Origin of the sequence: Kitasatospora sp. NPDC057904 (genome assembly GCF_042887925.1) — a bacterium.
GTDB lineage: Bacteria > Actinomycetota > Actinomycetes > Streptomycetales > Streptomycetaceae > Kitasatospora.
In genome coordinates, this window is record NZ_JBHVOL010000001.1 from 388,558 (window position 1) to 442,552 (window position 53,995).

The window sequence follows — 53,995 nt, forward strand, 5'->3', positions numbered from 1 at the left end:
GCAGGATCGGCGAGGCGCCGAGGGCCCAGCGCGGCGGGAGGCCGTCCTGGCCGGCCAGGCGGTAGTCGACCCGGACCCGGTCGCCCTCCCGCAGGCCGCGCAGGTGGCGGGCGCCGGCCTCGCGGCCGAGCAGGACCACCGCGTCGTCGGGCACCCGGCCGCTGCCCGGCTACGGCTGCTCGGAGACCACCCGGCCGTGCCGCACGGTCACCTCGAACGTCTCGCTGCTGCACGGCGCGGCGCGGTGGAGGTCCGTGCCGCAGACGGCGCGGGCGCGGGAGGTGTCACCCCACTCGGGGGTGAAGGCGCCGATGCCGTCCTCCGCGATGGCGTACTGGTTCAGGCCGCGCAGCGGGACCGTCCCCCGCGGGCTGTCCACCGTGCCGCGCAGGTGGAGACGCCCGAGCCGGAGGCGGCCGTCGAAGCCGCCCGCCAGGACGTCCTCGACCGTCCCGCCCGGCGGCAGCATCCAGCCGAAGCGCTGCGCGGTGGGTACGGCCCCCTTCAGCGGCCGGCCCTGCGCCACCTCCGGGCCGACCGGCGCGCCGGTGGCCGGGACGCCTGGGTGCTGTTCCTCGCTGATGTTGAAGAAGTCGCCGTTCACGGCCGCCACCGCGCCGCGCTCCCCGGCCAGCCGGGTGAGCGGCTCCCGCGCGGCCACCGCGCTTGGGTGCAGCAGGCCGACCGACACCCCCGGCCGGTCGAGGTCGACGGTCACCACGTGCAGCCAGGCGGGCCCACGGCCCGTCGGCACCTCCAGCAGGCGGTACGTCACGCCGCGCGCCACCCGGGACCCGTCGGGCGTCGCGGTGGCCGGACCGGCCGGCCCGATCACCAGCAGTGCGGCCAAGGCGAACGCCGGGGACCGCCCTCTCGTGCTTCGCTGCATGCCGGGCATGTCTACCTACCCGACGTTCGGATGCAGACCGGCACCGGCGGACTTTCGCCCGAAACGCGGAAGATCACCAACCGAGCGCGGCCGCCAGGGCCTTGGCCTGCTCCGCCGTGATGCCGAGGGCCAGCGGGACCCGGCGCGGGCTGTGGTCGGACGAGCAGACCGGGATCGGGCTGCCCTCGCGGACGCTCCACGTCGGCTGGTGGGCGCTTCCCGGGTCGCCCAGCAGGTGGCCGGCCAGTCCGTCCACCGCGTCGGCCGGGAACCCCACGTCGGCGAGTGCGTTCGCCACGACGCCCCGCGCCCCGGCCGGAGTGTCCGCGGCGCCGAGGGCCGGGAGCAGGAGCAGGAGGCGGCGGGCCGGGTCGGCCAGGCCGTCGGCGCCGTCCTGCGCGCTGCCGGCCAGCTTCACCAGCTCCGGCCAGGACAGGCCGGGGCCGGAGCCGTGCGGGCCGTCCTGGGCGAGGAAGCCGAGCCGGCCCCACGCGGGGTGGTGGACGAGGTAGTCGACGGTGCTCTCGTCCTCCCAGTTCTGCCAGACGACGTACGCCGAGTGCCCGCCGTCGAAGGGCACGCGCAGCGCGGTGCCGGGTGCCTCGGCGTCGCCGAGGCGCGCGATCATCGCCTCGTGGGCGTCCGCGTCGACGCCGTACTCCTCGGCCGTCTCGTCCTCCACGCCGAAGGAGATCACGAAGTGGGTGAACCAGAAGGCGAGGTCGCCGGCGAGGTGCTCCCCCGCGACGACCTCGTCCCCGTCGAGGAACTCGGCGATGGGCATGTGAGCGGCTGTCATGCGACGCAACATAGCGCGACCGGCCGACAGCCCCGCACCTGGGCGAGCCCTACTGCAGCGCGACGATCTGCAGGCTCGCCGTCGAGGCGACCGTCCCGCCGGCGTACAGCGTGTGCCCGTCCGGGCCGACCGCGAAGCCGTTGACGCGTTCCTCGTTGAGCGCCTGGGCCTCGCCCTGGGCGACCGTGTCGGTCGTCGTGTCGAGGACGTACACCGACGGGCCGGCGCCCTCGATGGTGTCGTCGACGACGTAGAGCCGCGTGCCGTCCGGACTCACCTGCGGGTAGCGGAAGTCGACGCTGGTGGTGGTGAGCGTGAAGCGGGCGGTGACGGTGTCCGTGGCCGGGTCGATCTCGTCGCCCGCGCCGCCGTTGGCGCCGTTGACGGCGAACAGGCGGGTGCCGTCCGGGCTGAAGGCCAGCTGCGAGTCGTGCCCCGCGGCGGTGCCCGGGACGACGCGCGTCACGGCGGGCGAGGCGCCGGTGAGGTCGAGGTGGACGACGCCCGCCTCGCTGCCGACGTACAGGTCGTGTCCGCCGGGGCGGACGACCACGTTGCCGGGGATCGAGGCGGGGTACTCGACGGCCGACGTGAACGCCCGCTGCGCGGTGGCGAAGGAGAGCACGCGGCCGTTCCCGAGGTGGCCGACCGTCTGCGCGCCGGACTGCGACACGTACAGGGCGGCCCCGTCCGGGCTCAGCGCGATCCCGGCGGGCCAGCCGACACTCCCGCCGGACGGGCGCGGCTGGTCGGGGAGCACGGTCGTGCCGAGCAGGGACATCGACCGGACGTCGATCACGCTCAGGGTGAGGTAGTCGAGCACGTACAGCCTGGACCCGTCCGCGCTGAGCGCGGTGAACACCATCCAGCGGTTTGGCCCGAGCGCGAGCCCGCCGGCGGTGGCGCCGGTGCGGGTGTCGACGGTCTTCAGGACGAGGCCGCCCTGCGCGGTCGCGGTCACGACGTACGCGGTGGCGCCGTCCGGGCTCACCACCGGGGCGGCCACCTCGTTGCCGACCGCGATCACCGCCTCCGCTCCGGACACCGGCCCGGCCGCCTCCGCGGCGCCGCTCGTCAGCGCCAGGACCGCTCCGGCGGCGGCCAGTGCGACGCAGGTGCGCGCCACGGCCAAGGCCTTGATGGACATGGGTCCCCCCTCCTCGGCACCGCACGGTGCGGTGCGGTGCGGTGGGCAGACTAACGGGGGCGGCTGACCAGGGCATGACCGCACGCGCCTGCGGCCCGGAGTGCCGACGACTTTCGGACAGACGGAAGGGCTCGACGATCAGCCCCTGCACCGGTGGCACTGGTCCGAACGGTCGTGCGCCGCGGCCCACATGACGACCAGGCAGAACGCGCCGCCGGTGCCGAGGAGCCCGGGTACGAGCAGTTCCGCCCAGCCGAGGGTGTCGGTGCCCATCACCTGGCCGGGGTCGGCCGGGTCGTAGACCACGGCGACCGTGCCGCCGACCCCACCGCTGACGTTCCTCGTCCAGATGTCGGCCGGGGCACGCGGGGCCGGGGCGAAGTGGATCAGGTAGCCGGTGGAGCGCTTCTCCGTGCGCATCTCGGCGATGGTGGCGGTGGTGTGCACGCCGTGCCGTTCGAGGGAGACGTACTGCCGTTCCATCCGCACGACGGAGGCCAGCATGCCGACGCCCAGCACGGCCGTGAGGCCGATCGTCCACCACGTGCCGTGGCTCCGCCGCTGCCACCACCGCAGGCGTCGCCGGTGCACCCGCTGCCTCGGTGTCCTCCCCCGCATGCCGGTGATCATCCCACGTGGGCGCGGGGCGGCGGGAGGGCTCGGAGTGGGAAGTCGGCGTGATCGACTTCCCACTCCGAGGCCGTTCCGGCACCCGTATCAGCGGCCCCAGGAGCACCCTTCCCGCGAGGGTCGCGGCACCTTCACTCCGTACGGCTTCACTCCGTACGGCGGCAGCTCGAAGCCGACCTCCGCCCCGCCCTCGGCGGACGTCCCCGCGAAGACCGTGCCCCCGTCGGCGGCGACGAGGTCGTGCACGATCGCGAGGCCCAGCCCCGATCCCGGCGCGGACTGCTGGCCCGCTCCCCGGTAGAAGCGGTCGAACACGGCGTCCCGCTCCCCCGGGTCGATCCCCGGCCCCCGGTCGCGCACGGCGAGCCGCCGCCCGTCGATCCGTACCTCGATCGGGCTGCCGTCCGGACTGAACTTGACGGCGTTGCCGATCAGGTTGTCGACGCAGCGCTGGACGGCCCGCGGCCGGGCCAGCACCGGCACGGGCTCCGGACCGGCGGCGGTCACGGTGATCGCGCGCCCCGTCCGCTGCCGGTGGCGCTGGGCGCTCTCCTCCGCCGTCTCGGCCAGGTCGACGGCCGCCGGCTCCTCCTCGGTGTGCGCGTCGGTGGCGAGCTCGACGAGCTCGCGGACGAGGTCGTCGAGGGCGACGGTCTCGGTCACCAGCGTGCCGAGGATCTGCTCCTCGTCCTTCGGGTCGAGCCGGCCCCGCGCCCGCTGCAGCAGCTCGGCGCAGCCCCGGACGGAGGTGAGCGGGGTGCGCAGCTCGTGGCTGGCGTCCTGGACGAGGCGCTGCTGCTGCTCGCGCGAGCGGCGCAGGGCGCCGACCATCGCCTCGAACGCGCGGGTCAGCCGGCCGACCTCGTCGCGCCCGGCGGGCGGGAGCGCGGTGGTGAGGTCGCGGGTGGTGGTGATGTGTTCGGCGGCGCGCGCCAGGCGGCGGACAGGGCCGAGGATGCGGCTGAGGATGAGCCAGCTGAGCAGCGCCGACAGGGCGGTGGCTGCGGCGGTGGTCCAGGTGATCCGGGCCAGGAACTCGTGGTCGACGCGCTCGACGTCCGCGTAGGCCTGCCCGACCATCAGCGCTCCGCCGCCCGGCCGGGCCTTGGTGAGGAGGCCGTACGACGTCCCGTCGACGGTGACGTCCTCCTCGTGGGTGCCCTGCCCGCTCCTGGCCACGTCCAGCGCTCCCGGCGGGACGGGCAGCGGCGCACGGCCGGCCGTCAGCAACTCGACCGTCCCGTCGGCGAGGACGAGCTGTTCGGTGGTGTCGGGCCGCGGGTCCGGGCGGCGCGAGGCGTCGAGGATGACGGCGACGGCGTCGGCCCGGTCGTTGAGGCTACGGTCGAACTGGTCGGCGACGAGGTCCCGGACGCCTCGGTAGGAGGCGGTGACGGACACCCCGATCGCGAACAGGGCGGCGGCGATGACGACGGCGGTGATCCGCGCGCGCAGCATCAGGCGGACCGCAGGGTGTAGCCGACGTTGCGGACGGTGTGGATCACCCGGGGCTCGCCGCCCTCCTCCGTCTTGCGGCGCAGGTAGCCGATGTAGACGTCCAGGGAGCGCGAGTCGGTGTCGAAGTCGTAGCCCCAGATGCGCTCGTAGATCTGCGGGCGGGTGAGCACCGACCCCTGGTTGCGCAGCAGGAGTTCGAGCAGGTCGAACTCGGTCTTGGTGAGGTCGAGCGGACGGTCCCCGCGCTGTGCCCGGCGGGCGGCGGCGTCGAGGGCGATCCCGTCGAAGAGCAGCGGGCCGGTCTCGTCGAGGGGTGCGGCGCGGCGCAGCAGCGCGCGTATGCGGGCGAGGAGTTCCTCGACGGCGAAGGGCTTGGCGAGGTAGTCGTCGGCGCCCGCGTCCAGCCCGGCGACGCGGTCGCCGAGCTGGTGGCGGGCGGTGAGGACGAGGACGGGCAGCCGGTCGCCGCGGCGGCGCAGCATGCGGCACAGGGCGAGGCCGTCGAGGCGGGGCATGACGACGTCCACCACCGCGAGGTCCGGGCGCCGCCGGTCGAGGAGTTCGAAGGCCTCCTGGCCGTCCGCGGTCGTCAGGACCTCGTAGCCCTCGAAGCGGAGCAGCTGGTCGAGGGTGTTGCGCACGCCCGGGTCGTCCTCGACGACGAGGACGGTGCGGCGGGCTGCGGTGGCGTCTGTCATGGTGTCATCTTCGCTGGTGGCGGGGGTGGTCCCGGGATCCGGGTGGCCTGCCGCCAGCGTGCCCGTGGCACGTCGGCCGTTCGTAAGGGAAACGGCAGAGGCGTGTAAGAAGTCCGCTCGGCGTGCCCTCAGGCGTGGGCCGCCGCGCACTCCGGGTGGCCCCAGCTGCTGCCGACCTTGGTGATCTTGTCGCCCTTGGCGTACGGGCGGGTGCAGGGGCAGGTGCCGGGGTAGCGGGCGGCGAGGGTCCGGGCGGTGCCCGAGGAGGAGGTCTTCTTGGCGGCGGTCTTCGTGGCCTTGGAGGCGGTCTTCGCCGGGCGCGCGGACGCCGTGACCGGGTCCGGCACCGGGAGGTCGGCGGCCGTGCCGGCGGCGCCCTGCTGGGTGCGGGCGGCGTCGCTGGCGGCCTTGTCGGCGATGGCGTTCAGCGGGTCGCCGTCCACCTGGTGGGCGGGGACGTACACGAAGGCGACGTCCCGGCCCGCGAGCAGCGCGTCGATCTCCTGGATCAGCTCGCGGTTGGCGACCGGCTTCCCGGCGGCCGTCTTCCAGCCGTTGCGCTTCCAGCCGACGAGCCACTTGGTGACCGCGTCCCGGGTGTAGGTGCTGTCGAGGCGCACCTCCAGCGGGGCGGCGGCGTCGGTCGAGGCGAGGAGCTCGCGCAGGGCCGTCAGCTCGCCGATGTTGTTGGTGCTGTGCCCGAGCGCGCCGGACTGCCAGCGCTGCGGCGCCCCGGCGGCGTCCGCGACGACGTACGCCCAGCCCGCCGGGCCGGGGTTCCCCTTGGCAGCTCCGTCACAGGCTGCGATGACTCGTTCGTGCATGCCTCCGATCATGCCAGGGTCGGGCGGGCCTCCCGACCACGCGTTCAGGTCGCGCATTTTGTGTGATCCCGGGCCCCGCCGGGGGTCTCCTGTTCGAGAAGACCGAAAACGCCTGCGCCCCGAAGGACCCGCCGATGACCGCTGCCGCCGCCCGTCCGTTCTCCCGAGGCTGGCTGCTCGCGTCCTGCGTGCCGACGCTGCTCGTGCTCGGCATGGCCTTCTCCGTCCCGCGGAGCCCGCAGCCCGCCGCGGCAGCGGCCGCGCCCGCGATGGCCGACGGAATGGCCGGGATGCCGGGGATGACCGGCACGGCACCGGCTCCGGCCGCCGCGCAGGCCGCCGCGCCCGCCCGCGGCCTCGCCTCGGAGCAGGACGGGTACCGGCTCGCGCTGGAGACCACCGCCGCGCCCGTCCGCTTCACGATCACCGGGCCCGACGGCGCGCCGGTCACCGACCTCACCGTCCACCAGACGAAGCGGCTGCACTTCTACGCGATCCGCACCGACCTCACCGGCTTCCAGCACCTCCACCCGGAGCAGGCCCCGGACGGCAGTTGGACCGCCGACCTCGCACCCCTCGCCCCGGGCAGCTGGCGCCTGTACGCCGACTTCATCCCGAACACCGGCCCCCACAGCCCGGAGTACGTCCTCAGCCGCACCGTGACCGTCCCCGGCGAGGCCGCCCCCGTCCCGCTGCCCGCCCCCGCCGAGCGCACGACCGTGGACGGCTACACCGTCACGCTCCACGCCCAGCCCATGGCCGGGGCCTACCAGTTGACCGCGTCCTTCGAGAAGGACGGCCGCCCGGTCACCGACCTCCAGCCCTACCTGGACAGCTACGCCCACCTCAGCGCCTTCCACGAGGGCGACCAGGCCCTCGCCCACCTCCACCCCGCGAACGCCGTGACCGGCGACAACGGCGGCCCGACGCTGACCTTCCAGGCCATGCTCCCCGAGCCGGGCGACTGGCGCGTCTTCCTCCAGTTCCAGACCGCGGGCCAGGTCCACACCGCCGAGCTCACCCTGCGGGTCGCTTAATCGATGTGGCCGGGCAACCGGTGGTCACATGTTCGCCACCGAGTACCCGATCCTGCGGGCGCGGGCAGCACTCGCCTCCAAGTCCAGCGCAGGCTCAAGCGCCGCGACCACCCGGCGCGTCAGCGGGCTGCCCGCCAGGATCGCGGCAACGGCATCGCGATCGACGGGTCGTCCGTGGTAGTCCTCGGCGTCCCTGCCGACGGCCTCCGCACTGCCGTCCGCGAGCACCCCGAACAGCCAACCCGCTCCGTCGGACTCGCCCTCGGCGAACACCACCGGCCCGCACTGCCACGCGGAGGCTCCGGCCTCGCGCCATGCGCACACCGTCGCCTCGAAGAACCCGTCGGACTGCAGCTCCGGATCTGCCGGGTAGTGCGCCAACCCTGCCGGAAGGTCGTCCAGCAACCCGGGCCAATGGGCCCGGGGCCGCTCCCGCGAGGCATCGCTCTCGTAGCCGAAGCCGTAGAGGAGGACCCCGGCCGGATCGAAGACGATCCCGTACAGATCGCCGGAGCCGTCCTCCATCGTGGCCAGGTCCACCCCTGGGCGCCAGTTCGACCGATAGTCATATCTCGGAGAGATTTCGGCGAGCATGAAGTCAAGCAGCGCCAGCGCCCGACAGCGGGCCCGCAGGACGTCCGGCTCGGCCAACCTGGGCACCAATTCGTGAACGTTCATGACGAGCATTGAACAGGACCCCACCCGACAGACCGTCAGCCGGATCCCCTCGGCACCGTCACCGCAGCGGCCCTCGTCATCCGGCTTCGCACATGATCGACCGGACAGCTCCCGGCCGCGCCCGAATTCGGTCGAGCCGGGCCCCGTCGTCCGAGTAGCCTCGCCCTGTGGTGGATGACGAGCAGTACGTCCGGTACCGGGAAGACGCGAAGCTGCTGGCAGCGATCGGGGAGCGCGTCGGCGCCCAGGTCGGCCGGGTCACGGTGCGGCTGCCCGGGGCCGTGGCCCGGGCCGCGGTGGACGCCTGGGAGCGCGACGAGACGGGTGACCTCGGCGAGGAGACCCGCGAGCAGTACGAGTTGCGGGCCCAGGCCGGTGACCTGGCACTGATCGGCCTTGAGATCTCCGAGCGCGGCCGCCGGGAGGGCGAGGAGGTCGTCGTCGACCTGCTGGTCTCCTTGGCGGGAGCGTCCGTCCTGAGTCACATCGAGGCCGCGGGGCCGGCCTACCGGCCGCCGGAGTAACCGGGGGCGGCCTGCTACGAGAAGTCGCCGGCCTGGCGCCGGGTCGACCTCTCGACGGCCGCGAAACCGTGGTCGAGCATCTCCGCCTCGTACGCCCGCACGGCGTCGAGCAGCGGCGCACCGGAGACGAGCCGCGACGCGAGCAGTCCGGCCTCGTGGATCGCGACTCCCGCACTGACCCCCGCCGGGGCCATCGGGTGGGCCGCGTCGCCGACCAGCGTCACCGGCACCGTCGGCCACGGCGCCGGACGCTCGGCGACCAGGATGCTCGCGGGCACGACGTACCGGACGTCGCCGAGTCCGACCAGCGCGCCCAGGGACGGGTGCCAGTCGGCGATGGTCCGCTCGGCGAGTGCCAGCAGCTCGGCCGCACCGAGCCCGTCGACGTCCGGCCCGTAGCGGGCGGCGGGCGCGACCATGCCCCACATGACGTACTCCTCACCCGCCGGGAGCCCGAAGTCGGCCGGGTCGCGCCGGAACTGCTGGGCGGCCAGGGCGAGGCGGCGGCCGTCCGCGCCGACCACCCCGAGGAAGCCGTCGAGGGCCTGCCGCGGCGTCAGCGCCCGTACCTCGTCCGTCATCGGCGTGCGCCCGTAGATGAGTCGGCTGTCCTGCACGGCCACCGAGAAGTCCGGCAACAGCTGCCGCCGGACAGCGGAGTTGGCGCCGTCCGTGGCCACCAGCAGGTCGCCCTCGGCGGTCGAGCCGTCGGTCAGGTGGACGCGGACACTGCCGTCGTCGAGCAGTTCGTAGCGGGAGAATCCGGCGCCGAAGCGGGTCGAGTCCGCGAGGTCCCGCAGCATGATCCGCCGCAGGGTGAGCCGGTCGACGGTGAGGCCCGCGGAGTCCGGCGGGATCGGGACCTCGGCGAAGTCCCGCAGGTCGGGTCCGACCATGCTGACGCCACCCGTCGCCGCGCAGGCCGTGGCGACGGCCTGCGCATAGGCCTCGGCGGGCAGCCACGTGCGCAGCGCAGCGCCCCCGTCGCCACTGATGTGGATCCGGTAGCCCTGCGAGCGGGCGTCGATGGCGGCGTCCCGCTCGAAGAGCCGCACCTCGTGACCGTGCCGGCGGAGACCGTGGGCGAGGCACGGGCCCGCCAGGCCCGCGCCGATGATCAGAACACGCATGCTGCGCCTCCGAGTTGAGATCGTCTCAGATGAGACCGTCTCGGACGCTAGCATCACCCCCATGGAACCTCAACCCTCCGCCCCGGCCGCCCTCGGACTGCTGATGTACCGCGCCCACCAGCTCGCCCGCGCCAGGGCCAATCAGGCAGCCGGGCCCAGCGGCATAGAGCTGCAGCACGCCGGCGTCCTCACCGCCGTCCGCGAGGGCCGGGCCCGCAGCCAGCGCGAGCTGGGCACGGCGCTCGGCATCGACAAGTCGACCCTGGTGCGGATCGTCGACGACCTGGAGAACCGCGGCCTGCTGCTCCGCCGGCGCACCCCGAACGACCGCCGCACCTACGAGATCCTGATCACCGAGGAGGGCGAGCGCCGCCTGGCGGAAGCGTCGGCGCTGTTCAGCGACGCGATGGCCGGCCTCCTGGAGGTCTTCACCCCCGAGCAGCAGCGGCAACTGCACGAGCTGCTGGCCCGGTTCGTCACCCAGAGCGACCGGCCGACGCCCAGCGCTCCTTGAGCGCCCGGACGCGACCCCGGGTTTCGCCGTCGTCCGGCACGGAAGTAGTTAGCTGTGCAGGTGACAGGCGGCAGTCGAGCCGGGCAGCGATCGCCGCACGGAGGACGTCATGACCGGACGCCCGCCGCACGGAGGACGTCATGACCACACGCAACGAGCCGCGGTGACGACCCCCGGGGCGCCGCCGCGGCCGAGCGGCCGGCGCGTGCTGCTCGGTGTCGTCCGGGACATCGCGGTCCCGATCGCGCTGTACTACGGCCTGCGCGCCGCCGGCGTGAGCGTCTTCGTCGCGCTGCTGGCCGGCGCCTTCCTGCCGGCGCTCACCACGGCGGTGCAGTGGCTGCGCACCCGCAGCCTGGAGGGCATGGCGGGCTTCGTCGCCGGGACCATGCTGCTCGGCGTCGCGGCCGCGCTGGTCAGTGGCAGCCCCCGGTTCCTGCTGGCCAAGGACGGCTGGCTGACCGGCGTGGCCGGGTTCTGGTTCCTGATCTCGATCAGGGCCAGGCGCCCGCTGCTCTTCCACGGCGGCCGCCCCCTGCTGGAGGGGAGGTTCCGCTCCGACGGCACCTCCTGGGACGTGCTGTGGGAGCGCGAGCCGGCCTTCCGCCGGATCTGGCGGGTCTCGACGGCGATCTGGGGCGTGGCGATGCTGCTCGACGCCGCCGTGCGGGTCGTGATGGCCTACACCCTGCCGGTGGACCTGGTACCCGGCCTCGGCGCGCTGCTCTGGCCGGTCATGCTGCTGCTGTTGCAGGTGGTGAACGGCGTCTACTACGAGGTGGCCGGGCTCTGGCGGCTGACCTCCGGTACGGCCGCGCGCGCGGCGGACGGCTGAGCACCGTCCCCGCAGGAGGAGCCCCGGCCACTGACTCGCGTGTGAAGGTTCGGGAGCGGGAAGTCGACTCGGCCGACTTCCCGCTCCCGAACTCCGCGGCGCTCCCGAACTCCGCCGCGCTCCCGAACTCCGGGGCGCTCCCGAACTCCGGGGCGCTCCCGAACTCCGGGGCGCTCCGGGCTCAGCGTGCCGCGTACACGTCCTGGACGTAGCGGCCGGCGTCGATCAGGGACTGCAGCCAGGCCTCCGCCTGCTCCTCGTCGGCGCCGCCCGGCGTGTGGCTCCGGTAGAGGGCGCGGAAGGCTTCCCGGACGCCGGGGGCCATGCGGGCGCCGTCGCCGCACACGTAGACCTCGGCCCCGGCCGCGAGGAGCTGCCACACCTCGTCGGCCTCCGCCGCGATGCGGTCCTGGACGAAGCGCCGGCCGTCCTCGGGGGCCTCGCTGAAGGCCGGGCGCAGGCTGACGGCGCCGGCCCGTTCGGCGGTTTCCAGCTCGGTGCGGTGGAGGTAGTCGGCGTCGGGCAGGTCGCAGCCGAAGTAGAGCAGCGCCGGGGCGAGTCCGGCCCCGGCGGCCACGTCGCGGTGGCGGTCGGCGACCGCGCCGCGGAACGGGGCGAGGCCCGTCCCGGCGGCGATCATGATGACCGGGGTGGCGCCGTGGCCGATCCGGAACGCCTCCCGGCAGGGCTGGACGCGGGCCAGGACGGTGTCCCCGACGGCGACGCGGGCGAGGTGGCCGGAGCCGGTGCCCCGGAAGGTGCCGCGGCCGGAGCGGGCCGGGGCGCTCAGCACGGAGACCATGAGGTCGACGTGGGCCGGGTCCTGGCCCGGGGACGAGGAGATCGAGTAGTGGCGCGGCCGGATCGGCGGGAGCAGCTCCAGCAGCACCGGCCAGGTGAGGGCCTCGCGCAGGGCCGGATTGTCCTCGACGAGGTCGACGAGCGTGCGCGGGTCGTCGTCGGGCAGGGCGCGCAGCACGGCGGCCTCGGGCGGGCACGGGTTGAGGCCGGCCAGCACCAGGCGCTGCTCGGCGGTCGGCCGGTCCTGCAACTCGACGTGGTGGGTGAGCAGTTCGCGCACAGTCAGCGGGCGGTCGACGGCGAGGCCGGTGCGCCGGTGGGCGACGATGGACAGCACGATGTCGAGGTCCGCGCCGAGCACCTTGGCCGCGCGCTCGACCAGCGCCGGGTCGTTCTGCGGCAGCACGGTGAGGTGGTCGGCCGTGCGGTACTCGACGCCGTCCGGCAGGGCGAGCCGCACGAGGCGCTTGACCCGGGGGTAGGCGGGGTCGGTCAGCCCGGCGACCCCGGTGACGGTGAGCTCCGTCATCCCGTGCCGCGCGGCGAGGGCGTCCAGCGGGCCGCCGACGACCTCGGTCACGGTGAACGCGGCCTCCGGCAGCCCGGCGGCGGGGGCGTCCGCGTCGCCGTACTTCTCCAGCAGCAGGCCTCGCAGCGCCGTCGCGAAGGCCCGCACGCCGCCGGCGAGGTCGCCCGAGGCGTCGGCCTCGCCGGCGGGCAGCAGCCGGGTGCCGCCGAGGGCGGCGAGGCGCTCGTCGATGAGGGTGGGGATGCGCTGGTAGGTGGCGGCGTACGTCCGGTCGCCGATGCCGAGCACCGCGTACTCGACGCCGTCGGCGACCGCGCCCTCGGCCTCCTGGAGCCCGCGGACGAAGCGCGCCGCGTCGTCCGTCGGCTGCCCGTTGTACGAGGCGGCGGTGATCACCACGGGACGGCCGGCGGGCAGCCCGTCCGCGTAGGCGTCCAGCGGGGCGACCTCGGTCTCGCAGCCGAGCTCCCCCGCGGCCTCGGCCAGCTGCCGGGTGAAGTCGCGCGAGGCGCCGTAGTTGGAACCGTGCAGGAACAGCACCGCCGTGCCCTGGCGGACGCGGCCGGGCAGTTCGGCGGCGCGCACCGGGGCCTGCGCCACCGCCGGGGGCCTGGGCGTGCGCGGGGCGAGGGCGAGCGTGAACCCGTCCGGCTTGATGGTGAGCATCTGCTTGATCGTCAGCCGGTAGTCGGCGTGGTCGATCAGCCGGTAGCGGTGCACCAGCATGCCGAGCAGCATCGTGGCCTCGTGCAGCGCGAACTGCCGCCCGATGCAGGCGCGTTCGCCGGTGCCGAAGGGCTTGAAGGCGTGCGGGGAGCGGGCCTCCTCCAGCTCGGGGTCGAAGCGGGAGGGGTCGAACAGCTCGGGGTTATCACCCCAGGCCGGGTCGCGGTGCAGCATCGGCGTCGCCACCGTGACCGTCTCCCCGGCGCGCAGCGGGATCCGGCCGCCGATGACGGTGTCCTCGCGGGCCTCGCGGCTGAACGCGGGGGCCGTCGGCCACAGCCGCAGGGCCTCGTTGAGCACCTGGCGGGTGTAGCGCAGGCGCCCGACGTCCTCGTAGGACGGCTCGGGGTCGGCCTGGTCGCCCCACAGGGCGTCCACCTCGCGCTGGACCTCCCGCAGCACCGCCGGGTGCTTGGCGAGGTAGTACATCGCGAAGGACAGCGCGCCCGAGGTGGTCTCGTGGCCGGCGATCAGGAAGGTGATCACCTGGTTGCGGATGTTCTCGGCGTCCAGTCTGCTGCCGTCACCGGGGTGGACGGCGCCGAGCATCAGACCGAGCAGGTCCTCGGCGTCGGCCGCCTGAGTGCCCCCGGCGGCCCCGGCGGCCTCCACGCGAGCGGCTATCACCTCGTCCACCACCCGGGCGAGGTACGCGGCGTCCTCCCGAAACGCCGCGTCGCGCTCGGTGTGGTCGAGCTCGGGGTCGCGCGACAGCGCGGCCATCGCCCACTCCAGGCACTGCACCATCGCCTCGACGAACGGGTGCGGCTCGTCGCGCTCGAAGGAGCCGAAGTCGAAGCCGAAGCCGGCCAGGCCGATGGTGTCCAGGGTCATCCTGGTCATGTCGCCGGGCACGTCCACCGGCTGCCCGGCGGCCGTCGCACCGTCCCACGCCTCGATCAGGCGGCGCGCGACCCGGAGCATCACGGGGTGGTAGGTGCGCATCGAGCCGAGCGCGAAGGCGGGCATCAGGATGTCGTGCGCGCGGGCCCAGTTGGGCTCGTCGTTGTAGGCGGTGAACAGGCCGTCGCCGGTGAACTCGCGGACGTTCACCAGGCCCGGGCCCACGGACTTCGTGAAGCGCTCCTCGTCGGCCAGCTCCTCGACCAGGTCCAGGCCGCTGACCATCAGCAGGTCCCGCCCGTGCACGCGCTGGACGTAGGCCGGGCCGTGCTCCCGGATCAGCTCCATCACGCGCAGGGTCGGCGCGGCGATCGGCGGCAGCGCCGAGATGTCGACGAGCGGGACGGCCCCCGCGGCGGCCGAGGGGAGGTGCGCCACCGCGGCCTTCGGGGTCTCCGAGAGCCGGGCGGGCTCCGGGCGCTCGGCCCGGGGTGCGGGCAGGCTCTCGGGCAGGGTGTCGGTCATGCGTGATTCACCTTCCGTTTTCCGTGACACGGGTTTCGTGACGGGAGTCGGGCCGACGATCGGGGCGACGTCTTCCACTCTGCGCCCGGCACCCGCCGTACCGGGCGCCGCCGACTACATGATTGTGTAGTACCCGGTGGCACCCGACTCTTGCCCACGTGACGTCAGATCTGCTGAAGGAGGCACCTCGTGTACCCCAGCGACAGCGCGATCGTCTGGCGCAACCGCACGCTGCGCCTGCTCGACCACGTGCCGGTGCCGATCGCCGTGTGCGAGTACGCGGGCCGGATCCTCATCGTCAACCGCGCGATGGCCGCCGAGTTCGGCCTGCTCACCGGGCAGCTGCACCACCGCAAGATCCTGGAGTTCTTCACCCTCCAGGGCAGCGCCGCCGAAACCCTCCCGGCACTCGCCGAGGCTGTCCACAAGCACCGGCGCTCCCAGTACAGCGTCGAGGTGTCGTGGACGGCCGGCGACGGCTCGGAGCGGCACGGCATCATGGACGTCGCCCTCGTGAGCGACACCCCCGACCAGACGCCGAACCTGCTGCTCTCGCTGCGCGTCCTCGCCGACCTGCCCGCCGAGCCGCCGCCCGAGGTGTCCGAGACCGCCGTGCCGCGCACCGAGGTGAGCCCCACGGAGGCCCGGATCCTGGCGGCCGCCGCGAGGGGCGCGACGACCGCCCAGATCGCCCGGGAAATCGGCCTCACGAGGGACGGCGTCAACTACCACCTGACCCGCCTCTCCCGCCGCTGGCACGTCCCCAACCGCACGGCGCTCGTCGCCCGCGCCTACGCGTACGGCGTCCTGGCGCCCGACGCGTGGCCGCCGGAGCCCGCCTGAACCCGCGCTCGGAAACGGCCGCTACGCCAGCGCCCGCCGCAGCACCGCGCCGAGCTCGGCGATCTGCCGCTGCGACACCTCCGCCGACAGCAGCGCCTGCGAGCCGTGGAACGTCCCGGCCCACTGGTGCAGCTCGACCGGCACGCCCGCCCGGAGGAGGCGCAGCGCGTACTCGATGCCCTCGTCGCGGTTCGGGCAGAACTCCGCGGTGGCGAGGTGGACGGGCGGCAGGCCGCTCAGGTCCTCGGCGCGCGCCGGGGCCGCGTACGCGGTGGCGGGTGCGCCGCCCAGGTAGTGCCGCCAGGCCGCGCCGATCTTCTCGCGGGTCATCCACGGCGTGTCCGTGAAGGTGCGGGCCGACCAGCTCTCCTGCCGGTCGTCGACGCCGGGCTGGTTGAGCAGTTGGAAGCGGATCGCCGGCCCCTTCCGGTCGCGCGCCAGCAGGGAGACGGCGGCCGCGAGGGTGGCGCCGGCGCTGTGGCCGCCGATCGCGATGCGCTCGGGGTCGATGCCGAGTTCGGCCGCGTTCCCGGCGGCCCAGAGGAGGACGGCGTAGACGTCGTCCAGCGCCGCGGGGTACGGGTGCTCGGGCGCCAGGCGGTAGCCCACCGAGATGACCACGGCGCCGGAGTCGGCGGCGATCCGGGCGGCCCACGGGTGCTCGGTGTCCAGGCCCCCCATGACGAACCCGCCGCCGTGCAGCCAGATGACGGCGCCGCGCGCCGCCCGGGGCCGGTACACGCGCACCGGGACGCCGGGGCCCGTCTTCGGGTCGGCGGGCACCGTGCGGTCCTCGATCACCATGCCAGGGACGTCGGCGGCGGGGACGCCGCCGGCCAGCGCGGCCAGGCTCTCCCGGGCGGATGCCGGGTCGTTCAGGTCGAGGTCGGGGAAGAAGGGGACGAATGCTTCGAGTTCGGGATCCATGCCGACCATCGTCCCGGCCGCCGCCCGCCCGGTCCGCCGCCAACCGTCGTGCGTTCCGCCGGGATCACGCACCGATCGGCGCGCCCGCGCTCCCCCACGTCCGCCTATCCTCGGGTCCATGGAGGCACTGGCGGTACGGATGTCGCAACTGGGCTCGGACGTCGAGGCCGCCGTGCGCGTCGTCATGTTCTACGACACCCTGATGCGCCGCCGCGTCGACCTGCCCGCCCTCGCCCGCGCCTCCGCGAACCTCGCCGAGTGCCCGGCCGGGATCCGCCTCACCGGCACCGGCCGGACGATCCGCATGGCCCCCGACGGCCGCGAGGCGCCCGGGCCGCCCGCCGTCACCACGTCCGCGCCGATCACCCTCGACGAGGAGGAGATCGGCACCGTCTGGCTCGAACGCCCCACCCCCGCGGGCCTCCTGGACGAGCTCCTCCTCGACCGCCTCGCCATCGCCGTCGCCACCGCCGTCGAACGCTACGGCCCCGCCCGCACCACCATGGCCGACCCCGCGCTCGTCGAACTCGTCATCGGCGCCGACACCGACGAGGCCGCCCGCGCCCGGGCGCTGCGCCTGCTCGGCTTCGCCGCCGACCTGCCGGTGCGCGCCGTCGCCGTGCGCACGCCGCACCCCCTCGACCGGATCGGCACCCTCCTGTGCCCCGACCGGCCGGTGAAGGCGGCCCAACTCGCCGACGCGGGGGTCGTCCTGGCCACCACCGTCGACGCGTCCCGCCTCCCGCCCGACGTCCGCGCGGGCATCGGCGCCGCCGGGACACCGGCCCGGTCCTGGCACGAGGCCCGCACCGCGCTGCGCTTCACCACCGCGCGTCAACCCGTCGTCCACCACGCCGATCTGGGCGCCGTGGCCCTCCTCGCCCACCTGCCGGAGGACGCCGTCCGGGCCGATCCCGACGTGGCCGCGATCGCCCGCATCGCGGCGTGCGACCCGGACGCCCTGGACACGCTGGACGCCTACTGCACCACCGGCTCCCTGCGCCGCGCCGCCGCCGTCCTCCACCTGCACCACACCAGCGTGGCGCGCCGCCTGGACCAGCTCGGCAAGGCGCTCGGCCTCGAACTCACCGAACCCGCGGGCCTGTTGCGCGCCGGGCTCGCGCTCACCGCGTGGCGGCTGCTCAGTGGCTGACCGTGCAGCGGCGGCTCAGCGGCTGACCGTGCAGCGGCGGCTCAGCGGCTGACCGCGGCGCGCAGCCGGAACGTCCGCCGGTAGGCGTCCGGCGGCACGCCCACCGTGCGGTTGAAGTGCCGGCGCAGCGTGGTGCCGGTGCCCATGCCGGTGGCGGCGGCGATGGCGTCGACGCTGTCCTCGGTGGTCTCCAGCAACTCCTGGGCGTGGCGGATCCGTTGGGTCAGCAGCCACTGGAGCGGACTGGTGCCGGTGACGGACCGGAAGTGCCGTCCCAGGTGGCGCGAGCTCATGTTGGCCCGGCGGGCCAGGTCCTCGACGGTCAGCGGCTGGTCCAGCCGCTCGATCACCCACGGGAGGAGGTCGGCGAGCGGGTGGTTCCCGGGCGCGGGCACCGGGGTGGGCACGAACTGCGCCTGGCCGCCGTCCCGGTGGGGCGGCACGACGAGGAGGCGAGCGAGGGCGTTGGCGACGGACGAGCCGTGGTCGAGCCGGACGAGGTGCAGGCACAGGTCCATCGCGGCGGCCTTGCCGGCGGAGGTGAGCACGCTCCCGTTGTCGACGTAGAGGACGTCCGGGTCGACCTGCACCTCGGGGTAGCGCGCGGCGAGGACGCGGGTGTGTGCCCAGTGCGTCGTCGCCCGCAGACCGTCCAGCAGCCCGGCGGCGGCGAGGACGAAGGCGCCCGTGCAGAGGGAGACCACGCGCGCGCCGTTGTCGTGGGCCGCGCGCACGGCGTCGACGAGCTCCCGGGGCGGCTCCTCGTCGACGTCCGCCCAGCCCGGGACGACCACGGTGTCCGCGTACGGGAGCCGGTCGAGCCCGTGGTCTGGCTGGACGCGGAACCGCCCGACCTGCGCGGCCCCCGGCCCGCAGAGCTCCAGGCGGTACCAGGAATCGGCCTGCCCGCTCATGTCGGCCCCGAAGACTTCGCAGGCCAGCCCCAGTTCGAAGTGCAGCATGCCGTCCGTGACGGCCAGCGCGACGGTCCCCATGTCCGGAAGTGTACGGGTCCTGTCGTTCCGGACACTGTCGGGGGGTGTCCGCCCCCGGCAGGATGAACGCGTCGGATCAAGGAACGAGCACGGGGGAACCCCAATGTCGAACACCACCGTCACCGTCTACGGCGCCTACGGCCACACCGGCCGCTTCGTCGTCGCCCACCTGCGCGAGCGCGGCTTCACCCCCGTCCTCTCCGGCCGCGACGCCGCCAAGCTGCACGCCCTGGCCGACGGGACCGGCCTCGACGTCCGCCCGGCCTCCGTCGACGACCCGGCCGCCCTCGACGCCGCCCTGGCCGGCGCCGCCGCCGTCATCAACTGCGCCGGCCCGTTCGCCTCGACCACCGCCCCCGTCATCGAGGCCGCCCTGCGCGCCGGGATCCCGTACGTCGACGTGGCCGCCGAACTGGAGGCCAACCTCGACACGTTCGCCGACTTCGCCGACCGCGCCCGCACCGCCGGCGCCACCGTCCTGCCCGCGATGGCCTTCTACGGCGGCCTCGGCGACCTCCTCGCCACCGCCGCGATGGCCGACTGGACCGACGCCGACGAGGCCCACGTCGCCTACGCCCTCAGCAGCTGGCACCCCACCGCCGGCACCCGCCTCTCCAGCGCCGTCTCCCGCGAGCGGCGCGGCAGCGGCGGCCGGCTCGTCTACACGAAGGGCGCCATCGAGCGCCGCCACGACGCCCCGGCGACCACCGACTGGACCTTCCCCGACCCGACCGGCACGCGCGCCGTCGTCGCCGAGTTCACGATGGCCGACGTCATCACGATCCCGAGCCACCTGCGGATCCCCGAGGTCCGCACCTACATGACGGTCGAGGCCGCGACGCAGGTCGTCGCCCCCGACACCCCGGCCCCGGCCCCGGTCGACGCGGACGGCCGCTCGGCACAGACCTTCGTCGTCGACGTCGTGGTCCGCAAGGGCACCGCCGAGCGCCGCGCCGTCGCCACCGGCCGGGACATCTATGCGGTGACGGCCCCGCTCGCGGTGGAGGCGGTCGCCCGGCTCCTGAACGGCGAGGCCCGCACCACCGGCGTGGCCTCGGCCGGCGAGCTCTTCGACGCCCCCGCGTTCCTGCGCGCCCTGGCCCCGCACATCACGGTCGACCTGGCGGTCTGAGGGCTCGGGAGCGGCAGCGCTCTGCCCACGACAGAATGTCTAGCGTTGCTACAATGGCGACATGTCCGCCATCAGCGAGCGCCGCGAGCGCGAGCGCGCCCAGCGCCACCAACTGATCATCACGGCCGCGCGCGAGCTCGCCGAGACCGAGGGCTGGGAGGCCGTGACGACACGGCGGCTGGCCGAACGCGTCGAGTACAGCCAGCCGGTGCTGTACAGCCACTTCAACGGCAAGGACGCGATCGTCGGCGCCGTCGCCCTGGACACGTTCGCCGAACTCGCCGCCCACCTGCACCGCGCCCGGCAGGACGCCGCCCCCGGCCCCGGGCAGGCCCTGCGCGCCGTCGGCGGCGCCTACCTGGACTTCTCGGTCCAGCGGCCTGCCCTCTACCAGGCGATGTTCATCCTGCCCACCGACCTGAAGTTCGCGAGCGCCGAGACGCCGGCCCCGATGCGGGCCTGCTTCGAGGAGTTCGTCGCCTGCTTCCCGCCGGAGAACGAGCGCCGCGAGCTGTTCGCCGAGGTCGCCTGGAGCGCGCTGCACGGCATGGCCGTCCTCTCGGAGAGCGGCCGCATCCCCTCCGGCTGGCAGGAGGAGCGGCTCGACCTCCTCGTGACCCGGTTCGCGGGGACGACACCGTAGGGGCCTCGGGGTCACACCCGCCGGACGCGGAGCACCCCGGTCAGCATGGGCAGGGTGAACTCGCCCTCGGCGGTCTCCGGCCGACCGGCGAGGAAGGCGCGGATCCGGCCCAGCGCCGCCTCCCGCTCCCCCTCCGGCATGACGAGCACCCCGGCGCGCGTCGCGAGGGTCTCGACCAGCGAGCCGGCGGTCCGGCGCTGCCCGTGCGCGAACTCGGCCTGCTCCGGCGAGCCGAAGCAGGCGGCCCCGCCGTTCTTCGGAAGGTGCAGCCCGGCCGTCACCGCGCGCCAGCTGTCGGGGGTGTCCCGGGGGCCGACCGCCGCACTCCCGGCAACCTGCGCGAGCCCGGCCACCCACGCGACCCGGTCGTCCAGGAGGTTCCACAGGCCGGCCAGAACGCCGCCCGGCGCGAGGACCCGGGAGACCTCAGGACCCGCGACGGCCATGTCGAACCAGTGCATCGCGTTGCCCGCGACCACGGCGTCCACGGCACCGTCCGACAACGGGATCGCCTCGGCACTACCCACCAGGGCCCGGACGTCCGGCAGCGCACGGCGCAGCTCGGCCAGCATCCCCGGGTCGGGCTCGACCGCCGTGACGTCGGCCCCCAGCGCCACCAGCGCGGCCGTCAGCTTGCCCGTCCCGGCCCCGAGGTCCAGCACGCGCAGGCCGGGCGCGAGCTCCAGCGCCCAACCCACCGCGGCCTGCGCGTAGTCCGGACGGTGCTCGGCGTACGCGACCGCGGCGACGCCGAACGACGAGGCGTGACGTGACTGTTCATCAGGATCCATGCGGTCACGCTAGCCTCGCGACCGGCGGAAGGACACCCCTGCACATCACGGTGGAGCGGCCCGCGGCAGCCCCCTGAACGACGCGCATGCAGATGATTAATGCGAGAACAACCGGCATGAAGCGGTACACCGCCGAGCACGACTGGCTCACCGTTTTCCAGCTGCCCTCGTATGCACCGGACCTCAACCCGGTCGAAGGCCTCTGGTCGCTTCTGCGACGCGGCCCGATGGCGAACACCGCCTTCACCGACGCCGATCACCTCGCCCACACCCTCCGCCGCGGGCTCCGACATATCCAGCTCCGGTCCACCCTCATCGAGGGATGTCTGACGGGCACCGGCCTGTCACTCACCTCACCGACCTCACCTTGAAAACCTCAGTAGACAGCCCGGATCTGCTGCTCTGGTCGGCTCCGGGTCGGGGACGGCGGTCACGGGGAGACCGGTAGCTGTGTTGCGTGCTGCCCGTCCGGTCGCGCCCCCGACAGAATGCGTCAGGGCGGGCGCCGCTGTGTTCGATGCGGGGCGCCTGGGAGCGTCGGAACGGAAGCCGACAGCCGTGTCGGGGCCGATGGTGAGTCGGGGCTGTTCGGCGGTCGTCGGCTGATAATCCGTTTGGACGGGCGCCGGGTGGGTGCTACCAATTCCAGGTGACTGTGTTCGTGTGTGCGGCCTGCGATCGTCCGATCGCGGGGCCATTGACCAAGCTGCCTGAGGTGCCCGCGCGTCCGATGGATCAAGGGTTTCCCAAGGCAGACGGATCACGTCGAGCTACTCCCACCCTGCGGCTCGGCTTCTTCGCCCTGGAACCCGAGCCGTGGGGCGCCCCGCTCGTGCCCTCCGACGAGTGTCGAGAGGTCTTCGGCGGCGGGCCCTGCCTCGGCGACCCGGACAGCGACGGGTTCCTGGTGTCCGCAGGCCCCCGGAACACCGTGGTCCTGCACCCGGAGGACGCACCGGGGCTCCAGCCGCATCCTGACTGGAAGCATTCCGGGGGGTGCTGCGGCCTCAACGGCCAGAGCGGTATGAACCAACTGTGCCCCTGCGGTGTGGAGGTGGGCACGCTGATCAGCGAGTGCAACACTGCCTATGAGCTGCACCTGGACCCTAGCCGGGTGCGCTCGGCCACAGTCTGAGCCGACGAGCTGCTGCCCGGTGACTGCCGCCCTGGCCTTGGTGCTCGGGCAGTCGGCGTGCCTTCGTCAGCCGGTCACCTGGGCCACCAGAGGCTTGTTGTCGGATCCGCTTGCGTGTTCTCCCCGCGTGCCGACCCGGAGACGGGCCGGTCCCGTTGATCCATGCGGGTTGTCGGGGGCTTGTCTTCAGGTGGCAGCCACGGCGGCCTGGCGCTTGGCGGTGGTGCCGGCAAGGCGGAACGACTGGGTTCCGGTCTCGATGATGTGGGCCTCGAAGGTGGGCCGGTCGACGATCGCCCGGCAGAACCGCTCGTCGGTGAAGGTCTCGTCGCTGCCTCCGACGCTCCGGTGCGTCTCCTAGAGGTCGGCCAGGTACAGGAAGGTAGGCATGGCCTCACCGCAGCCGCCGGAGCGGACAGCCTGCTCACTCGTTGTCCAAGGGGCCCGCCTCCAGGCGGCTGCCGGGCGGAGACGACGCTCGTCCGTCCCTCCGCTGGAGGGGCGAGACGAGTCCCGGATCGTGCACGGGTCAGCTGAGGATGACCAGCAGCGCCATGGTCTCCGCAACGATCTGGGCGGCGAGCGCCACCCGTCGCACGCGCGCGGCGGGTGCGACCAGGGCGACGAGGAACGCCACTGCGGCGAGTCCGGCTCCCCAGCCGATCAGCCAAGCCGGCAGCAGTCCCTCACCGCACTGTTCCCCGTATGCGATGCAGAGCGACGCCCGTTCGGAGCTCAGGGCCAGCAGATTGGCCGCCAGGATCGCCGGCACGAAAAGGATGGCGGACAGAACAGCCCGGCGCCGGGTGCGGTCCCTCCCCGGGGACGGCCGGCTGGCGGTTGTCTCGGCAGGGAGCGTCGCGTTCATGCCCCCATCCAAGGCGGACCAACGAGCCCGGCGCAGCCGCCCGGATACTCAGATCGCGAGTGCGCACCTACTCAGTCGGCAGGCCCGGCCGCCTCGGAGACGACCTGACGGCCGGTAAGGTCGCCCGTGCTGCCGCCCGAACCGCCCCAGAAAGGCGGGTCCCTCCTGGTCGTGATGCCCAGCGGCCCCCGACCGGGTCGGGAGCGTGCCGCCACAGGGCCGTCCGATCCTCCTGTCCGGCACCGACGAAACCCGGCGGGATGCGCAGACCCGGGCGGCATGGCATGGGCGTGAGACACCCACGGACACTCCCGGCTCCTCCAGCCCTCGGACTTGTTCGCCGACGGAGAATTCGAAGGCGCACAGACCTGTCCCGCGGACAGAATGGGTCGTACCCGCAGGTGGTGCGGTTGTACGCGAAGAGGAAGCAGGAGAGATCTTGGCGCGGCCCGTCATCCGCATGGCATTGCTGCTACCGGCGCTGATCGCCCTCACCGCCGGGTGCTCGGCCGCGCCGTCAAGGTCGGCCGCAACTGGGAGCACTGCTACCGTCGGCGTCCCCGCAGCACCGTCGTCCTCTGCCGCAACCGTCGGTCCCGCACCCGCGTGGCGTGCCCTCGGGCCGCTGTCCGGCGACCAGCTGACGGATGTTCTGCTGACGGCCGCGGACCTGCCGCCGAACAGCACCACGGAGCCCGCCAAGGAGGCGACACCCGCCGCCGGGCCGGACCCGATGGCCGACGCGGCGCAGCGGTACCCGGCGTGTGCTCCGGTCCTCACTGCCATGTCCGAGCGGCCCGGAGCCTCTGCTCGGCGCTGGTATGTCACCGGGAACAACGTCCTCGGCAACCGGACGCTGGTGGACGTCGGCGGCTTCACGGGCGGCCGGTCGAAGGAGCGCTTCGAGGCGCTGAAGGCCGCCGTCTACGGGGGCGGTTGCACCGATGTCCGCGTGGACGACGGCCGTGGCGGCTCGGTGGACCTGCGAGTCGAGCCGGTTCCCTCCGACACGCCGGAGGTGCCGGCCGTCGGCTTCCGCGTCCTGACACCCACCGCTGCGGTGGCCTCCTCCGGAGGGTTCACCCGCGTCTACCTCTACGCGGCCGTCGGCGACAACCGCATCCTCTTCTTCACCGGTGACGACACCGTGCACAAGCCCGCCTTGCGCACCGACCTGGTGACCGCCCAGATCCACCGCCTCACCGCAGCCGCGACGGGCGGCTGAGCGGCATCGTGCGGTCTCCCGAGATCGATCGGCTCAGGCGGTCCGGATCCGACACCGGCCATGCCGAGTTCGCCGAACGCATGGTGAGGGCTCTGAACGACGGCCTGTCGTCTCTTGAGGAACTGCCGCGGGACGACGGGTTCTGGCGTGGGTGGGCGAACGGTCGTGTGACGGCCCACAAGCTGCAGGCCTACGCCGGCGAGCGGTTGGACCGTGATCCCGGGGATCGGGTGGCCCGTTGGGCACTGGTGGCGCTGGCGCTCGCTCGCGGAGCCAGCGATGGAGGCCTCTCGTTCCTCGGGCCGGGGGTCGCCGGCGATCCGGCGGCCGTCGCGGATGCCCTGGTGATCGCGGACTGGGTCGGTCCGGAGATCGGACTGGATCTCACCCGCGAGCTGCGCGTGGTGTTCGGATGGGCTGATCGGCAAGCGCTGGAGGAGCTGGCGCGAACCGGTGACGGGCAGGCGGCACGGACTGCGTTGCGAGTCCTGGACGGGGGTTCCCTCCCGGTCTGAGACTCTGTCGGAGGCGGGATGTGGTGATCACTCTGGCGTGCGTGAGCCCGCGTCTGTCCCGATCGGGATAGCGCTCCGGTTGCGGCGGTGTCCTCGGCACTCGGCGCGTTGGGATTGGGCGGTCCGGAAGCGGTGGGACTCGCTCGCTGGATACCGGTCGCCGCGGGTCCCGGCAGGCCTCGTCGCCCAAGGCGTCTCCCGGGTCGTCGGCGGCATTTGTCGGGGCGGAACCAGCCCTGGCCGTCGCCTCCTGGCAGGCCTCGGCGATTCAGGCACCTTGGCAGCGAAGGGTGATCTCGAAGGCGTCGAGCGCCCGTTGTGCCGGCGGCGGGGCCAGCGCCCGCGAGCAAGCCGGCGGTGCTGACCGAAGTCCGTTCATCGGCACCCGAAGGCATCGCGGGCGTACAAACCCGGGTTCGTCGGCGCGCCGTCATGCTGTAGCACATCGTCGGACGAGGTCGTTTCGGCGCACGACCAATGCCTCGCGCCGTGTGAGTGCACCAAGTGCTCTTCGTGCGACCAACACTCCATCGTTCTATAGGCATCGACCTGTCAGTGGCCTGCTTCCCAGTGCATTCTGTGTCGTCCGGGGCATTGGGGGCGAGAACATCTCGCGTGGAGAGAGGCTGGGGTGGTCCATGCGTCACGCGTTGGTCGAGTGGGGCAGCGAGCAGACACGGAAGCGGTGCGTCAGCGACCTGGGTGGATCGCGGCCAAGGACGGGCAGTGGAGTTGAGGCCAGCGCGCCGTTGTTGCGCACGATGGGAGTGCTGTGCCCGTCGGACGCCGCGGAGTACTGGAATGTCGATACCGACTATCCGGCGCTCCCGACTTCCCGCACGAGAAGTCGCCCTGTCTCAACCGTGGCGGCACTTGTCTCGGGGCACACGGGACAAGGTTTCGACCATGTGCGCGAGCCGGGTCAGAACGTGGAGTTCTTCATGGAGAACCAGGCCGTCTGGTCGCGGAAACGGGGCTTGTTGACGGAACTACCACCCCCGGATGCTTTCAGCGAGGCGTTCCACACGTCCGCAGCTGGGGCGCTGTCGGTCGGGAGACCACTGTTGCAACCCGCCATGCTGTTCGGCTGGGTTCTGCCGGCTCTCGTCATGGCCGACTCCGGGGCGCTGACCGACGCGGAGGCTCGCGACTGGTGCGCGGCCGACATCCTGACCATCATGGACTACCGGTCCATGGGGGCGGATTCCGGGACGCGCCGTGCCCTGCTGGATGCCGCGAGGGCGATGAGCAGCGACGGTCGGTTGCGTCTCAACCAGCAGTGGCTCAACTACGCGGATGTCGTCGTGTGCCGGGCCGGGCAGCGAGGTCTCGCAGGTCGTCGCGAGGCGTTGAGGCAGGGAACCGTCCCGCTCTTCGACACCGGCACGCTGAGCGATGTGGAGCTGGAGCGATGGGCCATGATCGACATGGGTCTGCCGAACTGGCTCCGGCGCCGATTCGTGTCCCGCGAAGGCATGGGGCTCGTCGCCCTTCCGCGCATCACCAATGACATGAGCGACCTCATGACGGACGTGTTGCGGGGCGAGCCGGGGAATGTCTTCCGGCTCCGCCGTGAACTGCGGAGCTGGTTCGCGCACTACAGCGCTTGGCTGTGCGGGCGTTGGCGGGCCATCCGGGAAGGAGACTGCGAACCTGCCGAACTGGCTGCGGCCGTGACCCTGCCGTACACCTTCCTGGGCAGACGGTCCCGAACCTGGTCCAAGGTGGCCGCGGCGGCTGCCCTGAACTCCCGGGATACGTCCTCGGATTGCCCCTGGTGCCACACCTTCGAAGCATGCGTGTCCGGCCTTCACACGCCGCACTCGGTCCGACGCGCAGAGCGCGGCGTCCGTGGGGGCGCCGAGCACATGGCGGCGCATGCGGTGTCGTGTGCGCAAGAGCTGGTTGCCGACTGCGGCGGCACAGTGCCGGGGCCCGTTTGGTCCGAGATTCACAGACGCGTTGAGCACCACCTTGCCGACGCTCCGATGGCCAGGGGCCAAACCGCCGAATTCTACCTCGCCTTCAGCAGGTTGTACGGGCTGTTGGCCGTGCCGTTCCTGCTGATCGAGGGCGGCCATCTCGGGCCGGGCACCATCAATCTCATGGAGCTCGTGGGTCATGAGTACCTGCGGTACGAGACGGCCAGCCCGACCGAACTGGCAACCGCGGTGTACTACGCGATGGTCGCCTGCCACCCTCATCCGACGCTGAGCCTCGGAACCACCGAAGTAGGGCTGCTCTACGGTGAGCCACTGACCGTAGGTCACGTCCCGTGCTGGTAGACGCCTACCTCCCTGCCCTTGAAAGTGGAGCCGGACAGGTCGAGCTCGACCGCCGGGTCGGCGAGCGGTACTCCGGGGCGTCCATCGCGATCCGCGGCTAAACCGCTGGCTTCTCGAATTCCACGTACCGTCGCGGCCGGCCTCGGGCGCGATGGTGGCGGAGCCCGCGATTCGTCCTCGCGAGCCCCGCCGGGTATCACGCTGTTACCTCCGCTGGCAGCAGCGCTTGTTGCGGTTGATGAGGGCGTGCCCTCGGTGCCGCTGCGGCTTTCTGATCAGGGGTTCACCGTCACGGTGATGGTCTCGGGGTTGGCACCGTTGTCCTGGTACACCGAGTCGCCGCTGTAGACGGCGGTGATGGTGTGGGTGCCCGCGGTGCGGAAGGCGGTGACCGTCCCGGCGGCGGCGCACCGGCCGAGGGGGAGGAACAGTTGTCCCGTGCCGAGGGTCGTCCCGGTGGTGGTGTCGGTGAACGTGACGGTTCCGGTGGGCCTGGTCGTGGAGCCCCCGCCGGGGCAGACGATGTCGCTCAGCACGACCGGCGAGCCGATCCGGGTGAGCCCGGGCATCGCGGTCATGGTCGTGGTGACCGGCTTGCCCACGGTGTAGCTGATGATCACCTGGCCGTTGTGGTTCGCCGTCCCGATCGTCGAGGCCGCATAGGACGTCCCGGTGCCCGACGGGGTCGCGAAGCTGCTCCCGCCACCGCCACCGCCGCCGCTTGCCTTGGTGCCGGTTCTGTTGACGGCACCGCTGCCGCCGCCCCCACCGGCGAAGTACCCGCCGCCCCCGCCCCCGCCCGCACCGGTGACAGTGGCGGCGCAGCCGCCGTCGATCGCTCCGCCGGTGCCGCCGCTGCCGACCGTGGTACCGGCGAACCCGCTGCCCGATGTACCCGGCGTGGCTCTACAGAACGCGACCGCGCCGGCCACGCCGCCCACACCACCCGTAGACGTGCTGGTCCTGCCGCCGTCCCCACCCTGCCCTGCCGCGGCCCCAGGGCCGGTGGCACTTCCACCGGTACCGGCGGTGGCATCGGGCGTCGTCCCGCCGTTGCCCCCGTTGCCGCCCGTCAGGTCGCCTCCGGTACCCCCGGCGGCACCGCCGCCCCCGGCGACCACCAGGAAGGAGCCCACGCTGACGCTGGAGGCCCCGCCCCCACCCGGCCCTTCCGCCCGGAAACCCGTGGCCAAAATGCCCCCACCCGGAGCGCCGCCGTTGAACCCGCCGGCACCCCCCGTACCCGTGCCGTTGCAGCCCTTGCCGCCCGTGCCGCCGACGTTGACGGTGACCGTCGTCGGGGCGGTGGTCTGCGGGAGAGTGGTGACGACCCGCGCCCCCGTCCCGCCCGTGCCCGTGACGGAACAGGAGGTGCCGGTGCTGTCGGCGCCGCCCGCGCCGTCGGCGGTGATCGTGACCACCGCCTGGGCCGGGATGGTGAGGCTCTGCGCGGCGCCGGTGAAGCCGAAGGTGAACACCGGGTCGGCGCCTCGGGTCCGCACCGGGGTGGTGGCCGGCGCGGACCCTGTTGCCGCGGCGGTCGCGGGGATCACCCCGGTACCGGCCAGCACCACGCACACCCCTCCCACGACTCCGGCCCGCCACCACCGCGCACGAGCGTGGACGCCTGCCTCTCCTCCGGCGACGGCATCTCCTGGGGCGTGGTGTCTGATCACTGGCGTCTCCCGATGTGATGGGCTGGAGGTGAGGCTTCGGGGTACTGGATCACGCGACCCGTGCAGCGGTGCTGTCCCTGGTCCGGAGCGCGGTCAACAGGCACAGCGTGACGACCGGACGGCCCTCGTGCCCCGATTGCTCCGACAGCGGCATGCCACACACCATCACACCGGGCGGCACACGAACTCATTGAGCCGGCCAAGGCTGGGCCCGCCGGTCAGTCGTTGCCTTCGATGATGCGGAAGTCGCACTCGACGCCGTCGGGGAGGGCCGCCAGCGCCTTCTGGCATGCCTCGCTCTCGTACACCGCGACAGCCTGCCGACTGCGCTGCCGACTGCGCGCGATGGCACCGAAACCACGTACCAGTCAGGCAACTTCGCTCCGGAGTACTTGCCTGACTTGCCCGACACCCACCGGGCACCCTGGACAAGAGTTCGAGATGAACTCACGGGCCCATGCGGGCCACACGTCCAGGGGCGCGCGCCAACCGGCGCGGGGCTCGGCACCAGGGGCCGGTCTCGGGCCCCTCTTGACGAATGTGATGTGAATCACATGCGTGCGACTGCTGTGGGACTAAAGGTTTTCCGCTCAAGACCCCTTTCACCGTGCGAGGTTGGCGCAAGGAGCGCCGCCGTCGACGAGAGGAGGCGGGGAGATGTGGGAGACGGTCCTGCTGGCCGTGTGCGCCGGCACCGTCAGGCTGGCGCGCCAGCTTGTGTCCTACCGACTGGCCGTGATGCGGGAGCGCACGCGCGGCGCCGTACTGGAGAGCCTTGTCCTCGCGGCCGGGCCCGGGGCGACGGTGGAGGACCGGCAGGCGGACGGGAGCGTCCTCCTGGTGCGCGGAGCACGGTCGAAGTCGAATCACACACAGGAGACGACGTCATGACGTCAGATCAGAGAACAGCGCGACCCCGGATGGAACCTCCCGAGGAGTTGGAGGACTTCGTCCGGGTGACCCAGGGCAGGTTGCGCATGCAGGCACGCTTCCTGTGCCAGGACGGGGAGACCGCGGAAGAGCTGGTCCAGGAAGCGTACGTCCAGGCCAGCCGGATGTGGTCGCGTCTGCGCACGATGGACCACCCCGAGGCGTACCTGCGGCAGATCATGCGCAACGAGTTCCTCGACCGGGTCGAGCGGCGCACCAGGGAGCGTGCGAGCTGGTTGCAGGCGGGAATCCCCGCGCAGGCGAGGATCGAGGTCACCGTCGAGACGCGCCAAGTCCTCGCGGCCGTGCGGGAACTGCCGGAGCGGCAGCGGGAGGTGCTGGTGCGGTTCTGTCTCCAGGCCGAGCCGCAGCGGGCGATCGCCGAGGACCTGAAGATCTCCGCCACCACGGTCGCCGGCCACGTGAAGCAGGCCCGCAACAACCTGGCGAAGCGGCTCGGGATCACCTCGCAGGAGCTCTGGTCCGACTTCGACTCGCTGGTGGACGCGCCGGCCGGCGGGCTGCAGGATCAGCTGACGGTCGAACTCCTGGACGCGGCCCTGTGGTTGGAGGACGCCTTCGAGCACGACCAGCTCGGTCTCGATCTGCTGCTGGAGCGGCTGGCCGAGGCGTGGGCCCAGGACGCCGGGAGGCGCGGGTGAGGCCGTCGCTGTTCCTCGTGTCCCTGCGGGCCCTGCTCGCGGTCGCCATGCTGTTCGTCAGCTACCTGGTCCTGCTCGCCGCCGTGGCCGTCTATGCGGCGTTCCTGTCCCTCCTCGCGGCGGCACCGCCGGACGACTTCGCCAGACTCCTCTTCACGGTGATCACCTCCACGCCCGTCGTCGCGGCAGTCCTTCTCGCGTTGTGCGCGGCGGGTCGTCCGGCCCGGGGCCCGGAGGGTTCGGTCGAGGTGGCCCCGGAGGAGGAACCGGCCCTGTGGAACGCCGTGTACGATCTCGCCGAGCGCTTGGGGGTGCGCCCGCCGACCCGGCTGTACCTGATTCCCCAGGCCAACGCCATGGTCCTCGAACACGCCAGCCTGCTCGGGCTGCTCGGTGGGACCCGTCGGCTCTACCTGGGGATGCCGCTGCTGGTGGGGTTGACGCAGGGCGAGCTGGAGGCGGTGATCTGCCACGAGCTCGGCCACTACGCGGGACGCCACACCGCCCTGTCGTCCGTCACCCGCCGCGGGACCGCCGCGCTCGGATCCATCCTCGAACGCCTCGGTCGGCACCCGATGGTCCAGGCCGAGAACGCCTACCATCCGGCCTACACCTGGTACTGCCTGTTCTCCGGCTACGCCCGGGTCTACCTCCGGCTGACCGCGGCGGTCGGGCGGCGCCAGGAGTTCGAGGCGGACCGGATGTCGGCCCAGGTCGTCGGAGCGGCGGTGATGGCCGACGCCTTGCGCAACGTGCACTCCCTGGCGCTCGCCTGGGCCCGGCTGGTCTCCGACTACCTGGAGCCGGTGGCCCGGGCCGGCTGGCTGCCGGACGATCCCTTCGCCGTCTTCGCACAGATGCTCGCCGACCCCGAGTACCAGGACACCCTGCGCCGATGGCGGGACTCGCCACCGGACCGGCCCGTCTCCCGGTTCGACAGCCACCCCCCGCTCGCGGAACGCCTGAACGCCCTCGCGCACCGCGCGAACGGAACCGCACCGTGCCGCGAACCGGTCCCCGCGATCGGCGTGCTGACCGACCTCGACCAGCGGACCGTCGAACTCAGCCTGACCGTCTTGCCGCAACACGCCGGCGACCCGGACACGACCTGGTTGGCGACGGCGGCCTGGGCCTCCACCGCGGCGGCGACGCTTACCGGCGAGAGCGCCCAGGCCCTGGCCCGGGCCGCCGGCCGGAGCGGTCGCACCACGCGGCCCAGTCTGCGGACCGTTCTGGAGGCCCTCGCCAAGGCCCCGGAGACCCTGGCTCCTGCCAGCTCGCTGCCCGGTGCCCTGCGCGCACTGCTCGACCAGGTGCTCGTCCGTGACGGGCTGGCCACCGGCTGGCGGCTGTCCTGGGTCGGGCAGAGCCGCCCGGTCGCCGACCGGGCCCTGCTGTCCGAACTGCACGAGCTGACCGTGGCCGTCGACGCCCAGCGGTTGGAGGCCTTCCTGCGGACGCTGCCCGTCGATCTCGCGGCGCCGGTGCTCGTTCGGCGCCCGGTGCGCCAGGAGGAGGTGCCGCCCGCCGATCCCGACGAACGGATCGAGCTGCCGGCCGAACTCCTACCGCACGGTGGGCCGGAGGATGACGAGCCCCTTCGCCAGAAGCATCCGGTCATCAAAACGGCCGCAGCGCTGATCCTGCTGCTGATCGTGCTGGGGTTCGCCTTCGGTGGAGCATCGCTCGGCTAGGTTCCGTCCGATGTCGGCATCAGGGCGGTCCACAGGGCGGAGGCCTGGCCGCGATCGCGCGCGGTGAGCTCCTCCAGGTACCGGCCCTGGCCGAGGAGTTGCTTGACGCGCGGGATCGCCTCGCCGTCGGGGCCGATCCGGTTGCGGACCGTCTTGGCGTCGCCGTCGATGACCGTCCGGTACATCACCTCGGCGGTGAGCGACACCGGTGACCGCGGCCGCGCGGCGGGCGTACTTCATCTGTTGTGCTCCTTGAGGGGGGCACGGGTCAGGAGCGCCGCCCCGCGCGCCCGGCGAGAGGGAAAGGACGCGGACGCGCGGAGCGACGAGCCCGGCCGGCCATCGGGGCGTGGCGGCCTTCGTCCGGCATCAGCGTGAGCTGTGTCTGTCAGTGCCCTCTGGCATCGTGTGCGCCATGGCCGAACTGGTGGAACGCGTCGACGAGGAAGACCACGTACTGGCAGTCGTCGAGCGGGGCGAGGCGATCCGCCAACAATGGCTGCATCGCGTCGCGACGACCGTCTGCCGCGACCCCGAGGGCCGGATCCTGGTCCACCGACGTCCCGACGACGACTCCCGTTTTCCCGGCCAGTTTACCGACCGCGGGTAGTGCCGCCCGTGGTGTCCGTCGGTGCCTGTGACTTGGGCGTCGCGGGCTCGTTTACCGACCGTGTCCGGAGCGCCCGTCGTGTTCCGGGGTCGGTACGCAGGACATGTGGCACGGCGAGTGGTGGTCGGGGATCTGAGGGTCCAGCAGATCGAACGGAAGGGCGGGCGGCGGTCGTGGACGATCGTGTGGCCCGAGGGCAGTCTCCACGCGGAGGCGGACCGGTTCCTGCGCGTGTACGACGGGTCGGGAACGCAGAGGACCTATGCGTACTACCTGGTGGACCATCTGCGGTGGTTGGAGCGTGAGTGCTTGGCCTTCGAGAAGGTCGTGCTGCGGGATCTTGAGCGCTACATGGGCATCGTCGGCGCGGAGGTCCTCATGCCGCTCGGTGAACCGTGGCGGATTGGCAAGCGCCCTTACGGCCGCTCCGCGTTGTCGACCGCGGCGGCCTGTCTGAAGGGCTTCTACCTGCACCAGTCGTCCCTGGGCGTGAATGGCGAGCTCGGCAAGACGCTCGACACCTCGCGGCTGCCCACGCGGGCGGACCGGCGCCGCGCGTTCCTGGGACACGTGAAGAACTCCATGCCTACCAACCCGCTCGCGCCGACGCGGCCGCGCCGCCGGCACCCGAAGATGCTCCCCGACGGCGCACGGGAGAAGCTCTTGGCGGTGGTGAACGCCGCCCGCGACCGGCTGGTGGTGACCTGGCTGGCCGACGGCGGCCTGCGGATCGGCGAGCTCTGCGGGCTGCACCTGGTGGACCTGCACTTGCGGGAGAACGCGGCCTGCGGGGAGTGCCGCGCCCCGCACGTCCACGTCTGCCACCGGCCCGGCAACCCGAACCGGGCCGAGGCGAAGACCAAGCTCCCCTGGCGCATCGAGGGCGGCACGGTGACCGGTGGGCTGATCAAGCGGGTCAGCCCGGCGATGGTGCACACCTACTTCGAGTACCTCACCGGCGAGTACCCGCGCGGCACCCGGCACGGCATGCTCCTGGTCCAGCTCCATGGCATGGACTTCGGGCAGCCGTGGGCGCCGGTCGGGGCTCGCCGGATGCTCGGCCGGGCCGGGAAGCGTGCCGGGCTCGGCGTGGTGAAACCCCATGCCTTCCGGCACAACTTCACTTCTGCGGTGCTCGACGCGGCCGGTGGCAACCTGCTGATCGCCCGGGATGCCGGCGGCTGGGCCTCTGCCGCGATGGTCGACGAGGTCTACGGGCATGTCGACATCCATGACCCGGCCTTCGACACCGCCCTGCGCACGGTCTGGGGTGGGGCCCAGTGACCGCGCCTTCCCTGCTGCCACGGCAGGATGCCCGCACACAGCGGGACCGGCTGGAGGTGCTGACCGTTCTGATCAACGGGCCCGAGTTCGACCCGGTGCTGCGCGGCGGGGTACTGAAGATCCCGCCGACCCACCCGGTTTATCCGTGGAGCTGCACGGTCCCTGACTGCGCGCGCTCGCGCTGGAGGCGCTACGCGATGTGCTCGGTGCACGCCGATCAGTGGCAGGAGGCAGAGGCGAGCGGGATGAGCCGGGCCCAGTTCCTGCGCATGGCAGAGCCGTTGGCGGCGTCGGAGGCCCCGGAGGAGATGATGTGCCGGATCTGCCCGCAGCGACCGGCCTTCAGCCTGCGCCTGGTGGTGTGCTTCCGGCATCGCAACCGGTGGCTGAGCCACCTGAAGCGGCACCCCGGCGCCGGTGAGGAGGACGGGGGGTTCGAGAGGTGGCTGGCCGATCAGCAGCCCTGCCCGGGCTACGGCGAGTGCCGCGCGGAGGTGTGCGACGAACTGGCCTCCTCGCCGCTGGGGTTGTGCGGCGCGCACGAGCGCGGCTACATCCGGGCCGGGCGCCCGGGCGGGGCCCGGCTGCCGAAGAACTTCTTCGCCACCTTCGAGCGGCACGACCGACCCGTCCCCATCTCCTGCGACGACCAGATCGCCTTCCGCTCCTGGTGCCGCGCGCAGTTGCCGGTGCACCGCACGGGGCGGATCTACCTGCGCGGCCTGCGGCCCCTGCTGCGGGCCGAGTTCCAGTGGGGCCTGTATGTCCACGGCCTGCAGCCCACCGCCGTGTGGAACTTGCCGTGGGTGCAGTCGCTCGCGGACGAGTGCCAGCGTCGCGACGTGGCGTCCCTCGCCGGCCTGGACCCGTCCGTCTTCCACCGCGACTACCACCTGCGCATGGTCCAGGAGATGCAAGAAGCCCTGCGGAAGGTCTACTTCAACCCCTCCGACAGCCGCGATGCCGGCTACATCGAGACCGAGCACTTCGGCGTGCGCTTCCCACACCGCTCCAGCTACATCGACCTGACCTGTATCTCCCAGCGGTGGCTGCGCGACCTGCTGTGGGACCACATCGCCGACGTGCTGCGCTCACCCTCATGCCCGCGCAGCGCCCAGCCGGTGGACTACCAACGCCGCGCGGGCGCCGAGCTGAGCGCATTCCTGGAGGCCGAGGCGCCGGACGGCGGCCACGATCCCAGGGCACTGCGCGAGGAACATACCCATGGTTTCGTCGCGGATCTGCGCAACCGCGAACGCCTCGGTCTTGCCTTCCGTGGCCAGGCCCGCCTGGACGGCAAGAAGTCGAAGGTCACCGAGAACATGCGCCGGATGGTGCTCAACTACGGCCGGGCCGTGCTGCGCGGCGCGCTGGACAACGGCAGCGCCGAACGGATCGGCTTGAACCGTGCCTTCATCACCGCCATGCCGGTCGGCGGCCCGGGCACGCCCCGCAGCCGCAATCCCTTCCCCGACGAGGTCGCCCGCGCCCTCGCAGCCGAGAGCAACCTGCAGCACCTCGCCGAGGACTACGACCCGCACGACCGCGGCCTGCGGGATGTCTGGGAAGCCATCATCATCACCGGCCGGCGCGCCAACGAGGTCATCCAGCTGCGGCTGGACTGCATCGGCCGCTACGGCGGGCTGCCTGTGCTCTGGCACGACCAGACCAAAGTCGGCAACCTAAACGCGGCCATCCGCATCCCCGACCGGCTCCTGGACCGGCTGGAGGAACGCCACCGCAAGACCCTGGCGCACTTCGCCGACCGCCACGCCGGCCGCGCGCCCACCCCCGCCGAGCGCGCCCACCTGGCCCTGTTCCCCACCGACATCCTCAACCCCGACGGCCGTCGCGCCCTGTCCTACACCTGGTTCCATTCTGGCCTGCGCAACTGGATCACCGACCTCGACCTGGGCGGTCACTACGTCGCCCACCAAGCCCGGCACACGCTGGCGACCCGGCTGCTGCGGGCCGGGGCGAGCCTGACCCACATCCGCCGATACATGGGGCAGGTCAGTGATCGAATGGCGGAGCATTATGTGCACCTGACCCAGTCCGACCTCGACGACGTCCTCCAGCGCGTCTGGGTCGCCGGCCCCGGCACCGCCAACCCTGGCGAACTCCTCACCGGAGACATCACCCCGCTCACCCGCGAGCAAGCCCAGGCCCTCGCCATCGACTTGTCCCGCCGCAGCACGCCCGCCGAGGGCGGGTTCTGCACCTTCCAGCCCGTCGTCGAGGGCGGCGCCTGCCCGTGGAACCTGGACTGCCACAACTGCGACAAGTTCGTCCTCTCCGGCGCCGACCTCCTCTACTGGCACCGCAAGCGTGAGCAGTGGCGGCTGCTGGCCGAGGGCGCCCCCGACAACGCCACCGCGGAGTACCTCCACCGCTACTTCGAGCCCACCGCTCGCGCCATCGACGGTCTGGAGAAGGCGTTGGCTGGCCTCGGCCTCCTGGACGACGCTCTCGCCCTGGACCTGCGCAAGCCCCAGGACTACTTCCACCGCGTGTGGTCCACCGCCTTCCGCGCCGCCGACCTCGCCGACGCCGCCGAGCAGGACGAAGACCAGTACGGCGGAGAGGACACCACCAGTGGGGAGGCGTGCGCATGAACGCCACCACCGTCCCCGGCCCTCGCACAGCCGCCGCGCTCGCAGCTCGACGCCGAACCACCGAGGCCGCCGTCGGACGCGTCCATGACGCCCTCACCCGGCTCCGCCGTGAGAAGGCCCACGTCAGCGTCGCCGCCGTCGCCCGGCGGGCGGACGTCTCCCGCACTTTTCTCTACGACAATCCCGACGCCCGCGCCGCAGTCGCCGCCGCCATGACCGAGGCCGACGCGCGCCGCACCCGCATGCTCGCCGACCAGGACGACCAGCAGGAAGCCATCTGGCGCGAACGCGCCCTGAACGCCGAGGACGCTCTCAAGGCCGCCCACGCCGAGATTCTCGTCCAGCGCACCCGCATGGGCGAACTCCTCGGCCAGATCCGCGACTTGCAGGCCGAGTGGACTGAGGAGGCCATCCGGCGGATCACCACCGAGAACACCACGCTCAAGCAGCGCGTCCGTCAGCTCACCGCCGACAACCGCACCCTCGACGAGCGACTCAAGGCCGCCCGCTCCAATCTGCGCTTCCAAGACCGCCGCGTCGCCGACCTCGAAGCCCAGATCCTGTCCTCGTCAGGATGACCCGCACCTGGCCAGCGGCCGTCTCACCCCGGTGAGACGGCCGCCGGCCATGACGCACGCTGAGCCGATGCTGTTGAAGTTCATCGCCGAGGTCACGGACGAACCTCTGCCCCTGAGCCCGAACGATCAAGTGGCGGAGTCGCAGAGCAACACTTGGTGGCTGTCGTTGTGGTAGTCAAACCGCGCATTGCGACGTCAGAGACTCACGGTCGCGCGTAGCGATTGCAGCACCTCGGCAAGAAGATCCCGCAGCGGCCGGGTCTCGCCCGGCCGCGTCCACAGGCGGATCGCCGTCTCAAGCACGAGGATGCCAGCGCCCGCGGCGAGGAGCGCGGTGTCCAGGTCGACGCCCCGCGCCTGGAGCCCGGCGGCGACGGCCTTGGTGAGAGACGCCTGCTTGCCGAGTTCCCGTTCCTGCAGCTCCGGGTTGGCGTTGACGATCTCGTGGCGGCGGGCCACCGCGAGGCGCATGCCCTCGAACGTCGCTTCGCCGACAACCTGCAGGGCGCGCACGACGGCGTCGAGTGGCGGGACGGACGCGTGGCAGGCGGTGATCTCGGCGACGATCCGTACCTGAAACTCTGAGCCCAAGCCGAAGAGCACCTCGCGCTTGTCGGCGAAGTGATTGAAGAACGTCCGCTGCGTCAGGCCGGCCCGCTGGGCGATCTCGGCCACCGTCGTGCGCTCGAAGCCTTGCTCTTCGAACAGGTCGAACGCGGCCGCCTGCAGGCGCTCGAACCCGTCTGGTTTCCATCTCGGCATGCCACAAGGATAGGTCATTGCATGATGTGCAGTCACGAGTGCTACGCTGATTTCACAAGATGCAATCACCCTAGCGGTCTACAGGAGTTGCAAGATGCGTGTCTTCGTCACCGGCGCGTCCAGTCATGTCGCCAGCGAGGTCGTCCCCGAGTTGCTGGCTGCCGGCCACACCGTCACCGGGCTGGCCCGTTCGGATCGCGCGGCACAGGTCGTACGGTCGCTCGGCGCCGACGTGCGGCACGGCGACCTGAATGACCTCGACGGCCTCCGCGCGGCCGCCGCCGAGTCCGACGGCGTCATCCATCTGGCCTTTCAGCACGACCAGCAGTACGGGGGAGACCTGGCCGGCGCCGCAGCGGCCGACCTGCGGGCGATCGAGGCCATGGGCGCCGCGCTCAGCGGGTCGAGCCGGCCGTTCGTGGGGACGAACGCGACCGGCGCGCTGACCCTCGCCGGTTTCCACGGGCGGCTCACCGAGCACGACGTGCTGCCCGGCGGCCTGCGGATAGAGGCCGAGAACGTCGTGGTCGCGTTGGCCGAGCAGGACGTGCGAAGCTCGGTCGTCCGACTGCCGCCGACGGTCCACAGCGCGGGCCGGTTCGGTTTGGCCTCGGCTTTGATCGAGCTCGCCCGGGCGAGCGGGCTGGCCGGCTACGTGGGCGACGGCTCCAACGTCTGGCCGTCCGTCCACACCCGCGACGTCGGCCGTCTCTACCGGCTGGCACTGGAGTCCGCAGCCGCCGGCTCCCGGTTGCACGCCGTCGCCGAGGAGGGCATCCCCCTGCGTGACATCGCCGCCGTGATCGGCCGCCACCTGAACCTCCCGGTCGCACCGGTCACCGCCGCCGCCGAGCATTTCGGCCACCTGGCCATGTTCGTCGGCATGGACAACCCCACGTCCAGCAAGATCACCCGCGACACGCTCGGCTGGGCACCGTCCGGCCCCGACCTCCTCGCCGACCTCGGCGACTTCCTGGCCGCGCCGTGATGACCGCCTGGCCCGCGACGCCCTGACCCGGATCGCCGCGGTGGCCGAGCTGCACATCACCGTCCAGCGCCCCGTCGGCATCTTCCGCCGTCCCGTCCCAGTCCGGGTGGTCACCGTCGCCGACCAGGTCCAAGTCCGAAGCTGGCACCGCCGCGACACCGGCCGGTTCGGTGACGCGCTCGCCTCCGTCCACGCCCGCATCCGTGTCCCGGGCGCGCCGGCACCACAGCCCATGCCGAATGCCGCGGCAGGATGCCCGCGCACAACGGGACCGGCTGGAGATGCTCACCGTGCTGTCAACGGGCCCGAGTTGGACCCGGTGCTGCGCGGCGGGGTACTGAAGATCCCGCCGATCCACCCGGTCTATCCCTGGAGCTGCACGGTCCTGACTGTGCGCGCTTGCGCTGGAAGCGCTACGCGATGTGCTCGGTACACGCCGATCAGTGGCAGGAGGCGGGAGCCTGCGGGATGTCCCGGACCCAGTCAGGCGACGAAGTCGAGAAGCACCCCAACGGGCGACACTAGAAGATGGTGAGGCACCGTCACGGACATGTAGTCTATGAATCGTCGCAGTTCAGAGCCGGTATCCGAGCTCCTGCGGTCGGTAAAGTGGAGTACAACTGGCTGCTGGGCGGCGCCGTCAACGTGGGTGAGACGTACGAGGCCGCAGCGGCCCGGGAACTCGCCGAGGAGATCGGTGTCCACACCTCCACACGACTCGTCTTCAAGTATCTCTGCCGCGGAGCGATCAGCCCCTACTGGCTGGGCGTGCACGAGGCCACCATCACCCAGCTGATCACTCCGGATGCTTCGGAGATCGCCTGGCACACCTGGCTCACCGAAGCCGAACTCCGGGACGCGATCCGCAGCCCGACCTTCGTCCCCGACGCCCAGGAAGCCTTCACCCGATACCAGGCTCTGACCGATCCGCCGGCACTCCCCCGAGGCGAGTGACCTTCCGCCCAGGAGACCGCCACGCGATCCGCCCACTGGAATCTCGATTGCTCAGCGAAGGGGGCGACGGCTACCGTCCATCACATGACGTCGTACTGCTTCGCCGCAGGGCAGATCCGCCGCGCCTGAACGCGGCGGCACATCCCGATCATCTCCGCCGCGCCCGTGAGCCCATTCCACTTCAACGGGTATGGAGATCCCCCATGTTCACCCCGCACCGGGAGCTGGACGCGCTCCTGGCCGAGTTCGTCCACGCGGTCCGCGCCATCCTCGGCGACACATTCGTCGGTGCCTACCTGCAGGGCTCCTTCGCACTGGGCGCCGGAGACCTGCACAGCGACTGCGACTTCATCGTTGCCACCACCGTCCTGCCCACCGGGGCCACAGAGGCGGAGCTCCGCCGGCTCCACGACGAGATTCCCACCCGTCCGGGCTTCTGGACCAAGCACCTGGAGGGCTCCTACGCGGACACCACGTCCCTGCGCACCGTCGCCGGGCTCGGAACACCGTGGCTGTTCTGCGACCACGGCCACCGCGAGCTGATCCGGGACGCCCACTGCAACAGCCCGCACACCCGCTGGATCCTCAGGAACCACGGAATCACCCTCGCCGGCCCCCCGGTCACCGACCTCGTCGACCCAGTGCCACCCCAGGCCCTGCGCCAATCGATGCACGAGATGCTGCCGGGCCTCATGGAAGACCTGCGGACCTGGGCCAACTTCGACATGGCCTGGAGTCAGCGCTACGCCGTCACCACCTACTGCCGGGCACTGTTCACCCTGCACACCGGCGAGGTCGCCTCCAAGCGCGGCGCACTCGAATGGGCGCGCGAAACCCTCGACCCGCGCTGGCGCCCCCTGCTCACCCAGGTGATCCAGGACCGCGAGCTGGGCTGGGACCCGACCGACCCGCCACGACCAGGCAGCCTCGAAGCAATGTACGCCTTCGGTGTCTACGCGGAGTCTTTCGCCGGCTGAACCGAGCCCACGCCCGCTTCCGGTACCCCGTCGAACGAGGCGTGGCCACCTTCAAGCGCCGGCGGGTCTTCCGTCACCCCCGCTGCAGCCCGAGCCGGCTTACGTCAGCGGCCAAGGCCGTCCTCACCCTGGAGCAGCAAGGCCGAAAAGGCTCAGGGAACTGATAATCCGTCAATTACATGTCAGGAAGGATAGATGAGTGAACCAAGCGGCGGACAGGGAATGGTCAGCGTGCTGACGCCAGGGCGCTCGACGAAGGCGCGGGCGGCGATGGCCTGGCGGCGCTGGGACTCCAGGTCGTCCGCCCGCCAGGCGTCCCGCCGCACGCGGGCGTCGTCCCGGTTGTAGGAGACGGCGCTGACGGAGGCGTTGCCGGCGGCGCGGCTGATGTCCGCCTTCATGATGGCGCGTTGGAGCACGGTCTGCGTGGCGGCGAGGTCGATCCGGGTGATCAGGACCCCAGGGGTATTCGGCACCCGGGTCGGTATGGGGGCTATGGGGAGCGAGGCAGGATCTCGGCCGCCGCGCCCGAGGGACGGCTCTGTACTCGGGAACGGGCGTCCCCTTGCAGCTCAGCGAGCGTTGTCCGTGCCGGCGCCCGGCTGGCTCGCACGAGCCCGCTGCTGGTTTTGGTCCGGACCCGGTCTTGATGGGTCAGCGGGCGAGGGAGACAGCGAAGGGCTTGAAGCCGTGTCGGCGCAGGATGTGGGGAACCACGAGGATCATGGCCTCGGTGGCGCGGGCTGTGGTGATGCCGCCGAGGTCCTCGATCCATGCGGGCTGCCAGCCCAGGTCGCCGAGCAGGCCGGTGACGGTCTTCTTCGCGTTCTGGTCGTCGCCCGAGAGATAGGCGGTCGGTGGGACGGCCAGGGTTTCGGGAGCGGTCATGACCATGAACAACATGGTGTTGAGGGTCTTGACCACATGGGTGTCGGGGAGCGCGGCCTGGAGCTTCTCGGCGAGGCTGCTGCCGGGGTAGCACAGGTCGCCGGGCAGGCCGTCGTCGGTGTCGCGGATGGCGTTGGAAACGTCGACGAGGAGTTTTCCGGAGAGCTCGGTGCGCAGGCCGGCCAGGCGGTCCAGGGAGATGTCGCCGGGCGTCGCGTTGATCACGATGTCCGCGGTGCGGGCGGCGGTGCGCTGGTCGGCGAAGGCGATCTGCGGGGCGATGCCGGCGGCAAGGACTGCGGTCTCTTCCGGGTTCCGGACACCGAGGGTGACACGGTGTCCGGCCGCGGCGAGCTTGCCGGCGAGGTTGGCGCCGACGCGGCCGGCGCCCAGGATGCCGATGCTGGTCATGAGGTGATGCTCCTTGCGGTATCGGGTGGGTGGGGCGGAGGTGTCCGGTCAGGCGATGGTCGACAGGACCTTGAGGGCGGCGGTGTGGATGCCGGGGGCGGCGGCCAGGAAGTCGCGGCTGCCGGTGTGCCAGGGTTCGCCTGCCAGGTCGGTGACGGTGCCGCCGGCCTCGGAGACCAGCAGGGCGCCGGCGACCAGGCCGGAGCGGACGTCGGAGAACTGCCAGAAGGCGTCCGTGCGTCCGGCGGCGACGTGGATGAGCTGCATCGTGGCGGGCACGGACACGCGCACGACCAGGCCGTTGATGAGCATGGCGGTGACCGAGTCGCCGATCCGCCGGAAGGTGCGCACGTCCTCGCCGGGCCTGGCCTGGCCGGTGCCGATGAGCGCGGCGCCCAGATCGGTCTTGGCGGACACGTTCAGGGGCCGGCCGTTGAGGCGGGCGCCGCCGCCGGCGACGGCGGTGTAGGTGTCGCCGGTCAGCGGCAGGTGGACGACGGTGAGGACCGGCTGGTTGTCGCGGACCAGGGTGGCGGTGACGGCCCAGTCCTCCATGCCGTGGACGTGGTTGATGTTGCCCTCGGCGGGGTCGACGACCCACCACTCCCCGGGCGGGAGCGCACCGCCGGCCAGCTCGTCCTCGGCCCACCGCGATCCGGGCCGGGACCGCAGCAGCGGCTCCCGCAGCACGTCCAGCACCGCGTCGTCGTTGGCGTGGATCTCGGCGACGACCTCGTCCAGACTCACGCCCCGGGCGTGCGAGGTGTGGCGGTCGCGCAGCGTGAGGCCTGCGGTCCTCACCGCGGCGGTCACCTCGGGCAGCAGCGTCGTGTCGGCGGCGAAAGGCATGGCTGTGCTCATGGCGGGCTCCCTGCGTTCGATGTGTGCGGGCGGCTTGTCTCGCGCCTGCACTTCGAAGGTAGGACCCCCGGTCATTAACAACAAGTGCATGCTATTCACTTATAGAGTTACTGGCATGCAATTGGATCTGAACCTGCTCACGGCCCTGGACGCACTGCTGGAAGAGGGCAGCGTCGCCGGCGCCGCAGCACGCCTCCACGTCACCGCACCGGCGATGAGCCGCTCCCTGGGCCGCATCCGCAAGGCCACCGGCGACCAGATCCTGGTCCGCACCGGCCGCAGCATGGTCCCCACCACCCGCGCACTGGCCATGCGCGCCCAGGTCCACGCCCTCGTACAGCAGGCCCACCAACTCCTGTCCGCACAGCAAGAACTCGACCTGGCAGCTCTGGACCGGGTGTTCACCGTGCGCTGGCACGACGCCCTGACCGCCGCCTGCGGCACCGCCCTGATCACCGCCGTCCACCGCCAGGCCCCCGGCGTCCGGCTGCGCCTGTCGGCCGAACCCGGGACGGACGACGCCGAGCTGCGCCGGGGTGAGGTCGACCTCGAATCGAGCGCCGGCGCCCCGACGCTCCCGGACATCCGCCACCGCCTGGTCGGCAGCGACCGGCTGGTCGTCGCCGTCCGACCAGGCCACCCCCTCACCGAAGGTCCGCTGAGCATCGAGCGCTACGCAGCCGCCGAACACCTCACCGTTTCGCGACGCGGAAGCCTGCGCGACCCGATCGACGACGCCCTGACCACCCGCGGCCTCGAACGACGCGTCGTCGCCGCCGGGCCCACCACCGCCTTCGCCCTGCAACTCGTCCTCGACACCGACCTGGTCGTCACCCTCCCCGACGCGGTCACCCGCGCAGCCCGGGAACAACTCGGCCTCGCCACACTGCCGCCGCCACTCCCGCTGCCCGAGGTCCCCCTGTACCTGCTGTGGCACCAGCGCTACGACGACGACCGCGCCCACACCTGGCTGCGAGACCTGGCCACCGAAACCGTCCAGGCACTATTCGCACCACCGACCGCCCCTCAACAGCCCCTCACCAACCGGACCGGGCAGTGACGGATACGCCCGGGGAAAGGCCTCCGGCAGCCGACTCCCGCTCTTGTGAACACACAACCGGAGTGCGGCGACCGACACTCGGCGGGGTGTGGCCGTCCGCGGGGGATGCAGGCCCACTGCGCGCATACCGCGAGGGTTGACGGACCGCTGCCCCACTGGGCTGACGACCGCACCTCCCGTTGCCCGGCACTATGTCCATGCACTCGCCGGAAGGCGGCCGAGTGAACAACTCATCGGCCCGGGGCGGGCGTCGGCGGCAGCTCGTGAGCCGGCCGGCCGTTCGTGCCCAGCCTTGCCGGATCGAGTGAACAGCCGCACCGCAACCCAGAGATGGAAGGAACCGATCCATGGATCTGCGCAAGCGCATGACCACACTCGCGGTCACCACCACCCTCGCAGGACTCGCCACCCTGGGCCTGACCGTTCCCGCTCAGGCGGCCGACGCCGGTCCCGTCGCCGACATGTCCTCGGAGTGGGTCGCCGTGCCCACGAGCGACGCCGACGGGACCGTGAGCACCGGCGCCGCCACGCCGTTCGCTCAGACCGTCGGGACGCCGAACCTCCCCAAGGGCTGCGCATCGCCCGACCTGTGGAAGCCGTACCCGCGCAAGATCGGCCGGGACTGGTACGTGGAGGCCGGCGGCCGGCTCTACGACTGCGGCCTCACCCACCTGTCGCTGGAGCTGCAGAAGAACGGCCACCAGGTCGACAAGAAGACCGCCACGCGCAAGGGTGACATCAACCCCAGGTACAAGTGCCGCAACTTCAGCAGGAGCAACTACACGATCGTGGCCACCTGGACGAAGCCGAAGCCGCAGTACCCCGGATTCGAGATCATCCAGAAGTGGGTCAGCCGGAGCCCGGAGCATCTGAACTGCGGCTGACGAACGCGCCGGACGCCCTGCGGCAACGAGTACGGAGGTCGTTGCCGCAGGGACCGGTCCGAACGTCGAACGCGCCCAGGCCGAGCTGCGCGTCCTCCTCGTCCGAGACTCCGAGACTCCGAGACTCCGCACCGCGGGCGGGCCTATCCCGGGAGGGCGCGCCGCGGGGTGATCAGGCCGCTCTCGTAGGCGAGGACGACGGCCTGGGCGCGGCTGGAGATGCCCACCTTGGTCATGATGCGGTTGAGGTGGGTCTTCACCGTGCCGACGGTAACCGCCAGTTCGTCGGCGATCTCGGAGTTGCCGAGGCCCGCGCCGACGAGTTGCAGCACGTCGAGTTCGCGCGCGGTGAGCGGATCCAACTCCGTTGGTGCGTCGGCTTCCTGGCCGATCCGGTGGGCGTACGCCTCGATCAGGCGGCAGGTGACGCTGGGGGCGAAGAGCATGTCGCCGCCGGCGACGACCTCGATCGCGGTGAGCAGCCGCTCCGGCGGGGTCTCCTTGAGCAGGAAGCCGCTGGCGCCGACCCGCAGGGCCCCGTAGACGTACTCGTCGAGGTCGAACGTGGTCAGGACGAGGACTCTGGGCAACGGATCCACGGCCTGCGCGAGGATCCGTTCGGTGGCGGTGATGCCGTCGACGTCCGGCATCCGGATGTCCATCAGGACCACGTCGGGTCGTAATCGGGCCGCGAGCGCGATGGCCTGTTCCCCGTCGGCGGCCTGTCCGCACACGTCGAGGCCGGGCGCCGCGTGGATCAGGGCGGCCAGGCCGGCCCGCACCAGGATCTGGTCGTCCACCACGAGCACGGTGGTCATGCGCCGGTCTCCCCCTACCCGCGATCGGGGCCGCCCCCCGCGGACCCGGCGCCCGGTCCCGGCAGGGTGAACACCACCTCGAACCCCCCGTCGGGCAGCGAGCCCGCACGCAACATACCACCGTGCGCCTCGACCCGTTCGCGCATGCCGATGAGCCCGTGACCGCCGCTGACGCCGGGCGGGACGGGCGCGCCATTGCGGGCCGTCGGGCCGCCGTCGCGGACGCCGACCGACAGCCGGCCGGGCCGGTAGTCCAGGGACAGTCGCACGTCGGCCGGGCCGGCGTGCTTGAGCACGTTGGTGAGCGCCTCCTGCACGACCCGGTAGGCGCCGAGGTCCGGGCCGGGTGCGAGCGGGTACGGCTCGCCGGCCACCGTCAGCTCGACCGTCAGCCCGGCCGCCTCGACCCGCTCGATCAGCGCCGGCAACCGGGCCAGCCCCGGCGCGGGCTCCTCCGGCTGCCCGCTCCCGCCGTCCGGTTGCTCGGGCGGCACCCGCAGGACGTGGAGGAGTCCGCGCATCTCCTCCAGGGCCTCCCGGCTGCTGCCCGCAATCGTGTCGAGCGCCGAGCGCGCCGTAGTGGGATCGCTCTCGAACACGTAGCCCGCCAGACCGGCCTGCACCGCGACGACCGAGATGTGATGGGCAATCACATCGTGCAGCTCGCGGGCGATCCGCAGCCGTTCCTCGGTCAGCGCGTGTCGCATCCTGGCGGCCTGCTCGTGCTGCAACCGCAAGGTCAGCGCGGCGAGTTGGAGGTTCCGCTCGCCCAGGATCCGCAACGTCAGACCGAACGCCCAGGCCGTCCCGACCCCGAGCACCACCTGGGCGAGCGCCACGTCCGGGGAGACCACCTTCGTGGCCATCGCGCTGCACAGCCAGACGGGCGCCGCGAAACAGGCGCCGGCCACCGAGGTGCGGGTCGGACGCCGGGCGGCGAGGGTGAAGACGGCGAACAGCGGCGCCCAGATGTTGGCCGACGGCTGGTACCCGCCGACGGTGTAGGCCAGGAGCGCCGCGCACGAGACCAGCAGGACACCCACCGGGGCGAGCCGGCGGACGGCCAGCGGCAGGTTGACCACCAGGCAGAGGGCGGCGGCGGTCCGGTCGAACGGCGGCCAGCCCGGCGGGTGGTACTGGTAGGCGAAGGACAGCGTGGCGGCGGCCAGGATCAGGGCCAGCAGCGCGTCGATGACGCACCGGTGCGTCTCGGTCAGCCACGCCGGCCGCCCCGGAGGCCCCGGGAGCCCCTTGACCGGGGACGGGGGCACGTCTGTCTGCATCCGGGCAGCCTAACGACACTGCCATGGGCGGGGGTTGACGGCACGGGCTCGGCCCGCAGGGGAAGTCCCAAGGTGCGGGCTGGAGCACACGCTCCTGCAGGGCGAAGACGTGATCGTCGGCCGGGGCGGCCGTCGGGGGCGGGGCGGTTACCAGGGCAGCGGGCCTTCGGCGTCGGTGTAGGTGCCGGTGGGGCCGTCCGGGGTGAGGCCGGCCATGCGGACGATGATCTCGGCACCCTGTTCGACGGTCTGGATGCCGGTGTTGCCGTTGAGGTCGGTCTTGGTGAAGCCGGGCTCGACGGCGTTGATGCGCATGTTCGGGAACGCCTTGGCGTACTGCACGGTGATCATGTTGACGGCGGCCTTGGAGGCCGGGTAGACGACGCCGGGGTACGCGTAGGCGGGGGTGCCGGCGGTGGTGACGCGGGTGAGCGAGGCCAGGCCGCTGCTGAGGTTCACGATCACGGGGGCGGCGGAGCGCTGCAGCAGCGGGAGGAACGCATGGGTGACGCGTACCGTGCCGAAGACGTTGGTTTCGAACGTGCTCCGCATCAGGTCGGCGGTGACGTCCGCCGCACCGATGATGCCGTTGTCCTCGGCCCGCTCCTCCACGCCGGCGTTGTTGACCAGCACGTCCAGGCCGCCGCCGGCCTCGACGGTCCTCGCCGCTGCGGCGACCGAGGCGTCGTCGGTGATGTCGATGACGACCGGCCGCGCGCCCAACCGCTCGGCGGCGCGACGCCCGCGCTCGGGGTCCCGGCTGCCGATGTACACGGTGTGGCCTGCGGCGATGAGTCGACGGGCGGTCTCGAACCCGAGCCCCTTGTTCGCTCCGGTGATCAGTGTCGTGGTCATGCCTCCACGATGCTGCGCGGCGATGCCGTCAGCCAGGCGTCCGGCCTTCCTGGGACTACCGGTACCAGGCACCCGCGGGCGGGACGGTGCACAGTGGTGGCATGGCGACCACGGAGTTCGGGCGGACGGTGCGGCGCTGGCGTGACCGGGTCCCGCCGGAGGCGGCCGGCCTGCCGGCGGGCGGCCATCGGCGCGCGGCCGGACTGCGCCGGGAGGAGCTGGCGCTGCTGGCCGGGATCTCGGTCGACTACGTCACCCGCCTCGAACAGGGCCGGGCGGCCAACCCGTCGGAGCAGGTCGTCGAGGCGCTGGGGCGGGCGCTGCGACTGAACGCGGAGGAACGTGAGCATCTGTTCCGGGTCGCCGGGCTGGTAGCACCGGGACGCGGCACGGTGCCCGCCTACATCACGGCCAGCGTGCAACGGATGCTGGACCGGCTGACCGGCGCACCCGTCGCGGTCTACGACGCGGCGTGGACGCTGCTGCTGGCCAATCCGCTCTACACCGCGCTGATGGGTGAACAGCACGGCAAGGAGCGCAACGGGGCGTGGCGGAACTTCCTCGGCTCGGGCAGCCGGGTCCGCCACACGCCGGAGTCCCGGCGGGCGTTGGAGACCGCGGTCGTCTCCGACCTGCGGGCGGCGGCGAGCCGCTACCCGGCGGATCTGCGACTGCGGCGTCTGATCGCCGATCTGCGCGGCAACAGCGAGCGGTTCGCCGAGCTGTGGGACTCCGGCGCGGTGGGACACCAGGAGGCCTCGCGCAAGACCATCGACCACCCGCAGGTCGGACCGCTGACGCTGGACTGCGACGTGCTCAGCGTCGCGGGCAGCGATCTGCGGATCATGGTCTACACGGCCGAACCCGGCGCCGAGGACGCCGAACGGCTGGCGCTGCTGGCGGTGATCGGCACGCAGGCACTGGTCAAGGTCGCCGGCGAGGGCGTCGGGTGAAACCTGACACCGGCGCCGGGCCCGACCGCCGTGGCGTCGGCGCTCAGCACCACCGGCTTGCCCGCCCCGGCCCCGAGGGCACCGACGTCCAGCACGCGCAGGCCGGGCGCGGGCTCCAGCGCCCACCGCGCCGCGACCTGCGCGTCGTCCGGACGGTGCTCGGCGTACGCGACCGGGTACCCCCCGTCCGCACCGCCGGCGTCCTACTGCTCGACGCGGACCTTGTCGGCCTGCATGCCCTTCTGGCCCTGAACGGCTTCGAAGGAGACCTTCTGGCCCTCCATCAAGGACTTGAAGCCCTGCCCCTCGATGGCCCTGAAGTGCACGAAGAGGTCCGGACCGGACTCAGGGCTGATGAAGCCGTAGCCCTTCTCCTCGTTGAACCACTTCACGGTGCCGTTCTGACGGTCGGCCATGTCTTCTCCTTGTCGCACGCGGATCGCCTTGCCCCGCGATCCTCTCACGCAGAGCGCGTCCGCAAACACGAACGGTAGTTGGGCCATCCGGGTCGCGCCGTGACGGCACCGGCCGCGGCAGTAGCATGCCCGGTCATGACGGATGATCAGCGGGAAGTGGAACTGGCAGGCGGGGGCGTCAACCGGGTCTTCCGGGTGGGGGCCACCGTTCGGCGCCCGTCGGGGCCGTGGACGGCGACGGTGCACGCCCTCCTCGATCACGTCCACCGGCGCGGCTTCGCCGGTGCTCCGTGCGCCCACGGGCTGGACCCCCAGGGGCGCGAGGTCCTCGACTTCATCCCGGGCGACGTCGGGCACCGGCCACTGACCGATGACGCCCTCGTCGCCGTCGGCGCCCTGCTGCGCGAATTCCACGACGCCACCGCGGACTTCACCCCGCCGCCGGACGCCACCTGGTTCCTGCCCGCGCGGGAACCCGCCGAGGTGGTCTGCCACGGCGACGTCGCCCCCTACAACTGCGTCTTCCGGGACGGCCGGCCCGTCGCGCTCATCGACTTCGACACCGCCCACCCCGGCCCCCGCGTCTGGGACTTCGCCTACGCCGCCTACCGCTTCGCACCCCTCACCGATCCGGCCAACCCCGACTTCCACCTGCCCCTCGAAGACCAGGCCCGACGGCTGCGCGTCCTGGCCGACGCCTACCGCCTGAGCCCGGACGACCGCGAGGCGGTGACCGACACGGCCCGCCTCCGTCTCGACCACCTCGTCCGCCTCATGCACGACCAGGCCGCCGCCGGGAACGCCGCCTTCGCCGGACACATCGCCGCCGGTCACGACCGCCTCTACCAGCGGGACGCCGCCCACATCGCCCGCCACGGCGCCTACCTGACCGCCGCGCTCCGACCGTAGGCGACCGGCGTTGACCGAACGTCTACGCGTGACTGGTCCCGTAGGGGCACCAACCCCTTCGAGGTCCTGGAGGACCACCATGATCACGCGTGTACTGGTCGGCATGGCCGCGGCCGCCCTGGTCGCCCTCGGCACCGGCGCGGCGACGTCGGCAACCGCTTCCGGCGGGTCCCCGTCCAACTGGCACTGGGTCAACGGCGTCGGCCACGACACCCACGTGACCGCGGGCGGCTGGCTCGACAAGCCGCGCGAGCACGACATGTAGGCCATCGGGCCCGCCCCACCGGCCCCCTGTCACCGGTGGGGCGCTTTCTGGTCACCGCCCCCGCACGAATCGCCGAAATCCACCGGCCAGAGGGGAGCATTCCGGCGGCCCCTCCGATCGGCGGGAGCAGTCCCAGGCAGCACACAGACGATGTCAAACCGTTACCAAGGGGCCTCCCGAGTGTCCGTTTTGCCCGTTGCGCCGGTGCTGTAATGGCCATGCCTCCTCCAAGGATTGGCAAAGTCAGCACGGCAAGAATGCACATCCCCGACGTCTCGACGGCAATTCCCCGCACTCCTGGAAATCCGCGAACGAAGGCGATCGCGAAAGAACGCACTGGAGTTCAGGAATGATGGCTACGAGACTTTCCGCTCTCGGTCGGTGGTCCGCCACCGCCGTGGCCGCCGCCGTCGTGGCGGGGACGGCCGCCGGGTGTTCCGGCGTCGTCGACCGCGGACTCGCCGGCCCAGCCCCGTCCGCGGCCGACACAACCAGTCCCACCCCGTCGGTGGCCGGGACCACCAGTCCCACCACGACCGCCGCCGCCGACCCCGCGAACCCCGCGACCTGGCGCCTGCCGATGGAGGCCCACCTGCCGACCGACGAGGAGTCCCGGCGATTCGGCCGGGCGATGACCACCCTCGTCGGCGACTGCATGCGCAAGGCCGGCCACGCCTACTCGGCGCCGCCGGAACTGCCGAGGCTCGGCCCCAAGACCCTCACCGACTGGCGCTACGGCATCCACGACGCCGCCCTGTCGGCCGAGCGCGGCTACCACCCGGACGCGGCGGAGCAGGCCGCCTACGACGCGGCGATCGCGAAGGGCCTCGCGGCCGGCACCACGGGCGCCGCCGCCGAGGCGGAGCAGGCGTGCGGCGTGCAGAGCAAGCAGCGTCTGGGCGGCGGCGACCGCACCTGGGGCGCGCTCGCCCAGACGCTCGGCAACGACGCCTTCATGCGCTCCAAGCGCGAGCCGGAGGTCGTGGCCGCGTTCGGGGCCTGGTCCTCGTGCATGAAGGGGCGCGGCTTCGTCTACAAGGAGCCCCTCGACGCGAGCGACGACCGCCGCTTCAAGGGCACGGACGTGTCGCGGACCGAGATCGACACCGCGCTCGCCGACCTCGCCTGCCGCGCCCGCAGCAACGTCGCGAAGGTCTGGTTCGACGCCGAGGTCCGGCTCCAGGAGCAGGCGCTCGAGCAGCGGGTGCCCGCGCTCCAGACGGAGCGCCGCGAACTGGACGCGGCGCTGCGCAAGAGCGCGGACGTCCTCGCCGGCCGCTGACGCCCTACGTGCGCTCCGGGTCCCACTCCGGGTGTTCGCGGGCGGCCCACCTCCGGTCGACCAGGCCGGTGCGCATGCCGAGGCGGGCCTCGGGGTCACGGACGGCCATGCGGATGTGGCCGATCGTGACGACGGCGATCGCGGCGGCCAGCCAGTCGTGGACGAAGGTCGCGCCGGTGCGCCAGGACGGCGGGGAGAGGTGGGTCAGCCACATCAGCAGGCCGGTGCCGACGATGACGAGGATCGCGCCGAGGGTCCACTGGGCGTAGAGCTTCTGGCCCGCGTTGAACTTGCCGGCCGGGCGGTCGGGCGCGCGGGAGCGCAGGGCGCGCAGCCAGGCCCAGTCGGTCGGGGTGAAGCGGCTCAGGCGGGACAGGTCGGCGCGCAGGGCGCGGGAGGCGAGGCCGAGGAGCAGCGGGACGGGCAGGGCGAGGCCGCACCACACGTGGATCGTCACCACCAGCCGTCGCCTGCCGACGAGTTCGGCCAGGGGCGGCACGTACAGGAACGCGGCCGTGGTGAGGCAGACCAGCATCAGGGCGGCCGTGACGCGGTGGACCCAGCGTTCGGCGCGGGTGAAGCGGCGCAGGAGGTCAGGAGGTCGGTGCATCGTCACGTCCGTTCGAGCGGCCGACCCAGGCGTCGACGTCGTAGCCGTTCTCTTCCCAGTAGCCGGGTTGCACCGCGTCGGTGACGGTGATGCCGGAGAGCCACTTCGCGGACTTGTAGAAGTACATCGGCGCGACGTAGAGCCGGGCCGGGCCGCCGTGGGAGTGGGAGATCGGGGCGTCCTGCATGCGCAGGGCGACGAGGACGTCGTCGCGACGGGCCTGGTCGAGGGAGAGGCTCTCGGTGTAGGCGCCGTCGAAGCAGCTGAACCGCACGGCCCGCGCGCCGGGCCGCACGCCGGCCGCGTCGAGCAGGTGCGACAGCGGGACGCCCTCGAAGGGGGTGTCCGGCACGCGCCAGCCGGTCACGCACTGCACGTCGTGGACGATCCGGCGCTGGGGCATCGCCTGGAGTTCGGCGAGGCGGAAGGTGCCGGGGCGGTCGACGAGGCCGTCGACGCTCAGGGTGTACGTCTCGGCGGTCCGCTCGGGGACGGAGGCGGTGATCGAGTAGTACCGGAAGCCGCCGCCCCCGGGGAGGAGCCCGGTCAGGCCGGTCGGGTCCTTGCCGGCCACGGTGTCCTGGGCCTTCTGCAGGTACGGCCCGGCGGCGACGCCGACCGCGCCGAGGCCGAGCAGCCCGAGCACGACCCGGCGGCCGACCGGGGTGCCCTTCCCGTTGTGCGCTGTACTGTCCACGCCGCCGATTCGACCAGGTCCGCCCCCGTCTTGACCAGGGGCGCAGCCCGGTCGTCAGGGTTTCGTCACATCCGGGCTCAGCAGGTCTTGCGGACGTTGCCCGCCTTGCCCTGCGGCAGCACGTTCTTGTCCCGGCGGACGATGCTCAGCTTGTCGCCCCAGCCCTTGCAGGCCTTCGACAGGCCCTTGTCGGTGTACTCGATGACGTAGACGTGGTCGCCGAAGGCGTCGACGTAGCCGTTGCACTCGTCCTGCTCGCCGCACTCCTCGGCGACGGCGAAGTCCAGCCCGACCTTCTGGCGGTCGCCGGCCAGCTCGACGGTGTTCTTCTGGCCGATCGCGAGCTTCTTCTCGTGCGCGTGGGCGGCGATCACCGTCTGGAACGCCTCGACGTCGGCCGCGGTGAGCAGGTTGTCGGAGCGGGTGTAGCTGTCGTAGTTGTCCGGCTCGACGGCGTTGAAGCCCTTGGCCGCGCACTCGTCGATCCAGCCGTTCACCTTCGCCGCGATGCGCCGGCGCTTGGCGTCGGTGCGGACGTCGAGGAGGGCCTCGTTCCAGTTCGTGTCGTAGACGACCTTGCCGCCGCCGTCGCGGAGCAGCAGGTCCGGCTCCCAGTCCTTCTCGGCGCCGGACTGGGCCTGGAAGGCGTTGACGTAGCAGATGTTGTACAGCCCGGCGGCCGGCGCCGCGCCGTGGTCGCGGCTGACCACCTGCACCCCGGCCGGGGGCTGGTAGGGCGAGGAGATCTGGTAGTCGAAGCCCGTGTGCTCGGGCGGCAGGGTGACGCTGGTGGGCGGCGGCAGGGACGGGCCGGTGGCGGGGGCCGTGGTCGCGCTGTCCGAGTCGGAGTCGTCCCCGCCGTCGGACGAGGAGCTGCACGACGACAGCACGAGCGCGGCCGCGGCCGAGACGGCCAGCGCCGCGGCGACCCGGCGACGGACAGGGCTGATGGACATCGTCGGTCTCCAAGGGGG

56 protein-coding genes and 3 pseudogenes (1 of these 59 cut by a window edge) are annotated in these 53,995 nt (G+C 72.3%); 30 read left to right on the forward strand and 29 right to left on the reverse strand.

Annotated features, from left to right (window positions below; genetic code table 11):
* The 8 genes from ACFVSN_RS01910 to ACFVSN_RS01945 all read right to left on the reverse strand — a co-directional run.
* On the reverse strand, nt 1-154 hold the beginning of the coding sequence (locus ACFVSN_RS01910; protein ID WP_387592580.1) for a phosphodiester glycosidase family protein. Its footprint begins 314 nt before the window's first position; the window shows 154 of its 468 coding nt (coding positions 1-154); the start codon lies at nt 152-154; the stop codon falls past the left edge of the window.
* 15 nt (nt 155-169) lie between these two features.
* Entirely contained in the window at nt 170-889 is a 720-nt protein-coding gene (locus ACFVSN_RS01915; protein ID WP_387592577.1) for a hypothetical protein, read from the reverse strand.
* 73 nt (nt 890-962) lie between these two features.
* Nucleotides 963-1,688 carry a hypothetical protein gene (locus tag ACFVSN_RS01920; RefSeq protein WP_387592574.1) on the reverse strand — a complete coding sequence of 242 codons (726 nt, stop codon included), beginning with the start codon at nt 1,686-1,688 and terminating at the stop codon, nt 963-965.
* Between the two features lie 49 nt (nt 1,689-1,737).
* Complete coding sequence (locus tag ACFVSN_RS01925) at nt 1,738-2,835, reverse strand: hypothetical protein (protein WP_387592571.1); 1,098 nt, start codon at nt 2,833-2,835, stop codon at nt 1,738-1,740.
* A 138-nt stretch (nt 2,836-2,973) separates the two neighbouring features.
* Nucleotides 2,974-3,453 carry a hypothetical protein gene (locus tag ACFVSN_RS01930; RefSeq protein ID WP_380511573.1) on the reverse strand — a complete coding sequence of 160 codons (480 nt, stop codon included), beginning with the start codon at nt 3,451-3,453 and terminating at the stop codon, nt 2,974-2,976.
* A gap of 99 nt (nt 3,454-3,552) precedes the next feature.
* Nucleotides 3,553-4,923 carry an ATP-binding protein gene (locus ACFVSN_RS01935; RefSeq protein WP_387592568.1) on the reverse strand — a complete coding sequence of 457 codons (1,371 nt, stop codon included), beginning with the start codon at nt 4,921-4,923 and terminating at the stop codon, nt 3,553-3,555.
* A complete protein-coding gene (locus ACFVSN_RS01940) occupies nt 4,923-5,621 on the reverse strand; it encodes a response regulator transcription factor (protein ID WP_387592565.1) in 699 nt (232 codons plus the stop codon). Before ACFVSN_RS01940 ends, ACFVSN_RS01935 begins: the two co-directional genes overlap by 1 nt.
* Nucleotides 5,622-5,749: 128 nt before the next feature.
* Nucleotides 5,750-6,445, reverse strand: a complete 696-nt coding sequence (locus ACFVSN_RS01945) for a ribonuclease H (RefSeq protein WP_387592562.1) — start codon at nt 6,443-6,445, stop codon at nt 5,750-5,752.
* Nucleotides 6,446-6,579: 134 nt separating this feature from the next.
* Here ACFVSN_RS01945 and ACFVSN_RS01950 point away from each other — a divergent pair, with 134 nt between their 5' ends.
* A complete protein-coding gene (locus tag ACFVSN_RS01950) occupies nt 6,580-7,482 on the forward strand; it encodes a hypothetical protein (RefSeq protein ID WP_387592559.1) in 903 nt (300 codons plus the stop codon).
* A gap of 24 nt (nt 7,483-7,506) precedes the next feature.
* Here the strand turns inward: ACFVSN_RS01950 and ACFVSN_RS01955 are convergent, their stop codons facing one another.
* Nucleotides 7,507-8,160 (reverse strand): hypothetical protein, encoded by a 654-nt coding sequence (locus ACFVSN_RS01955; RefSeq protein WP_387592556.1) that lies wholly within the window; start codon nt 8,158-8,160, stop codon nt 7,507-7,509.
* A 167-nt stretch (nt 8,161-8,327) separates the two neighbouring features.
* On the opposite strand from ACFVSN_RS01955, the gene ACFVSN_RS01960 reads away from it, so the two are divergent.
* The gene (locus ACFVSN_RS01960) at nt 8,328-8,684 is read left to right on the forward strand and encodes a hypothetical protein (protein WP_387592553.1); all 357 of its coding nucleotides are present in this window, start codon (nt 8,328-8,330) and stop codon (nt 8,682-8,684) included.
* Between the two features lie 14 nt (nt 8,685-8,698).
* Here ACFVSN_RS01960 and ACFVSN_RS01965 read toward each other — a convergent pair whose 3' ends face one another.
* On the reverse strand, nt 8,699-9,814 hold the full coding sequence (locus tag ACFVSN_RS01965; RefSeq protein WP_387592550.1) for an FAD-dependent oxidoreductase: 1,116 nt from the start codon (nt 9,812-9,814) through the stop codon (nt 8,699-8,701).
* A gap of 61 nt (nt 9,815-9,875) precedes the next feature.
* Between ACFVSN_RS01965 and ACFVSN_RS01970 the strand changes: the two genes are divergently transcribed.
* Nucleotides 9,876-10,328 (forward strand): MarR family winged helix-turn-helix transcriptional regulator, encoded by a 453-nt coding sequence (locus ACFVSN_RS01970; protein WP_387592547.1) that lies wholly within the window; start codon nt 9,876-9,878, stop codon nt 10,326-10,328.
* A gap of 163 nt (nt 10,329-10,491) precedes the next feature.
* A complete protein-coding gene (locus ACFVSN_RS01975) occupies nt 10,492-11,163 on the forward strand; it encodes a VC0807 family protein (protein ID WP_387592544.1) in 672 nt (223 codons plus the stop codon).
* A gap of 181 nt (nt 11,164-11,344) precedes the next feature.
* Here ACFVSN_RS01975 and ACFVSN_RS01980 read toward each other — a convergent pair whose 3' ends face one another.
* Nucleotides 11,345-14,587 (reverse strand): cytochrome P450, encoded by a 3,243-nt coding sequence (locus ACFVSN_RS01980; protein ID WP_387592541.1) that lies wholly within the window; start codon nt 14,585-14,587, stop codon nt 11,345-11,347.
* 189 nt (nt 14,588-14,776) lie between these two features.
* On the opposite strand from ACFVSN_RS01980, the gene ACFVSN_RS01985 reads away from it, so the two are divergent.
* Nucleotides 14,777-15,430 (forward strand): helix-turn-helix transcriptional regulator, encoded by a 654-nt coding sequence (locus ACFVSN_RS01985; protein ID WP_387592539.1) that lies wholly within the window; start codon nt 14,777-14,779, stop codon nt 15,428-15,430.
* A gap of 21 nt (nt 15,431-15,451) precedes the next feature.
* Here the strand turns inward: ACFVSN_RS01985 and ACFVSN_RS01990 are convergent, their stop codons facing one another.
* Nucleotides 15,452-16,357 (reverse strand): alpha/beta hydrolase, encoded by a 906-nt coding sequence (locus ACFVSN_RS01990; protein ID WP_387592536.1) that lies wholly within the window; start codon nt 16,355-16,357, stop codon nt 15,452-15,454.
* A gap of 118 nt (nt 16,358-16,475) precedes the next feature.
* On the opposite strand from ACFVSN_RS01990, the gene ACFVSN_RS01995 reads away from it, so the two are divergent.
* Complete coding sequence (locus ACFVSN_RS01995) at nt 16,476-17,510, forward strand: PucR family transcriptional regulator (protein ID WP_387592533.1); 1,035 nt, start codon at nt 16,476-16,478, stop codon at nt 17,508-17,510.
* 41 nt (nt 17,511-17,551) lie between these two features.
* Here ACFVSN_RS01995 and ACFVSN_RS02000 read toward each other — a convergent pair whose 3' ends face one another.
* Entirely contained in the window at nt 17,552-18,505 is a 954-nt protein-coding gene (locus ACFVSN_RS02000; RefSeq protein WP_387592530.1) for a helix-turn-helix domain-containing protein, read from the reverse strand.
* Nucleotides 18,506-18,608: 103 nt separating this feature from the next.
* Between ACFVSN_RS02000 and ACFVSN_RS02005 the strand changes: the two genes are divergently transcribed.
* Both ACFVSN_RS02005 and ACFVSN_RS02010 read left to right on the forward strand, forming a co-directional pair.
* On the forward strand, nt 18,609-19,637 hold the full coding sequence (locus ACFVSN_RS02005; protein ID WP_387592527.1) for a saccharopine dehydrogenase family protein: 1,029 nt from the start codon (nt 18,609-18,611) through the stop codon (nt 19,635-19,637).
* Nucleotides 19,638-19,698: 61 nt separating this feature from the next.
* Nucleotides 19,699-20,280 (forward strand): TetR/AcrR family transcriptional regulator, encoded by a 582-nt coding sequence (locus tag ACFVSN_RS02010; RefSeq protein ID WP_387953588.1) that lies wholly within the window; start codon nt 19,699-19,701, stop codon nt 20,278-20,280.
* Nucleotides 20,281-20,291: 11 nt separating this feature from the next.
* On the opposite strand, the gene ACFVSN_RS02015 is transcribed toward ACFVSN_RS02010, so the two are convergent.
* Nucleotides 20,292-21,071, reverse strand: coding sequence for a class I SAM-dependent methyltransferase (locus ACFVSN_RS02015; protein WP_387592521.1), 780 nt, complete (start codon nt 21,069-21,071; stop codon nt 20,292-20,294).
* Nucleotides 21,072-21,184: 113 nt separating this feature from the next.
* Between ACFVSN_RS02015 and ACFVSN_RS02020 the strand changes: the two are divergent.
* Nucleotides 21,185-21,442: pseudogene (locus ACFVSN_RS02020) on the forward strand (transposase); the annotation flags it as partial.
* Nucleotides 21,443-21,720: 278 nt separating this feature from the next.
* Nucleotides 21,721-22,206 carry a hypothetical protein gene (locus ACFVSN_RS02025; RefSeq protein WP_387592518.1) on the forward strand — a complete coding sequence of 162 codons (486 nt, stop codon included), beginning with the start codon at nt 21,721-21,723 and terminating at the stop codon, nt 22,204-22,206.
* A gap of 529 nt (nt 22,207-22,735) precedes the next feature.
* Here ACFVSN_RS02025 and ACFVSN_RS02030 read toward each other — a convergent pair.
* Nucleotides 22,736-23,074, reverse strand: coding sequence for a hypothetical protein (locus tag ACFVSN_RS02030; RefSeq protein ID WP_387592516.1), 339 nt, complete (start codon nt 23,072-23,074; stop codon nt 22,736-22,738).
* A gap of 460 nt (nt 23,075-23,534) precedes the next feature.
* Between ACFVSN_RS02030 and ACFVSN_RS02035 the strand changes: the two genes are divergently transcribed.
* From ACFVSN_RS02035 to ACFVSN_RS02045, 3 genes are all read left to right on the forward strand, one after another.
* Nucleotides 23,535-24,299 (forward strand): hypothetical protein, encoded by a 765-nt coding sequence (locus tag ACFVSN_RS02035; RefSeq protein ID WP_387592513.1) that lies wholly within the window; start codon nt 23,535-23,537, stop codon nt 24,297-24,299.
* An 8-nt stretch (nt 24,300-24,307) separates the two neighbouring features.
* Nucleotides 24,308-24,814, forward strand: coding sequence for a hypothetical protein (locus ACFVSN_RS02040; RefSeq protein WP_387592510.1), 507 nt, complete (start codon nt 24,308-24,310; stop codon nt 24,812-24,814).
* A 941-nt stretch (nt 24,815-25,755) separates the two neighbouring features.
* Nucleotides 25,756-27,099 (forward strand): hypothetical protein, encoded by a 1,344-nt coding sequence (locus ACFVSN_RS02045; RefSeq protein WP_387592507.1) that lies wholly within the window; start codon nt 25,756-25,758, stop codon nt 27,097-27,099.
* Between the two features lie 275 nt (nt 27,100-27,374).
* On the opposite strand, the gene ACFVSN_RS02050 is transcribed toward ACFVSN_RS02045, so the two are convergent.
* Both ACFVSN_RS02050 and ACFVSN_RS02055 read right to left on the reverse strand, forming a co-directional pair.
* Nucleotides 27,375-28,673, reverse strand: a complete 1,299-nt coding sequence (locus ACFVSN_RS02050) for an Ig-like domain repeat protein (RefSeq protein ID WP_387592504.1) — start codon at nt 28,671-28,673, stop codon at nt 27,375-27,377.
* 320 nt (nt 28,674-28,993) lie between these two features.
* Nucleotides 28,994-29,095, reverse strand: a pseudogene (locus ACFVSN_RS02055) (DUF1330 domain-containing protein); the annotation flags it as partial.
* 337 nt (nt 29,096-29,432) lie between these two features.
* Here ACFVSN_RS02055 and ACFVSN_RS02060 point away from each other — a divergent pair.
* The 3 genes from ACFVSN_RS02060 to ACFVSN_RS02070 are packed head-to-tail and all read left to right on the forward strand — an operon-like array spanning nt 29,433 to nt 32,061.
* Complete coding sequence (locus tag ACFVSN_RS02060; protein WP_380435324.1) at nt 29,433-29,666, forward strand: hypothetical protein; 234 nt, start codon at nt 29,433-29,435, stop codon at nt 29,664-29,666.
* A 29-nt stretch (nt 29,667-29,695) separates the two neighbouring features.
* Nucleotides 29,696-30,367 (forward strand): RNA polymerase sigma factor, encoded by a 672-nt coding sequence (locus ACFVSN_RS02065; protein ID WP_387592501.1) that lies wholly within the window; start codon nt 29,696-29,698, stop codon nt 30,365-30,367.
* Nucleotides 30,364-32,061, forward strand: coding sequence for a M48 family metalloprotease (locus tag ACFVSN_RS02070; protein WP_387592498.1), 1,698 nt, complete (start codon nt 30,364-30,366; stop codon nt 32,059-32,061). Before ACFVSN_RS02065 ends, ACFVSN_RS02070 begins: the two co-directional genes overlap by 4 nt.
* Here the strand turns inward: ACFVSN_RS02070 and ACFVSN_RS02075 are convergent.
* Nucleotides 32,058-32,267 (reverse strand): hypothetical protein, encoded by a 210-nt coding sequence (locus tag ACFVSN_RS02075; protein ID WP_387953590.1) that lies wholly within the window; start codon nt 32,265-32,267, stop codon nt 32,058-32,060. The two genes, ACFVSN_RS02070 and ACFVSN_RS02075, sit on opposite strands and share 4 nt — an antisense overlap.
* Before the next feature lie 209 nt (nt 32,268-32,476).
* Here ACFVSN_RS02075 and ACFVSN_RS02080 point away from each other — a divergent pair.
* The 4 genes and pseudogenes from ACFVSN_RS02080 to ACFVSN_RS02095 form a co-directional block, all read left to right on the forward strand.
* A pseudogene (locus ACFVSN_RS02080) lies at nt 32,477-32,656 on the forward strand (NTP pyrophosphohydrolase); the annotation flags it as partial.
* Between the two features lie 324 nt (nt 32,657-32,980).
* Nucleotides 32,981-33,955, forward strand: coding sequence for a tyrosine-type recombinase/integrase (locus tag ACFVSN_RS02085; protein WP_387592492.1), 975 nt, complete (start codon nt 32,981-32,983; stop codon nt 33,953-33,955).
* Nucleotides 33,952-36,570 carry a tyrosine-type recombinase/integrase gene (locus ACFVSN_RS02090; RefSeq protein WP_387592489.1) on the forward strand — a complete coding sequence of 873 codons (2,619 nt, stop codon included), beginning with the start codon at nt 33,952-33,954 and terminating at the stop codon, nt 36,568-36,570. The genes ACFVSN_RS02085 and ACFVSN_RS02090 overlap by 4 nt, the downstream gene beginning before the upstream one ends.
* A complete protein-coding gene (locus tag ACFVSN_RS02095; RefSeq protein WP_387592486.1) occupies nt 36,567-37,148 on the forward strand; it encodes a DUF6262 family protein in 582 nt (193 codons plus the stop codon). Before ACFVSN_RS02090 ends, ACFVSN_RS02095 begins: the two co-directional genes overlap by 4 nt.
* A gap of 195 nt (nt 37,149-37,343) precedes the next feature.
* On the opposite strand, the gene ACFVSN_RS02100 is transcribed toward ACFVSN_RS02095, so the two are convergent.
* Nucleotides 37,344-37,910, reverse strand: a complete 567-nt coding sequence (locus ACFVSN_RS02100) for a TetR/AcrR family transcriptional regulator (protein ID WP_387592483.1) — start codon at nt 37,908-37,910, stop codon at nt 37,344-37,346.
* Between the two features lie 94 nt (nt 37,911-38,004).
* On the opposite strand from ACFVSN_RS02100, the gene ACFVSN_RS02105 reads away from it, so the two are divergent.
* From ACFVSN_RS02105 to ACFVSN_RS02120, 4 genes are all read left to right on the forward strand, one after another.
* Nucleotides 38,005-38,898, forward strand: coding sequence for an SDR family oxidoreductase (locus tag ACFVSN_RS02105; protein WP_387953592.1), 894 nt, complete (start codon nt 38,005-38,007; stop codon nt 38,896-38,898).
* A gap of 31 nt (nt 38,899-38,929) precedes the next feature.
* Nucleotides 38,930-39,433, forward strand: a complete 504-nt coding sequence (locus tag ACFVSN_RS02110) for a DUF2255 family protein (RefSeq protein ID WP_387953715.1) — start codon at nt 38,930-38,932, stop codon at nt 39,431-39,433.
* 74 nt (nt 39,434-39,507) lie between these two features.
* Nucleotides 39,508-39,852, forward strand: coding sequence for an NUDIX domain-containing protein (locus ACFVSN_RS02115; protein WP_387592478.1), 345 nt, complete (start codon nt 39,508-39,510; stop codon nt 39,850-39,852).
* A 203-nt stretch (nt 39,853-40,055) separates the two neighbouring features.
* Complete coding sequence (locus tag ACFVSN_RS02120; protein WP_387592475.1) at nt 40,056-40,829, forward strand: aminoglycoside adenylyltransferase domain-containing protein; 774 nt, start codon at nt 40,056-40,058, stop codon at nt 40,827-40,829.
* Nucleotides 40,830-41,011: 182 nt separating this feature from the next.
* Here ACFVSN_RS02120 and ACFVSN_RS02125 read toward each other — a convergent pair whose 3' ends face one another.
* The 3 genes from ACFVSN_RS02125 to ACFVSN_RS02135 all read right to left on the reverse strand — a co-directional run bounded on the left by ACFVSN_RS02125 (nt 41,012) and on the right by ACFVSN_RS02135 (nt 42,989).
* The gene (locus tag ACFVSN_RS02125) at nt 41,012-41,305 is read right to left on the reverse strand and encodes a hypothetical protein (RefSeq protein WP_380435318.1); all 294 of its coding nucleotides are present in this window, start codon (nt 41,303-41,305) and stop codon (nt 41,012-41,014) included.
* A 178-nt stretch (nt 41,306-41,483) separates the two neighbouring features.
* Entirely contained in the window at nt 41,484-42,128 is a 645-nt protein-coding gene (locus ACFVSN_RS02130; protein WP_387592472.1) for an NADPH-dependent F420 reductase, read from the reverse strand.
* 48 nt (nt 42,129-42,176) lie between these two features.
* Nucleotides 42,177-42,989, reverse strand: a complete 813-nt coding sequence (locus ACFVSN_RS02135) for an inositol monophosphatase family protein (protein WP_387592469.1) — start codon at nt 42,987-42,989, stop codon at nt 42,177-42,179.
* Nucleotides 42,990-43,104: 115 nt separating this feature from the next.
* Here ACFVSN_RS02135 and ACFVSN_RS02140 point away from each other — a divergent pair, with 115 nt between their 5' ends.
* Both ACFVSN_RS02140 and ACFVSN_RS02145 read left to right on the forward strand, forming a co-directional pair.
* Nucleotides 43,105-44,049: a LysR family transcriptional regulator gene (locus ACFVSN_RS02140; protein WP_387592466.1), complete on the forward strand. Its 945-nt coding sequence runs from the start codon at nt 43,105-43,107 to the stop codon at nt 44,047-44,049.
* Nucleotides 44,050-44,396: 347 nt separating this feature from the next.
* Nucleotides 44,397-44,933, forward strand: a complete 537-nt coding sequence (locus tag ACFVSN_RS02145) for a hypothetical protein (RefSeq protein ID WP_387592463.1) — start codon at nt 44,397-44,399, stop codon at nt 44,931-44,933.
* Between the two features lie 143 nt (nt 44,934-45,076).
* On the opposite strand, the gene ACFVSN_RS02150 is transcribed toward ACFVSN_RS02145, so the two are convergent.
* From ACFVSN_RS02150 to ACFVSN_RS02160, 3 genes are all read right to left on the reverse strand, one after another.
* Nucleotides 45,077-45,751 (reverse strand): response regulator, encoded by a 675-nt coding sequence (locus ACFVSN_RS02150; protein ID WP_387592460.1) that lies wholly within the window; start codon nt 45,749-45,751, stop codon nt 45,077-45,079.
* Nucleotides 45,752-45,765: 14 nt separating this feature from the next.
* Nucleotides 45,766-47,034 (reverse strand): sensor histidine kinase, encoded by a 1,269-nt coding sequence (locus ACFVSN_RS02155; protein ID WP_387592457.1) that lies wholly within the window; start codon nt 47,032-47,034, stop codon nt 45,766-45,768.
* A 147-nt stretch (nt 47,035-47,181) separates the two neighbouring features.
* Complete coding sequence (locus ACFVSN_RS02160) at nt 47,182-47,889, reverse strand: SDR family NAD(P)-dependent oxidoreductase (protein WP_387592454.1); 708 nt, start codon at nt 47,887-47,889, stop codon at nt 47,182-47,184.
* 101 nt (nt 47,890-47,990) lie between these two features.
* On the opposite strand from ACFVSN_RS02160, the gene ACFVSN_RS02165 reads away from it, so the two are divergent.
* Nucleotides 47,991-48,842, forward strand: a complete 852-nt coding sequence (locus ACFVSN_RS02165) for a helix-turn-helix transcriptional regulator (protein ID WP_387592452.1) — start codon at nt 47,991-47,993, stop codon at nt 48,840-48,842.
* A gap of 203 nt (nt 48,843-49,045) precedes the next feature.
* Here the strand turns inward: ACFVSN_RS02165 and ACFVSN_RS02170 are convergent, their stop codons facing one another.
* A complete protein-coding gene (locus tag ACFVSN_RS02170) occupies nt 49,046-49,258 on the reverse strand; it encodes a cold-shock protein (protein WP_380435309.1) in 213 nt (70 codons plus the stop codon).
* A gap of 135 nt (nt 49,259-49,393) precedes the next feature.
* Here ACFVSN_RS02170 and ACFVSN_RS02175 point away from each other — a divergent pair, with 135 nt between their 5' ends.
* The 3 genes from ACFVSN_RS02175 to ACFVSN_RS02185 all read left to right on the forward strand — a co-directional run bounded on the left by ACFVSN_RS02175 (nt 49,394) and on the right by ACFVSN_RS02185 (nt 51,714).
* Nucleotides 49,394-50,167 (forward strand): phosphotransferase enzyme family protein, encoded by a 774-nt coding sequence (locus tag ACFVSN_RS02175; RefSeq protein ID WP_387592449.1) that lies wholly within the window; start codon nt 49,394-49,396, stop codon nt 50,165-50,167.
* A 79-nt stretch (nt 50,168-50,246) separates the two neighbouring features.
* Nucleotides 50,247-50,432, forward strand: a complete 186-nt coding sequence (locus tag ACFVSN_RS02180) for a hypothetical protein (RefSeq protein WP_380435307.1) — start codon at nt 50,247-50,249, stop codon at nt 50,430-50,432.
* A gap of 397 nt (nt 50,433-50,829) precedes the next feature.
* Nucleotides 50,830-51,714, forward strand: coding sequence for a hypothetical protein (locus tag ACFVSN_RS02185; RefSeq protein WP_387592446.1), 885 nt, complete (start codon nt 50,830-50,832; stop codon nt 51,712-51,714).
* Nucleotides 51,715-51,718: 4 nt separating this feature from the next.
* Here ACFVSN_RS02185 and ACFVSN_RS02190 read toward each other — a convergent pair whose 3' ends face one another.
* The 3 genes from ACFVSN_RS02190 to ACFVSN_RS02200 form a co-directional block, all read right to left on the reverse strand.
* Nucleotides 51,719-52,324, reverse strand: a complete 606-nt coding sequence (locus tag ACFVSN_RS02190) for a cytochrome b/b6 domain-containing protein (protein WP_387592444.1) — start codon at nt 52,322-52,324, stop codon at nt 51,719-51,721.
* Nucleotides 52,308-53,021, reverse strand: a complete 714-nt coding sequence (locus tag ACFVSN_RS02195; RefSeq protein WP_387592441.1) for a molybdopterin-dependent oxidoreductase — start codon at nt 53,019-53,021, stop codon at nt 52,308-52,310. Before ACFVSN_RS02195 ends, ACFVSN_RS02190 begins: the two co-directional genes overlap by 17 nt.
* A gap of 77 nt (nt 53,022-53,098) precedes the next feature.
* Nucleotides 53,099-53,977 carry an endo alpha-1,4 polygalactosaminidase gene (locus tag ACFVSN_RS02200; RefSeq protein WP_387592438.1) on the reverse strand — a complete coding sequence of 293 codons (879 nt, stop codon included), beginning with the start codon at nt 53,975-53,977 and terminating at the stop codon, nt 53,099-53,101.
* Nucleotides 53,978-53,995: the final 18 nt, after the last annotated feature.

Coding starts and splice junctions, on each gene's coding strand:
- ACFVSN_RS02170 (WP_380435309.1), bottom strand. CDS start 49,258: ATGGCCGACCGTCAGAACGGCACCGTGAAGTGGTTCAACGAGGAGAAG.
- ACFVSN_RS02175 (WP_387592449.1), top strand. CDS start 49,394: ATGACGGATGATCAGCGGGAAGTGGAACTGGCAGGCGGGGGCGTCAAC.
- ACFVSN_RS02100 (WP_387592483.1), bottom strand. CDS start 37,910: ATGCCGAGATGGAAACCAGACGGGTTCGAGCGCCTGCAGGCGGCCGCG.
- ACFVSN_RS02030 (WP_387592516.1), bottom strand. CDS start 23,074: ATGAACGCGACGCTCCCTGCCGAGACAACCGCCAGCCGGCCGTCCCCG.
- ACFVSN_RS01920 (WP_387592574.1), bottom strand. CDS start 1,688: ATGACAGCCGCTCACATGCCCATCGCCGAGTTCCTCGACGGGGACGAG.
- ACFVSN_RS02150 (WP_387592460.1), bottom strand. CDS start 45,751: ATGACCACCGTGCTCGTGGTGGACGACCAGATCCTGGTGCGGGCCGGC.
- ACFVSN_RS01970 (WP_387592547.1), top strand. CDS start 9,876: ATGGAACCTCAACCCTCCGCCCCGGCCGCCCTCGGACTGCTGATGTAC.
- ACFVSN_RS02095 (WP_387592486.1), top strand. CDS start 36,567: ATGAACGCCACCACCGTCCCCGGCCCTCGCACAGCCGCCGCGCTCGCA.
- ACFVSN_RS01945 (WP_387592562.1), bottom strand. CDS start 6,445: ATGCACGAACGAGTCATCGCAGCCTGTGACGGAGCTGCCAAGGGGAAC.
- ACFVSN_RS01930 (WP_380511573.1), bottom strand. CDS start 3,453: ATGCGGGGGAGGACACCGAGGCAGCGGGTGCACCGGCGACGCCTGCGG.
- ACFVSN_RS02130 (WP_387592472.1), bottom strand. CDS start 42,128: ATGACCAGCATCGGCATCCTGGGCGCCGGCCGCGTCGGCGCCAACCTC.
- ACFVSN_RS01915 (WP_387592577.1), bottom strand. CDS start 889: ATGCAGCGAAGCACGAGAGGGCGGTCCCCGGCGTTCGCCTTGGCCGCA.
- ACFVSN_RS02145 (WP_387592463.1), top strand. CDS start 44,397: ATGGATCTGCGCAAGCGCATGACCACACTCGCGGTCACCACCACCCTC.
- ACFVSN_RS01940 (WP_387592565.1), bottom strand. CDS start 5,621: ATGACAGACGCCACCGCAGCCCGCCGCACCGTCCTCGTCGTCGAGGAC.
- ACFVSN_RS02160 (WP_387592454.1), bottom strand. CDS start 47,889: ATGACCACGACACTGATCACCGGAGCGAACAAGGGGCTCGGGTTCGAG.
- ACFVSN_RS02190 (WP_387592444.1), bottom strand. CDS start 52,324: ATGCACCGACCTCCTGACCTCCTGCGCCGCTTCACCCGCGCCGAACGC.
- ACFVSN_RS01950 (WP_387592559.1), top strand. CDS start 6,580: ATGACCGCTGCCGCCGCCCGTCCGTTCTCCCGAGGCTGGCTGCTCGCG.
- ACFVSN_RS02165 (WP_387592452.1), top strand. CDS start 47,991: ATGGCGACCACGGAGTTCGGGCGGACGGTGCGGCGCTGGCGTGACCGG.
- ACFVSN_RS01980 (WP_387592541.1), bottom strand. CDS start 14,587: ATGACCGACACCCTGCCCGAGAGCCTGCCCGCACCCCGGGCCGAGCGC.
- ACFVSN_RS02000 (WP_387592530.1), bottom strand. CDS start 18,505: ATGGGGACCGTCGCGCTGGCCGTCACGGACGGCATGCTGCACTTCGAA.
- ACFVSN_RS02010 (WP_387953588.1), top strand. CDS start 19,699: ATGTCCGCCATCAGCGAGCGCCGCGAGCGCGAGCGCGCCCAGCGCCAC.
- ACFVSN_RS02180 (WP_380435307.1), top strand. CDS start 50,247: ATGATCACGCGTGTACTGGTCGGCATGGCCGCGGCCGCCCTGGTCGCC.
- ACFVSN_RS02015 (WP_387592521.1), bottom strand. CDS start 21,071: ATGGATCCTGATGAACAGTCACGTCACGCCTCGTCGTTCGGCGTCGCC.
- ACFVSN_RS01955 (WP_387592556.1), bottom strand. CDS start 8,160: ATGAACGTTCACGAATTGGTGCCCAGGTTGGCCGAGCCGGACGTCCTG.
- ACFVSN_RS02155 (WP_387592457.1), bottom strand. CDS start 47,034: ATGCAGACAGACGTGCCCCCGTCCCCGGTCAAGGGGCTCCCGGGGCCT.
- ACFVSN_RS01990 (WP_387592536.1), bottom strand. CDS start 16,357: ATGGATCCCGAACTCGAAGCATTCGTCCCCTTCTTCCCCGACCTCGAC.
- ACFVSN_RS02060 (WP_380435324.1), top strand. CDS start 29,433: ATGTGGGAGACGGTCCTGCTGGCCGTGTGCGCCGGCACCGTCAGGCTG.
- ACFVSN_RS02065 (WP_387592501.1), top strand. CDS start 29,696: ATGGAACCTCCCGAGGAGTTGGAGGACTTCGTCCGGGTGACCCAGGGC.
- ACFVSN_RS01965 (WP_387592550.1), bottom strand. CDS start 9,814: ATGCGTGTTCTGATCATCGGCGCGGGCCTGGCGGGCCCGTGCCTCGCC.
- ACFVSN_RS02105 (WP_387953592.1), top strand. CDS start 38,005: ATGCGTGTCTTCGTCACCGGCGCGTCCAGTCATGTCGCCAGCGAGGTC.
- ACFVSN_RS01995 (WP_387592533.1), top strand. CDS start 16,476: ATGGAGGCACTGGCGGTACGGATGTCGCAACTGGGCTCGGACGTCGAG.
- ACFVSN_RS02035 (WP_387592513.1), top strand. CDS start 23,535: ATGGCATTGCTGCTACCGGCGCTGATCGCCCTCACCGCCGGGTGCTCG.
- ACFVSN_RS02045 (WP_387592507.1), top strand. CDS start 25,756: ATGGAGAACCAGGCCGTCTGGTCGCGGAAACGGGGCTTGTTGACGGAA.
- ACFVSN_RS02120 (WP_387592475.1), top strand. CDS start 40,056: ATGTTCACCCCGCACCGGGAGCTGGACGCGCTCCTGGCCGAGTTCGTC.
- ACFVSN_RS01935 (WP_387592568.1), bottom strand. CDS start 4,923: ATGCTGCGCGCGCGGATCACCGCCGTCGTCATCGCCGCCGCCCTGTTC.
- ACFVSN_RS02005 (WP_387592527.1), top strand. CDS start 18,609: ATGTCGAACACCACCGTCACCGTCTACGGCGCCTACGGCCACACCGGC.
- ACFVSN_RS02135 (WP_387592469.1), bottom strand. CDS start 42,989: ATGAGCACAGCCATGCCTTTCGCCGCCGACACGACGCTGCTGCCCGAG.
- ACFVSN_RS01925 (WP_387592571.1), bottom strand. CDS start 2,835: ATGTCCATCAAGGCCTTGGCCGTGGCGCGCACCTGCGTCGCACTGGCC.
- ACFVSN_RS02200 (WP_387592438.1), bottom strand. CDS start 53,977: ATGTCCATCAGCCCTGTCCGTCGCCGGGTCGCCGCGGCGCTGGCCGTC.
- ACFVSN_RS02140 (WP_387592466.1), top strand. CDS start 43,105: ATGCAATTGGATCTGAACCTGCTCACGGCCCTGGACGCACTGCTGGAA.